The sequence below is a fragment of the Nocardioides marinquilinus genome, assembly GCF_039543705.1.
GTDB classification, from domain to species: Bacteria; Actinomycetota; Actinomycetes; order Propionibacteriales; family Nocardioidaceae; genus Nocardioides; species Nocardioides marinquilinus.
On record NZ_BAABKG010000001.1, the window covers coordinates 533,146 to 575,773 of the forward strand.

At 73.7% G+C, this 42,628-nt stretch carries 37 protein-coding genes; 23 read left to right on the top strand and 14 right to left on the bottom strand.

Annotation, left to right across the window (positions count from 1 at the left end; all coding sequences use genetic code 11):
• Positions 1–307: 307 nt before the first annotated feature.
• From ABEA04_RS02505 to ABEA04_RS02515, 3 genes are read left to right on the top strand one after another with little or no spacing between them, the layout of a single operon-like run.
• Complete coding sequence (locus ABEA04_RS02505; RefSeq protein ID WP_345454200.1) at positions 308–1,810, top strand: NAD-dependent succinate-semialdehyde dehydrogenase; 1,503 nt, start codon at positions 308–310, stop codon at positions 1,808–1,810.
• Positions 1,811–1,851: 41 nt separating this feature from the next.
• The gene (locus tag ABEA04_RS02510) at positions 1,852–2,844 is read left to right on the top strand and encodes a glycoside hydrolase family 25 domain-containing protein (RefSeq protein WP_345454202.1); all 993 of its coding nucleotides are present in this window, start codon (positions 1,852–1,854) and stop codon (positions 2,842–2,844) included.
• Between the two features lie 32 nt (positions 2,845–2,876).
• Complete coding sequence (locus ABEA04_RS02515; RefSeq protein WP_345454204.1) at positions 2,877–3,203, top strand: YkvA family protein; 327 nt, start codon at positions 2,877–2,879, stop codon at positions 3,201–3,203.
• On the opposite strand, the gene ABEA04_RS02520 is transcribed toward ABEA04_RS02515, so the two are convergent.
• The 5 genes from ABEA04_RS02520 to ABEA04_RS02540 all read right to left on the bottom strand — a co-directional run bounded on the left by ABEA04_RS02520 (position 3,200) and on the right by ABEA04_RS02540 (position 8,207).
• Positions 3,200–4,246 (bottom strand): response regulator transcription factor, encoded by a 1,047-nt coding sequence (locus tag ABEA04_RS02520; protein ID WP_345454206.1) that lies wholly within the window; start codon positions 4,244–4,246, stop codon positions 3,200–3,202. The genes ABEA04_RS02515 and ABEA04_RS02520 overlap by 4 nt on opposite strands.
• Positions 4,247–4,298: 52 nt before the next feature.
• A complete protein-coding gene (locus ABEA04_RS02525) occupies positions 4,299–4,889 on the bottom strand; it encodes a TIGR03086 family metal-binding protein (protein ID WP_345454208.1) in 591 nt (196 codons plus the stop codon).
• Positions 4,886–5,911 carry a sigma-70 family RNA polymerase sigma factor gene (locus ABEA04_RS02530; RefSeq protein WP_345454210.1) on the bottom strand — a complete coding sequence of 342 codons (1,026 nt, stop codon included), beginning with the start codon at positions 5,909–5,911 and terminating at the stop codon, positions 4,886–4,888. The genes ABEA04_RS02525 and ABEA04_RS02530 overlap by 4 nt, the downstream gene beginning before the upstream one ends.
• 134 nt (positions 5,912–6,045) lie before the next feature.
• Complete coding sequence (locus ABEA04_RS02535) at positions 6,046–7,602, bottom strand: glycerol-3-phosphate dehydrogenase/oxidase (protein ID WP_345454212.1); 1,557 nt, start codon at positions 7,600–7,602, stop codon at positions 6,046–6,048.
• Positions 7,599–8,207, bottom strand: a complete 609-nt coding sequence (locus ABEA04_RS02540; RefSeq protein WP_345454214.1) for a TetR/AcrR family transcriptional regulator — start codon at positions 8,205–8,207, stop codon at positions 7,599–7,601. The genes ABEA04_RS02535 and ABEA04_RS02540 overlap by 4 nt, the downstream gene beginning before the upstream one ends.
• A gap of 17 nt (positions 8,208–8,224) precedes the next feature.
• Here ABEA04_RS02540 and ABEA04_RS02545 point away from each other — a divergent pair, with 17 nt between their 5' ends.
• Positions 8,225–9,826: an FAD-binding oxidoreductase gene (locus ABEA04_RS02545; protein ID WP_345454216.1), complete on the top strand. Its 1,602-nt coding sequence runs from the start codon at positions 8,225–8,227 to the stop codon at positions 9,824–9,826.
• Between the two features lie 246 nt (positions 9,827–10,072).
• On the opposite strand, the gene ABEA04_RS02550 is transcribed toward ABEA04_RS02545, so the two are convergent.
• On the bottom strand, positions 10,073–10,717 hold the full coding sequence (locus ABEA04_RS02550) for a pirin family protein (RefSeq protein WP_345454218.1): 645 nt from the start codon (positions 10,715–10,717) through the stop codon (positions 10,073–10,075).
• Positions 10,718–10,801: 84 nt separating this feature from the next.
• On the opposite strand from ABEA04_RS02550, the gene ABEA04_RS02555 reads away from it, so the two are divergent.
• From ABEA04_RS02555 to ABEA04_RS02565, 3 genes are all read left to right on the top strand, one after another.
• On the top strand, positions 10,802–12,145 hold the full coding sequence (locus tag ABEA04_RS02555) for a GH1 family beta-glucosidase (protein WP_345454220.1): 1,344 nt from the start codon (positions 10,802–10,804) through the stop codon (positions 12,143–12,145).
• 75 nt (positions 12,146–12,220) lie between these two features.
• Entirely contained in the window at positions 12,221–13,306 is a 1,086-nt protein-coding gene (locus ABEA04_RS02560) for a sulfotransferase family protein (protein ID WP_345454222.1), read from the top strand.
• A gap of 10 nt (positions 13,307–13,316) precedes the next feature.
• On the top strand, positions 13,317–14,276 hold the full coding sequence (locus ABEA04_RS02565; protein WP_345454224.1) for a hypothetical protein: 960 nt from the start codon (positions 13,317–13,319) through the stop codon (positions 14,274–14,276).
• Here the strand turns inward: ABEA04_RS02565 and ABEA04_RS02570 are convergent.
• From ABEA04_RS02570 to ABEA04_RS02580, 3 genes are read right to left on the bottom strand one after another with little or no spacing between them, the layout of a single operon-like run.
• On the bottom strand, positions 14,261–14,848 hold the full coding sequence (locus tag ABEA04_RS02570; RefSeq protein ID WP_345454226.1) for a hypothetical protein: 588 nt from the start codon (positions 14,846–14,848) through the stop codon (positions 14,261–14,263). The genes ABEA04_RS02565 and ABEA04_RS02570 overlap by 16 nt on opposite strands.
• A gap of 28 nt (positions 14,849–14,876) precedes the next feature.
• The gene (locus ABEA04_RS02575; protein WP_345454228.1) at positions 14,877–16,025 is read right to left on the bottom strand and encodes an aminotransferase class I/II-fold pyridoxal phosphate-dependent enzyme; all 1,149 of its coding nucleotides are present in this window, start codon (positions 16,023–16,025) and stop codon (positions 14,877–14,879) included.
• On the bottom strand, positions 16,025–16,435 hold the full coding sequence (locus ABEA04_RS02580) for an HIT family protein (protein WP_345454230.1): 411 nt from the start codon (positions 16,433–16,435) through the stop codon (positions 16,025–16,027). Before ABEA04_RS02580 ends, ABEA04_RS02575 begins: the two co-directional genes overlap by 1 nt.
• 48 nt (positions 16,436–16,483) lie before the next feature.
• Here ABEA04_RS02580 and ABEA04_RS02585 point away from each other — a divergent pair, with 48 nt between their 5' ends.
• From ABEA04_RS02585 to ABEA04_RS02600, 4 genes are all read left to right on the top strand, one after another.
• A complete protein-coding gene (locus ABEA04_RS02585; protein WP_345454231.1) occupies positions 16,484–17,650 on the top strand; it encodes a CaiB/BaiF CoA transferase family protein in 1,167 nt (388 codons plus the stop codon).
• Positions 17,651–17,703: 53 nt separating this feature from the next.
• Entirely contained in the window at positions 17,704–19,158 is a 1,455-nt protein-coding gene (locus ABEA04_RS02590; protein ID WP_345454233.1) for a flavin-containing monooxygenase, read from the top strand.
• Positions 19,159–19,211: 53 nt separating this feature from the next.
• On the top strand, positions 19,212–19,394 hold the full coding sequence (locus ABEA04_RS02595) for a CsbD family protein (protein ID WP_345454235.1): 183 nt from the start codon (positions 19,212–19,214) through the stop codon (positions 19,392–19,394).
• A gap of 70 nt (positions 19,395–19,464) precedes the next feature.
• The gene (locus ABEA04_RS02600) at positions 19,465–20,157 is read left to right on the top strand and encodes a CPBP family intramembrane glutamic endopeptidase (protein WP_345454237.1); all 693 of its coding nucleotides are present in this window, start codon (positions 19,465–19,467) and stop codon (positions 20,155–20,157) included.
• Positions 20,158–20,352: 195 nt separating this feature from the next.
• Here the strand turns inward: ABEA04_RS02600 and ABEA04_RS02605 are convergent, their stop codons facing one another.
• Positions 20,353–21,252: an NAD(P)H-binding protein gene (locus tag ABEA04_RS02605; RefSeq protein ID WP_345454238.1), complete on the bottom strand. Its 900-nt coding sequence runs from the start codon at positions 21,250–21,252 to the stop codon at positions 20,353–20,355.
• A 205-nt stretch (positions 21,253–21,457) separates the two neighbouring features.
• On the opposite strand from ABEA04_RS02605, the gene ABEA04_RS02610 reads away from it, so the two are divergent.
• Positions 21,458–22,927: a DEAD/DEAH box helicase gene (locus tag ABEA04_RS02610; RefSeq protein ID WP_345455614.1), complete on the top strand. Its 1,470-nt coding sequence runs from the start codon at positions 21,458–21,460 to the stop codon at positions 22,925–22,927.
• On the opposite strand, the gene ABEA04_RS02615 is transcribed toward ABEA04_RS02610, so the two are convergent.
• The gene (locus ABEA04_RS02615) at positions 22,911–23,612 is read right to left on the bottom strand and encodes a MerR family transcriptional regulator (RefSeq protein ID WP_345454240.1); all 702 of its coding nucleotides are present in this window, start codon (positions 23,610–23,612) and stop codon (positions 22,911–22,913) included. The two genes, ABEA04_RS02610 and ABEA04_RS02615, sit on opposite strands and share 17 nt — an antisense overlap.
• Before the next feature lie 77 nt (positions 23,613–23,689).
• On the opposite strand from ABEA04_RS02615, the gene ABEA04_RS02620 reads away from it, so the two are divergent.
• Both ABEA04_RS02620 and ABEA04_RS02625 read left to right on the top strand, forming a co-directional pair.
• The gene (locus ABEA04_RS02620; RefSeq protein ID WP_345454242.1) at positions 23,690–24,901 is read left to right on the top strand and encodes an acetyl-CoA C-acetyltransferase; all 1,212 of its coding nucleotides are present in this window, start codon (positions 23,690–23,692) and stop codon (positions 24,899–24,901) included.
• Positions 24,902–25,055: 154 nt separating this feature from the next.
• Complete coding sequence (locus ABEA04_RS02625) at positions 25,056–27,239, top strand: 3-hydroxyacyl-CoA dehydrogenase NAD-binding domain-containing protein (RefSeq protein ID WP_345454244.1); 2,184 nt, start codon at positions 25,056–25,058, stop codon at positions 27,237–27,239.
• A 45-nt stretch (positions 27,240–27,284) separates the two neighbouring features.
• On the opposite strand, the gene ABEA04_RS02630 is transcribed toward ABEA04_RS02625, so the two are convergent.
• Both ABEA04_RS02630 and ABEA04_RS02635 read right to left on the bottom strand, forming a co-directional pair.
• Complete coding sequence (locus ABEA04_RS02630; protein WP_345454246.1) at positions 27,285–29,408, bottom strand: FHA domain-containing protein; 2,124 nt, start codon at positions 29,406–29,408, stop codon at positions 27,285–27,287.
• A gap of 280 nt (positions 29,409–29,688) precedes the next feature.
• Positions 29,689–31,035 (bottom strand): aminotransferase-like domain-containing protein, encoded by a 1,347-nt coding sequence (locus ABEA04_RS02635; protein WP_345454248.1) that lies wholly within the window; start codon positions 31,033–31,035, stop codon positions 29,689–29,691.
• Positions 31,036–31,183: 148 nt separating this feature from the next.
• Between ABEA04_RS02635 and ABEA04_RS02640 the strand changes: the two genes are divergently transcribed.
• The 9 genes from ABEA04_RS02640 to ABEA04_RS02680 all read left to right on the top strand — a co-directional run bounded on the left by ABEA04_RS02640 (position 31,184) and on the right by ABEA04_RS02680 (position 41,411).
• Entirely contained in the window at positions 31,184–32,032 is an 849-nt protein-coding gene (locus ABEA04_RS02640; RefSeq protein WP_345454250.1) for a nitrilase-related carbon-nitrogen hydrolase, read from the top strand.
• Between the two features lie 35 nt (positions 32,033–32,067).
• A complete protein-coding gene (hydA, locus tag ABEA04_RS02645; RefSeq protein ID WP_345454252.1) occupies positions 32,068–33,507 on the top strand; it encodes a dihydropyrimidinase in 1,440 nt (479 codons plus the stop codon).
• Between the two features lie 32 nt (positions 33,508–33,539).
• Positions 33,540–34,556, top strand: a complete 1,017-nt coding sequence (locus tag ABEA04_RS02650; RefSeq protein WP_345454254.1) for a TIGR03842 family LLM class F420-dependent oxidoreductase — start codon at positions 33,540–33,542, stop codon at positions 34,554–34,556.
• A gap of 16 nt (positions 34,557–34,572) precedes the next feature.
• The gene (locus ABEA04_RS02655) at positions 34,573–35,454 is read left to right on the top strand and encodes an ABC transporter permease (RefSeq protein ID WP_345454256.1); all 882 of its coding nucleotides are present in this window, start codon (positions 34,573–34,575) and stop codon (positions 35,452–35,454) included.
• Positions 35,451–36,386, top strand: coding sequence for an ABC transporter ATP-binding protein (locus ABEA04_RS02660; protein WP_345454258.1), 936 nt, complete (start codon positions 35,451–35,453; stop codon positions 36,384–36,386). Before ABEA04_RS02655 ends, ABEA04_RS02660 begins: the two co-directional genes overlap by 4 nt.
• Positions 36,383–37,198 (top strand): ABC transporter permease, encoded by an 816-nt coding sequence (locus ABEA04_RS02665; protein ID WP_345454260.1) that lies wholly within the window; start codon positions 36,383–36,385, stop codon positions 37,196–37,198. Before ABEA04_RS02660 ends, ABEA04_RS02665 begins: the two co-directional genes overlap by 4 nt.
• 58 nt (positions 37,199–37,256) lie before the next feature.
• Positions 37,257–38,414 (top strand): ABC transporter substrate-binding protein, encoded by a 1,158-nt coding sequence (locus ABEA04_RS02670; protein WP_345454262.1) that lies wholly within the window; start codon positions 37,257–37,259, stop codon positions 38,412–38,414.
• Positions 38,415–38,544: 130 nt separating this feature from the next.
• Positions 38,545–39,879: an aspartate aminotransferase family protein gene (locus ABEA04_RS02675; RefSeq protein ID WP_345454264.1), complete on the top strand. Its 1,335-nt coding sequence runs from the start codon at positions 38,545–38,547 to the stop codon at positions 39,877–39,879.
• Positions 39,876–41,411, top strand: coding sequence for a CoA-acylating methylmalonate-semialdehyde dehydrogenase (locus tag ABEA04_RS02680; RefSeq protein ID WP_345454266.1), 1,536 nt, complete (start codon positions 39,876–39,878; stop codon positions 41,409–41,411). Before ABEA04_RS02675 ends, ABEA04_RS02680 begins: the two co-directional genes overlap by 4 nt.
• Positions 41,412–41,450: 39 nt before the next feature.
• Here ABEA04_RS02680 and ABEA04_RS02685 read toward each other — a convergent pair whose 3' ends face one another.
• Complete coding sequence (locus ABEA04_RS02685; protein WP_345454268.1) at positions 41,451–42,461, bottom strand: hypothetical protein; 1,011 nt, start codon at positions 42,459–42,461, stop codon at positions 41,451–41,453.
• Between the last annotated feature and the right edge of the window lie 167 nt (positions 42,462–42,628).

The following is a 42,628-nucleotide window of genomic DNA, read 5'->3' on the forward strand; positions in this document are numbered from 1 at the left end:
CGCGTTCGTGTGGGAGGGCCGGTGGTTTCGACGACGCTCGTTCCTCGCTGCTCAACCACCGGAGACCCCCGGGGGTCGAGCAGGCCGAGCGAGGCGGGCGCCAGGTGCCCCGGCGACACGCTCGCGCCATCACAACAGCGAACCGCCCCGCCGCATGGGGTCGGCGAGGCGGTTCTAGTCGTCTTCTTGGTGCTCCCTCCGAAGGACGACTGTGTCCGACTTTACGCCGGGGCCAGAACGATGTCTCGGCGGGCTGTGCAAAACTTCCCGCCCCGCGCGGTGCGGGCTGCGTGGTTGGCTTGGCCGCATGACCGACCAGACCGACCAGATCGACCAGGACGTCGACCGTCTCGCCCCGCTCGCCGACCTGTTGCCGCCTGTGGGTCACAGCCTGTTCGTGGCGGGGGAGTGGCGCGAGGCCGACGACGGGCGGCGGCTCGCCGTCCACGACCCGGCCGACGGGTCGAGGCTGACCGAGGTCGCCGACGCCACTCCGGGCGAGGCGGTGGAGGCGCTCGACGCCGCGGTCGCGGTGCAGCGGGAGTGGGCGGCCACGCCGCCGCGCGAGCGGGCCGAGATCCTGCGGCGCACGTTCGAGGCGGTCACCGCCCGTGCCGACGACCTGGCGCTGCTGATGAGCCTCGAGATGGGCAAGCCGCTCGCCGAGGCGAAGGGCGAGGTCACCTACGGCGCGGAGTTCCTGCGGTGGTTCAGCGAGGAGGCCGTGCGCATCGACGGGCGCTGGCTGCGCAACCCCGCCGGCCCGGGCCGGCTGCTGACCATCCGCAAGCCGGTGGGCCCCTGCCTGTTCGTCACGCCGTGGAACTTCCCGCTCGCGATGGGCACCCGCAAGATCGCGCCGGCGGTGGCCGCGGGCTGCACGATGGTGGTCAAGCCGGCCGCGCAGACGCCGCTGACGATGCTGGCGCTGGCGCGGATCGTCACCGACGCCGGGCTGCCCGCCGGCGTCCTCAACGTGGTCACCACCAGCGACGACGCCGGCCTGAGCCAGGCGCTGCAGGACGACGACCGCCTGCGCAAGGTGAGCTTCACCGGCTCCACGCGGGCCGGGCGGATCCTGGTGCGACAGTCGGCCGAGCGGCTGCAGCGGGTCAGCATGGAGCTCGGCGGCAACGCCCCGTTCCTGGTCTTCGACGACGCCGACCTCGACGCCGCGGTCGACGGCGCGATGCTGGCCAAGATGCGCAACATGGGCGAGGCCTGCACGGCCGCCAACCGGTTCCTGGTGCACGCCGACGTCGCCGACGACTTCGCCTCGCGGCTCGCCGAGCGCATGGGGGCGCTCACCGTCGGCCGCGGCCAGGACGACGGCGTCGACGTCGGCCCGCTCATCGACGAGAAGGCCCGCGAGTCGGTCGACCAGTTGGTCACCGACGCCGTCCAGGGCGGCGCGCGGGTGCTGGTGGGCGGGTCGGCGCCGTCCGGGCCCGGTTGGTTCTACGAGCCGACGGTGCTGGTCGACGTCCCCACCGACGCCGAGATCACCGTGCAGGAGGTCTTCGGGCCGGTCGCGCCGATCAGCACCTTCACCACCGAGGAGGAGGCCGTCGCGGCGGCCAACGACACCGAGTACGGCCTGGCCTCCTACGTCTACACGCGCGACCTCGCCCGCACGATCCGGCTGGCCGAGTCGCTCGAGTTCGGCATGGTCGGGGTCAACACCGGCCTGGTCTCGAACCCGGCGGCGCCGTTCGGTGGCGTCAAGGCCAGCGGGTTCGGCCGCGAGGGAGGCTTCGAGGGCATCGAGGAGTACCTCGAGACCACCTACGTCTCGCTGCCGGGCGACTGATCGCGGCCCCGTCGCCACCGGCGGCGTGTCACCCTGACGTCATGCGGAGGGCGGCCTGGGTCGGCGCAGCGCTGCTGCTCGCCCTGACCACGGCCTGCGGGCTCGCGCCCGAGGCCGCCCCGGACGACGCCGCCGCCACCTCCGAGGCGAGCGCGCCCGCCCCGCCGTCCACCGGCGAGCGCCAGCGCCAGGACGACGGCCCGATCGAGGTGCCCGAGCCCACCGCCGCGCCGAGCAGCACGCCGTCCCAGCCGGTGGTGCCGACGCGCGACCCGCTGGCCGACCTCGTCGAGGACATCGAGATCGCCGACGAGCCGGTGCTCGGTGCCGACGTCAGCTGGCCGCAGTGCGAGCCCGGCCTGGGCATCCCGCAGAAGCGGTCGCACGGCGGGCCGATGCCGGTGCCCGAGGCGGAGTACGTGGTCGTCGGCCTGACCAACGGCCCCGGGTTCTACCCGAACCCGTGCCTGGCCGACCAGGTCGAGTGGGTGCGCAGCCGCGGCCTGATGATCGGCGCCTACGCGGTGGCGAGCTACCCCGAGCAGCGCTTCGTCGACGAGCTCGGCGCCGACGGGCCCTACGACGGCTCCACCGAGCTCGGCGCGCTCGCCAACACCGGCTACCAGCAGGCGCTGTACAACGTCGGCCTGATGAAGGACGCCGGCCTGCTCACGCCGCTGGTGTGGATCGACGTCGAGCCGGTGCCCGACTTCGAGTGGAGCGCCGACCGTGAGGCCAACGCCTCCGTCGTCGCCGGCGTGGCGCGCGGCTACCAGGACGCCGGCTACGCCATCGGCGTCTACTCCACGCCCTACCTGTGGGAGGGCGTGGTCGGCGACTTCAGCCTCGGCGTCCCGGAGTGGCGCGCGGCCGGCCAGACCTCGCGCGAGGAGGCCCTCGGCCGATGCGGCGAGGACTGGGTGATCCAGGGCGGCGCCGCCGTGATGGGCCAGTGGGTGCAGGACGCCCGCGACATGAACGTCACCTGCCCCGGCATCGCCACCGACCTCTCGGCCTGGTTCCACCGCTACTGACACCCCTTCGACGCCCGGGCACACTGGACGGCGTGGACCTGACCGACCTGCTCGTCGCCGTGCTGGTCGTCGTCGGCGTGCTCGTGGCGATCGGGATCGCGGTGATCGCGTTCGTGATGTACCGCTACCGCATCCCGCCGCGCGGGCTGGTGGCGATGGTGGGCGCGCTGGTCTACCTGGCCAGCCCCATCGACGTCCTGCCCGAGGTGGTGCTGGGACCGTTGGGGCTGGTCGACGACGCCGGCGTGATCACCCTGGTCGCGGTGTGGGTCTACAAGCTGGCCGGCGCGCGGCGTCGGCTGCAGGGCTCCGGCATCCAGGGACGCCGTCCGCCCCGGACGCCGTCCGACCGCGTCTAGACCGACTCGTCGCGCGGCGGCGCGAGCAGGGTCGGGTCGGCCGCCTGCATCCGGGCGACCTCCGCGACGAGGCCGGTGCGCGAGCCGAGACCGAACTTGCGGTAGATCTTCGACAGGTGGCCCTCGACGGCCTTGACCGAGATCTCGAGCCGCTCGGCCACCTCGCGGTTGCTCATCCCCTGCACCACGAGCGCGGTGACGCGACGCTCGCCGGGGGTCAGCACGGCGAGCGTCTCGGCGCGACGGCGCGGCGCCTCGCCGAGCAGCCCGAGCAGCCGGACGACGCGCGCCAGCAGCGGGCGCAGGCTCTCGTGCGCCGCGTAGGCCTCGGCCTCGCGCAGCAGGGCGACCGCCTCGGTCCGGTGGTCGGTGATGAGCAGCAGGCCGGCGAGGTCGGTGACGACCTGGGCGCGCAGCCGGTCGGCCAGGCCGGCCCCGAGCAGCGAGAGCGCCTCGCGCAGCCGCTGCTCCTGCAGGCCGTCGGACTCCGTGATGGCCCGCAGCCGCAGCGCGAGCGCGATCTGGTCGGGCGCGCCGCGGCGCATGGCGACGTCCAGCTGCTCGCGGGCGAGGTCGGCGGCCTCGCTGCCGAGGCCGAGCCGCAGCGCGGAGAGGGCCGAGCCGCAGCGCCACGGCAGCTCGAGGTCGTCGCCGACCATCGAGCCGACCCGGGTGTAGAGCTGGCGGGCGCGCTCGTCGTCGCCGTGGGCGGCGGTCAGCTCGGCACGGGCCCACAGCCCGTGGGCGGTGCCGCGGCCGGGACCGGCCATGGCGGCCAGCACGGTGCCACCGGCGCGGGCCCGGGCGAGCTCGCCCTGCGCGAGGTGACACTCGACCACGAGGGCCACCACGCCCTCGTCGATCGCGGGGTCGCCGCAGCCGCCGGCGGCGCGCATCGTCTCGGCCAGCGCGAGGGCGTCGCGCACCCGGCCGCGCCGCAGCCGGGAGCGGGCGTCGCGCAGGTCGCCGACCGGGTCGCCGACCGGGTCGCCGGCCGCGGTCGGCGCAGCGGCGACCGGTGCGAAGAGCGGGACGACGGGCACGGGGGCAAGGGTAGGAACCCCGGGCCCCGGCGTCCGCGGAACGAGCAATCGTTTACGAAGCGAGCCGTCGCGCCCACACCGGCGAGCGGCCCGCGAAGGCGAGCAGGCGGGTCGCGGGGTCGGCGCCGGGCGGTGCGGGGAGGGCGCCCGCGAAGCGCTCGGCGCGGTCGTCGTCGACGACCAGCGCGTGCGCGAGCGGCAGCAGCCCGGTGGCGAGGCCCGCGGGGATCGGCGTCGCGCGGCCGGTCGCCTGCGCGACGTCCCAGCCGTGCAGCGTGATCTCCAGCGCCGCCGCCGACGCCACCACGGCCGTCGGCACCGGCACCTCGTCGACGTGGACGACGTCCGGCAGGTCGGACGACGTCCACGCGCCGAGCAGGGCGCACGCCTTGGTCTGCAGCGCGCCGAGCCGCACCGGCAGGGACGGCGCGTGGTCGGGCCCGGCGGGGGCGACGGCGCCGCCCGCGCCCTCGGTGAAGGCGTCGAGGGCGTCGTCCATGTGCGCGAGCAGGCGGTCGAGGTCCCAGCCCGCGCACGGCGTCGGCCGGCCGAGCAGGCCCGGGGTCACGCCGTGCAGCGCGCCCCGGGTGTAGGCCAGCGCCCGCTCGACCAGCTCGACCGCCCCGTCGGGCGGCGCGCTCATGCCGTGGCGACCGGTGCGGGGTCGGTGCCCGGGACGTAGTCGGCGGGCAGCCGCGCGGGCAGGCCGAACGCCGCGAAGTGGTGCTCGCCGAAGAACGCCGTCACGTGGGTCACCTGCTCGCCCTCGAGCGCCAGCACCTGCAGGTGAAAGGGCTCGAAGTGCCCGGCCGGGGTGCGCATGTAGAGCGCGAAGGCGGGCTGGCCGTTCGCCACGATCGGCAGCATCGGCATGTCGTGGACGCCGCCCGGGCACTTGGTGCCGATGAGCTCGCCGATGTTGGTGGCGCCGCGGTACCAGTTGGTGAAGGGCGGCATGTCCCAGGTGGCGTCGGCCTTGAGCAGCCCGACGATGGTGTCGATGTCCTTGGCCCAGAACGCCTCGAGGTAGCGGTCGAGCAGGCCGCGCTGGGCGTCGGTGAGGTCCTCGACGACGGTGTCCTCGGTCAGCGCCCGCTCGCTCATCTGCGCGTGGGCCCGCTGCAGCGCGGAGTTCACCGCGGCGACGGTCGTCTCGAGCGCCTCGGCGGTCTCGGCGGCGCTCCACCGCAGCACGTCGCGCAGGATCAGCACCGCCCGCTGGCGGGCCGGCAGGTGCTGCAGCGCGGCGACGAAGGCCAGCCGGAGCGTGTCGCGCTCGGCGACCACCACCGCGGCGTCCGGCACCGGCTCGAGCCAGGCGATCTCGTGGTTCTCCTCGAGCGCGTCACCCGCCATCTGGTCGGCGGTGCCGAGCCCGGCGGGCAGCGGCCGCCGCGGCTTGCCCTCGAGGTTGGTCAGGCACACGTTGGTGGCGATGCGGTAGAGCCACGTGCGCACCGAGCTGCGGCCCTGGAAACCGGCGCTGGCCTTCCACGCCCGCAGGAAGGTCTCCTGCACGAGGTCCTCCGCCTCGTGCACCGAGCCGCTCATCCGGTAGCAGTGCGCGAGCAGCTCGCGCTGGTAGCGGCTGGTCAGACCGTCGAAGTCGTCGAGCTCGGTGGTCTGCGTCTCGGTCATCGTCTCGCTCCCGGAGGTCGTCGTCATGCCCTGCTCCCGCCCTGGTCGTCAGTCTGCCGGGAGTAGTGACCGCGGTCGACCGCCTGACTCATCGCTCCCGAGCGGTAGTCCCTGACGAAAGTCAAGGATTTCGGCCGCTGGACCGTGATCTACGTCAGGGACTATCCGGTCCGGGCGCCCGCGACGAGGGCGAGGGCGCGCTCGGCGGCGGGGACGACGGCGGCGCGGTCGGGGGCGAGCAGACCGACGCGGGTGCGGCGGTCGAGCAGGTCGTCGACGTCGTGGGCGCCCTCGTGGACGACGCCGAAGACCAGCTCGGCGAGGGTGGTCGGCACGCCGTCGGCCACGGGGGCGAGCAGCTCGTCGTCGCCGAGCCCGGTCGCCTCGCGGGCCGCGTCGAGCACCAGCGCGGCCTCGGTCCCGTAGCGGCGGACCAGCCGCGGCGACGGCGCGGACGCCGCCAGCGCGGCCAGCTCGGCCCGCGGCGCCGCCCCGAGCAGCGGCAGACCGCGCGTGGTGCACGGGCCGGCGTCGAGGCGGGCGACCTCGACGGCCCGGTCGACGGCGTCCTGCGCCATGCGGCGGTAGGTGGTGAGCTTGCCGCCCACGACGGTCACGAGCCCGTCGCGGCCGGTGAGCACGGCGTGGCGGCGCGAGAGGTCGGCGGTGGCGCCCGACCCGTCGCCGGCGTCGAGCAGCGGCCGCAGGCCGGCGTACGCCCCGGCGACGTCCGCGCGACCGAGCGGCCGGGCGAAGGCGGTGCCGAGCACGCCCAGCAGGTAGCCGACCTCGTCCTCGGACGGCGTCGGCACGTCGGGCACCGGACCGTCGACGGGCACGTCGGTGAGCGCCACGTAGAGGGTGCCGTCGGGCTGGGGCAGCACCATCACGAACCGGCTGGTCTCGCCCGGCACGGGCACGAAGACCGCGGTCGTGACGTCGGGCAGGGTGCTGGCGCGCAGCACGAGGTGGCTGCCGCGGCTCGGTCGCAGCCGGACGCCGTCGTCGAGGGTGCCGGCCCACACGCCCGTCGCGTTGACCACGGCCCGCGCGGTGACCTCGAGCTCGCCGCCTCCCGCCCCACGCTCGTCGCGCAGCCGCACGCCGGTGCCGGACGCCGCCAGCACCCGCGCCCGGGTGCGCAGGTGGGCGCCGTGGTCGACCGCGGTGCGGGCGATCGTGGTGACCAGGCGGGCGTCGTCCTCGAGCTGCCCGTCCCACGACAGCCAACCGCCGCGCAGGCCGTCGGTGCGCAGCCCCGGCACCAGGCTCAGCACCTCGGTGGTGCCGAGGTGGCGGGGGCGGGGGAGGGTCTCGCGCGTGGTGCGCGCCCCGCGGCGCAGCAGGTCGCCGGCGGCCAGCCCGGCCCGCATCTTGAGGTGGTAGGCGGCGTCGGTGCTCGCGGTGAACGGCACCACGTAGGGCATCGGGCGCACCAGGTGGGGGGCGGTGACCTCCATCAGCACGCCGCGCTCGACGGCGCTCTCGTGCGCCACGCCGACCTGGCCGTGCGCGAGGTAGCGCAGCCCGCCGTGCACCAGCTTCGAGGACCAGCGCGAGGTGCCGAAGGCGAGGTCGTGGGCGTCGACGGCGAGCACCGTGAGGCCGCGCGTGACGGCGTCGAGGGCCACGCCGGCGCCGGTGACGCCCAGCCCGACGACCACGAGGTCGACCTCGGACGGCGTCCCGGCCAGCCCGGCGTGCAGCGAGCCGGTCACGGCCGCAGCGCCCGGGTCAGCAGGGTCGTCAGCTCGGCGTCGACCTCGGCCTCGGTGACCTCGTCGTCGACCATCGTGTGCGCCGAGAGCACGAACCCGTGGACGGCGAGCAGCAGCCCGCGCGCGAGGGCCACCGGGTTGCCGGCGCGCACCGCGCCCTCGGCCTGGCCGGCGGCCACGGCCGCGGTGACGAGGTCGAGCACGTGGTCCTGAGAGCGGCCGCGGCGGGCCAGCAGGTAGGGCAGCAGCAGCTCGGGGTCGACCTCGACGATGCGCACGAACAGCTCGTTGGCCCGCAGGGTCGCGACCGTGCCGGTGATGGTGGCGACGAGGTGCTCGACGGTGCGCCCGGGCTCGTCGGGCGCACCGTGCTCGGCGTGGCCCGCGGCGGCGGCGTCGACGACGCCCTCCCACTCGCGGGTCATCAGGTCGCCGAGCAGCGTCGGCATGTCGGCCCAGGTGCGGTAGATCGTCATTCGCGAGACCCCGGCGCGGCGGGCGACCTCGGTGAGAGTCGTGCGGCGCCAGCCGACGTCGAGGATGCAGGCGCGGGCGGCGTCGAGGTAGGCGTCGCGCGGCTCGGGGATGTGACGAAGTGACGTCATGTGTCACAGTGTAACGCGTGAGCGAGACGCCGTCGCAGGTCCAGCCCGAGATGCACCCGACCCGCTGGGGCGACCCCGGCCGGGCCACGCCGCTGCCCGACGCGGCCGCGCAGCTGGTCGAGCTGGCCTTCGGCCCGGCCGCGCCGCGGCCCACGCTCGACGGGGCGCCGCTGCCGCCGTCCGGACTCGGGTCGGAGGCGCTCGACGCCCTCCGGTCGGTGCTGGGTGACGACGCCGTGCTCGTCGGCGACGACGTCCGCCGGCTGCGCACCCGCGGCAAGTCGACCCCCGACCTGCTGCGCGCCCGCGCCGGCGACCTCGCCGACGCGCCGGACGCCGTCGTCCGCCCGGCCGACCACGACGCGGTGGCGGCGGTGCTCTCGTGGGCCGTCGAGCACCACGTGGGCGTCGTCCCGTTCGGCGGCGGGACGTCGGTCACCGGCGGCCTGGCCGCGCGGCGCGACGGCTTCGCCGGCCTGGTCTCGCTCGACCTCGGCGCCATGCGGCGGCTGCTCGCGGTCGACCCCGTCTCGATGACGGCCACGCTCGAGCCGGGGCTGCGCGGCCCCGAGGTCGAGGCGCTGCTGGCCGCGCACGGACTCACGCTCGGGCACTACCCGCAGTCGTTCGAGCACGCCTCGATCGGAGGCTTCGCGGCCACCCGCTCGAGCGGCCAGAGCAGCGCCGGCTACGGCCGCTTCGACGCGATGGTGGTCGCGCTGCGGGTCGCCACGCCGCGTGGCGAGTGGCGGCTGGGCCGGGCGCCCGCCAGCGCCGCCGGGCCCGACCTGCGCCAGCTGGTGCTCGGCTCGGAGGGCGCGTTCGGCGTCGTCACCGAGGTCACCGTGCGGGTGCGGCCGCGGCCGGCGGCGGCCCGCTACGAGGGCTGGCGGTGGCCGTCGTTCACGGCCGGCGCCGACGCCATGCGCCGGCTCGCGCAGTCGGGCGTGCTGCCGACGGTGCTGCGGCTGTCCGACGAGAGCGAGACCGCGCTCAACCTCGCCCGCCCCGACGCGATCGGCTCGGGCGGCTCGGTCGGCTCGGGCGGCTGCCTGATGATCACCGGGTTCGAGGGGGACGACGCCGCCGTGGTCGCCCGCCGCGACGCGGTGGCCGACGTCCTCGCCGGCCTCGGCGGCGAGCCGCTCGGCGAGGAGCCGGGGCAGTCGTGGCGCGCCGGGCGGTTCGACGCGCCCTACCTGCGCGACTCGATGCTCGACGCCGGCGTGCTGGTCGAGACGCTCGAGACCGCCGCCTTCTGGTCGGGTCGCGAGCGGCTGTACGACACCGTCCGCACGGCCCTGACCGACGCGCTCGGCGAGGGCGCGCTGGTGCTCTGCCACGTCTCGCACGTCTACGAGACCGGCTGCTCGCTCTACTTCACCGTCGCCGCCCCGGCCGGGGACGACGCCCTCGAGCGCTGGCAGGTCGCGAAGGCCGCTGCCACCGACGCGATGGTCGCCGCCGGCGGCACCATCACCCACCACCACGCCGTCGGCACCGACCACCGGCCGTGGCTGGCCGACGAGATCGGCGACCTCGGCGTCTCGGTGCTGCGGGCGGTGAAGGCCGACCTCGACCCCACCGGCGTGCTCAACCCGGGCGTGCTCGTCCCCTGACCCGCTCCGCCCCGTGATCGGTGCCGGGTCTCGACGACGACCACCGCTGGTCGAGCGGCGAGCCCCCGGCGAGCGTCGTCGAGACCGCGGCCGACCCGCTCACGGCGCCGATCTCGCCCAGCAGCGACCTCGCCCAGTGGCGATCTCGTCCAGCAGCGATCTCGTCCAGCGGAGATCCGCTACGCGGGGAGATGTCTGACCGAGGTCAGGCAATCGCCGGTGGCCGGGATCCCCGCCAGCACCCGCTCAGGCGAACGACCAGAGCAGCAGCGTCGACGGCACGGCGGCGGTCACCTCGTGCGCCGGCTCGTCGACGAACCGGAACGCGTCGCCCTCGGCGAGCGGCTCGGCCAGCGAGAAGCGCAGCAGCGCGCCCCGGGCGACGTAGCCGTGCACCCGTGGTGCGGCGGGGAGCGTCGTCGTCTCGTGGTCGCCGAGCCGGCGCACCTCCAGCCGCATCCCGGTGAGCGGCTCGACCGAGACCGTGCCGGGGTCGAGCACCTCGTAGGACGGCGTCACGTCGTCGGCGTCGTCGTCGGTCAGCCACGCCTGCACGAACCGGGTCTGGGCGACGGCGGCCACCTCGGCGTGCTCGACGCCGGGCCCGGTGCGCAGCACCGCGAGCGAGCCGGCCGGCACGGTGACCCGACCGGTGGGGCCGTCGTGGTCGAGCGCGCCCGAGACGACGTAGGTGACGATGACGAGCCCCGAGTGCCGGTGCGTCTCGAAGCCCCGGCCCCGGGCGAGCAGGTGGTCGTCGTGGCACACCAGCGGCCCGAGACGCAGGTTCTCGGGGTCGTAGTGGGGCCCGAAGGAGAAGCCGTGGCGCGACAGGCGACCCGGCTCCCGTTCGACGAAGGCCGACGTTCCCCGGCGGATCTCCACGGTCACAGGCATCATTGTCGCGTGCCGCCACCCGAGACCGGCGGACGCTCAGTCGCGCCCGGGGCTGAACCCGTCCCCGAGCCCGTCCCCATGTTCCCGCCGGGATTCGTGCTCGGCACCGTCACCTCCGCCTACCCGGTCGAGGGTGCCGTCGACGAGGACGGCCGCGGCGCCAGCATCTGGGACGTCTTCGCCCGCGAGCCCGGGCGCGTCGTCGACGGCAGCACCGGCGCGGTCGCCGCCGACCACTACCACCGCGTTGACGAGGACCTCGACCTGCTCCGGGGCCTCGGGGCCCGCGGCTACCGGTTCTCGATCAGCTGGCCGCGCGTCATCCCGGGCGGCAGGGGCGGCCGGGGCGGACAGGGCGGCGTCAACCAGGCCGGTCTCGACTTCTACGACCGCGTCGTCGACCGGCTGTGCGAGGCCGGCATCGCGCCGATGGCCACGCTCTACCACAACGACCTGCCCCAGGCGCTCCAGGACGACGGCGGCTGGCTCAACCCGGCCACGGTCGACGCCTTCGCCGACTACGCCACGGTCGTGGGGGAGCGGCTGAGCGACCGGGTGGCGCAGTGGGTGCCGATCAACGAGCCCAACGCGGCGATGATGCTCGGCTACGGGCTGGGCACCCAGGCGCCCGGCTACGAGCTCTACTTCGACGCCCTGCACGCCTGCCACCACGCCCTGCTCGGCCACGGTCGCGCCGCCGCGGCCCTGCGCGCGACCGGCGCGAAGGAGATCGGCTGCGCCAACAACCACGCCCCCATGTGGCCGGCGAGCGACGACCCGGCCGACGTCGGCGCGAGCAAGCTCTTCGACGCCCTGTGGAACGGCATGTGGCTCGAGCCGATGCTGCTCGGCCGCTACCCGGCCGACCTGCAGCCGCTCGTCGAGGAGATCGTGCAGCCCGGCGACCTGGCCGACATCCGCGCGCCGCTCGACTTCTACGGCGTCAACTACTACAGCCCGATGCGGGTGCAGGCCGCGCCCGAGGGATCGCCCGCGCCGTTCGAGGTGCTCGACCTGCTCGGCTACCCCCGCACCGACCGCGGCTGGACGATCGTGCCCGACGCCCTGCGCGAGTGGCTGATCACCTTCCGCGCCCGGTTCCGCGCCGCGCTGCCGCCCATCGTGATCACCGAGTCGGGCGCCTCCTACCGCGCCGAGCCCGGGCCCGACGGCGTCGTCGACGACCCCGAGCGCATCGCCTACCTGCAGGCGCACCTGCGGGCGGTGGCGACCGCCATCCAGCGCGGTGTCGACGTCCGCGGCTACTACGTGTGGTCGCTGCTCGACGCCTTCGAGTGGACCGAGGGGCTCACGCAGCGCTACGGCCTCGTGCACGTCGACTTCGAGACCCTCGAGCGCACGCCGAAGCGCTCCTACGAGTGGTACCGCTCGGTCATCGCCGCCCAGCCGCCGCACGCCTGAGCGGGCCCCCATGACCGAGCCCACGACCGGCCCACCGCTGAGGCCACCGCACGGTGATGCCCTAGCGTGAGCGCCGTGAGCGAGCAGCCGGTGGTGCAGCCGGCCGGTCCGGGATCGCCCCTCGAGCCCGTCCGGCGGCGCGTGGTCTTCGTCGTCGGTGCCGGACGCAGCGGCACCAGCACGATGTCGGGGGCGCTGCGGGCGCTGGGCATGCACGTGCCCCAGCCCGAGGTCGACGCCGACGAGTCGAACCCGAAGGGGTTCGGCGAGCCGCAGTGGGTCGTCGACTTCCACGACGAGCTGCTGCAGCGCTGCAACGTGCACGTCTCCGACGGCCGCCCCTCGGCCTGGTACGAGTGCGGCAAGCTCGCCGCCTTCGAGCCGCTGCGCGGGCGCCTGCACACCTGGCTCGAGCAGCAGTTCGTGGACGGCGGCCCCGAGCTGGTCATCAAGGACCCGCGGCTCGCGTGGTTCGTCGGCCTGTGGCGCTCGGCCGCCCTGCGCTGCGACGCCACCCCCGCCTACGTCACCCTGCTGCGCCCGCCCGCCGAGGTCGTCGGCAGCCGCCAGCGCACCTACGACGCGAAGGTCGGGGAGGTGCAGCGCACCGCCGCCTGGATCAACATGATGCTGCACACCGAGCGGGCCACCCGCGGCTCCGCGCGCCGGTTCGTGCGCTACGACGACATGCTGGCCGACTGGACGGTGCCGGTCTTCGGCCTCGGGCAGGCCTTCGACCTCGCCGCGGTGCTCACCGCGCAGGCCAACGACATCCGCGCCGTCCACGCCTTCATCGACCCGGGCCTGCGCCACCGCTCGCCGTCGTGGGACGAGCTCGAGGTGCCGCCAGGGCTGCGCGACCTCGCCCAGGCCACGTGGGAGTCGCTCGACCGGCTCGCCGAGCCCGACGGCGACGTCCCCGCCGTCCACGACCGGCTCGACGAGCTGCGCACCGCCTACTCGGTGCTCTACACCGAGGCCGAGGCCATCTCGACCTCCACCGCCCTCGCCGCGCACCGCGACGGTCTCGCGCAGCTGCCGGGGCCGGTCAACGCCGTGGTGCGGCGCAACGCCGACCGCATCCCGCACACGGTGCGGGCCGCCGTCCCGCCGCGGCTGCGGCGCGGGCTGCGCAGGCTCGCCGGCCGCCGGCGCGGCTGAGGACGCCGCGATGCCGACCCGTGGTGCCGACATCCCCTGCGCGGAGCGCGACCCCGCCTACGACGTCCGCTGGCCGTGGAACCACCCCGACGAGCTGGGTGCGCTGCGCGCCGGCCTGACCTGCGTGTTCCGGGTGAAGAACGAGGCCCGCAACCTGCCGTGGGTACTGCCGCCGATGTTCGAGGCGGTCGAGCACGTGGTGCTGGTCGACAACCAGTCCGACGACGGCACCGCCGAGGTCGCCGCCCGGGTGGCCGCCGAGGTCGGCGCGAGCGAGCGCTACACCGGCACCGCCTACCCGTTCCGGGTCAGCCGCGCCGGCGCCGAGCACCTGGCGACGCGGCCCGACTCGGTGCACTCGCTCACGCACTTCTACAACTGGTCGTTCTCGCACGTGCGCACCCGCTACTCCATGAAGTGGGACGGCGACATGGTGCTGACCCCCGAGGGCGTCGGCGTGCTGCGCGACCTGGCCTGGCAGCTCGACCACTCCGGCGCCGTCGTGGCCGTCCCGCGGCACCCGCTGTCGATCGAGAGCGAGTCGGTGGCCTGGCTCGACCTCGGCTTCCGCTTCCTCGAGCCGTGGATCTACCCGATGGGCGCCGACTTCACCTTCGTCAAGGCCTTCGAGTGGGAGGTGCGCGAGTTCCCGGCCACCTCCGAGCGCATCGTGGCGCCCGAGGGGCTGTGCGTCGAGCTGAAGTGGCTCGACGCCGACGAGTTCGCCCACTGGAGCTCGACCGAGGACTTCGCCAACTCCCGCGTGCCGCGCAAGCGCCGCGAGTGGGAGGTCAACCGGGCGCTGCTCGAGGGCCGCGGCGACGACGTCCCGGGCCTGCACCGCATCGAGGCGCCCCCGGGCGTGCACGTGGTCGACCACGTCGTGCGCACCTGGCTGCCGCAGGCCCCGCGACCGCTCGTGCGGCGCCGCCCGGCCCGCCCGGCCACGGCGGCTCAGCCGCCGGGCTGACCCCCGACGAGCCGCTCGACCGCACCCGGGGACGCCGCCCCGCCGGCGAGCGCCGCGGCCTCCTCGCGCACGGCGGCGTCGAGCCCGTCGCGGTCGAGCCCGTCGCGGTGGAGCGTCGTGCCGTCGGGGTCGCGGTCGAGGGCGGCGTACCAGCGCTCGGCGAGCGCGAACGGCGCCAGCCGCGGGTCGTCGGCGGTGCCCCAGCGGTGCTGCCACAGGGTGAGGAACTCCGCGGTGTGGACGCCGGTCACCACGCTGCACGCCAGCAGCCGCAGCGCGTGGTCGAACGGCGACTCCCCGGCCCGGGCCGGCGACCCCGTCTCGACCAGGACGTCGTCGATCGTGCCGTCGAGGTCGGCCACGTCGGCGTCGTGCGGCGCGGCGGCGAGGTCGAGGACGCCGGCGTCGACGCTGCCGTCGACGACGAGGTCGCACGCCGCGGCGACGGCGTGCTCGCCCGAGCCGCCCTCGACCCGCCACAGCGCGACCAGCACGGCGAGCCTCGCGCCGCCGCCGCCGCCGCCGCCGCCGACGTCGTGCGGGTCGGTGGGCTCGAGGGGGTGGCCGGCCATCACGCCGGATTCAACCAGGTCGGGTCGATCAGGTCAGGGCGCTCGCGAGCCGTCGCACGATCTCGGTGAGCCGGTCGGGCGAGGTGGCGATGTTGAGGCGCACGTGGCCGGTCAGCCCGGGCTGGTAGTCGTGGCCCGCGGCCACCTGCACGCGGCTGCGCTCCAGCGCCACCGCGGCCGGGTCGTCGTGGCCGTAGGCACGCAGGTCGAGCCAGGCCAGGTAGGTCGCCTCGAGCGGGCGCGTGCGCGCCTCGGGCAGGTGCTCGGCCAGCAGCGAGCCCAGCAGGGTGCGCTGCTCGGCCAGCCGCACCCGCAGCGCCGCGAGCCAGGCGTCGCCGTGCACGTACGCCGCCTCCGACGCCGCCACGCCGAGCACCGACCACGACTCGTTGCGGGCCAGCGGCACCGAGACCAGCCGCTCGTGCAGCGCCGGCGACGTGGTCACCAGCTGGGCGCACTTGAGGCCGGCGATGTTGAAGGCCTTCGACGCCGCCACCACCGCCACCGCGTGGTCGGCGGTGCCCTCGACCGCCAGGTAGGGCACGTGCTCGGCGCCCTCGAGCACCAGCGGCGCGTGGATCTCGTCGGAGACCACAAGCGCGCCGTGCCGCAGGACGACGTCGCGCACGCCCTCCAGCTCGGCGCGGGTGAAGGCGCGGCCCCAGGGGTTGTGCGGCTGGGTGAGCAGCAGCGCCCGGGCGCCGCGCGCGAGGTGGTGGTCGAGCAGGTCGAGGTCGAGCTCGGCGCGCTCGGCGTCCGGGTCGACGACGAGGTCGAGCCGCTCGCGGCCGGTGACCTCGGCCATGGCCAGCTGCGGCGCGTAGCCCGGCACCGGGAAGACCAGCGGCCCCGGCGGCACGAGCGCGTCGAGCGCGAGCCGCACGCCGGCGGTGACGTCGACCGTCGGGACGACGCGCTCGGGGTCGACGTCGTGGCCGAACTGCCGCCGCGCGAACCCGGCGTACGCCTCGCCGAGCGGGCCGCCGGCCCCGACGCGCGGGTAGCCGAGCATGCCCGCGGCCACGGCGTCCTGGACGGCGGCGACCACCGGCTCGGCGACCGCGTAGTCCATCTCGGCCACCCAGGCCGGCAGCACGTCGTCCGGCACCTCGCCCCACTTGCACACCAGCGCCCGGCGCGCCTCGGCGTCGGTGAGGTCGCGGATCACCCCGGCCATCAGCGCAGCCGCTCGGCCGTCGCGGCGATGACGGCGGCGTCACCCGGCGTCGGCACCCACGGCAGCGTCAGGTCGTCGCGCGCCGGGTCACCGGCGTAGCGCGGCACCACGTGCAGGTGCAGGTGGAAGACCGTCTGCCACGCCACCTCGCCGCAGCAGCTCAGCAGGTTGACGCCGTCGGCGCCGAGCCGCTCGACCACCCGGGCGGCCAGCCGCTGCGCCGTGCGGGCGCACGCGGCGAGGTCGTCGGGCTCGGCGTCGAGCAGGTCGCGCGCGTGCGCCCGCGGGACGACGAGCAGGTGTCCCTCGGTGGCGGGGTTGATGTCCATGAAGCTCACCGTGCGCTCGTCCTCGTCGACGCGCTGCGACGGCACGGTCCCGGCCACGATCCCGCAGAACAGACAGTCCACGGGACGAGCCTAGGGAAGCGTCGATCGGCGCTTCCCTACGCTCGCGCCATGAGCACTGGCGAGGCGATCGAGCTCGGCACCGGCACCGGCCCGCTGCGTGGGGTGCGGGTCGTCGAGATCGCGGGCATCGGCCCCGGCCCGCACGCCTGCATGACGCTGGCCGACCTCGGCGCCGACGTCATCCGCATCGAGCGGCCGGGCGGGCAGCTGCTGGCCGGCGGGCCGACGATGACGCTCAACCGCGGGCGCCCGAGCGTGGCGCTCGACCTCAAGCACCCCGAGGCCGCGCGCGTCGTCCTCGACCTGGTCGCCGACGCCGACGTGCTCGTCGAGGGCATGCGGCCGGGCGTGATGGAGCGGCTCGGGCTGGGGCCCGACGACTGCGCCGCGGTCAACCCGCGCCTGGTCTACGGCCGGATGACGGGCTGGGGCCAGACCGGCCCGCTCGCCACCGCCGCCGGCCACGACCTCGGCTACATCGCCATCACCGGCGCCCTGTTCGGGCTCGGTCAGGACGCCGCCCGGCCCCACTTCCCGACCAACCTGCTCGGCGACTTCGGCGGCGGGTCGACCTACCTGGTCATCGGGGTGCTGGCCGCGCTGCTCGAGGCGCGCGTCTCGGGGCACGGGCAGGTGGTCGACGCCGCGATCGTCGACGGCACCGCCCACCTCAACGCCATGACCGCCGCCTTCGCCGCGGGCGGCGGCTACCGCGAGGAGCGGGCCGCCAACCTGCTCGACGGCGGCGTCCCGTTCTACGACCTCTACGAGACCAGCGACGGGCGCCATATGGCCGTCGGCGCCCTCGAGCCGCAGTTCTTCGACACGCTCGTGACGCTGCTCGGGGTGAGGGAGACCTGCCCCGGCCAGGCCGAGGTCGAGCGCTACGACGAGATGCGGCGCGTGCTCACCGAGACCTTCCTCGCGCGCACCCAGGCCGAGTGGGTCGAGGTGTTCGAGGGCACCGACGCGTGCGTGGCCGGCGTCCTCCCGCTGAGCGAGGCGGCCGAGCACCCGCACCTCGTGGCGCGCGGCACCTACGTGCACGACCACGGCTCGCCGCAGCCCGCGCCCGCGCCGCGGTTCTCGCGCACGCAGCCGAGCCTCGGGACGCCGCCGCCGAGCACCGGCCAGCACACCCGGGCCGCGCTGGAGGCCTGGGGCGTCGCGGACGTCGACGGCCTGCTCGAGCGGGGGGTCGCCGTCCAGGCGTGAGGTCGGTCACGACCTTGTTGAACGAGTGTCAATAAGGCGTCTATCGTAGGGGCATGGCCGCGCCCGAGCAGACCCCCGAGCACCTCGACGTCATCGTGATCGGTGCCGGCCTGTCCGGCATCGGCGCCGCCTGCCAGCTCGGCGAGGCCCACCCCGACCGCTCGGTCGCGATCCTCGAGGCGCGCGAGGCGAGCGGCGGCACGTGGGACCTGTTCCGCTACCCGGGCGTGCGCTCGGACTCCGACATGTTCACCTTCGGCTACAGGTGGCGCCCGTGGCCGAGCGACACCGCGCTGGCCGACGGCGAGCTGATCCTCGACTACCTGCGCACCGTGGCCGAGGAGCGCGGCGTCGACAAGCTCATCCGCTACCGCTACCGCGTCACGGGCGCCGCGTGGGACTCCGCCGCCGCCCGGTGGACGGTCACCGCCGACCACGACGGCGCCGAGATCACCCGCACCTGCGACCTGCTGTGGGGCTGCACCGGCTACTACGACTACGACCAGGGGCACCGCCCGGACTTCCCCGGCGAGGAGTCGTTCGAGGGCGAGATCGTGCACCCGCAGCACTGGCCCCACGACCTCGACCACGCCGGCAAGCGCGTCGTCGTCATCGGCTCCGGCGCCACCGCGGTCACCCTCGTGCCGTCGATGGCGCAGACCGCCGAGCACGTCACGATGCTGCAGCGGACGCCGACCTACATCGTCCCGCAGCCCGCCCGCGACCCGCTCGCCGTCGCCCTGCGCCGGCTGCCCGAGGCGGTGCGCTACCCCGCCGTCCGCTGGGCCAACGTGCTCAAGCTCATCGGCAACTACCAGCTCGCGCAGCGGTTCCCGGGGGCGGCCAAGTCGCTCATCCGGCGCTTCACCGAGCGGCAGCTGCCCGAGGGCGTGGCCTACGACGAGCACTTCCAGCCGCCCTACGACCCGTGGGACCAGCGGCTGTGCGTCGTCCCGAACGGCGACCTGTTCAAGGCGCTGCGCTCGGGCCGTGCGTCGGTGGTCACCGACACGATCGAGAGTTTCACCCCCACCGGCGTCCGCACCGGTTCGGGCGAGGAGCTCGAGGCCGACATCATCGTCACCGCCACCGGGCTGAGGCTGAAGCTGTTCGGCGGCATCGCGGTCACCGTCGACGGCGTGCCGCTCGACCCGCCCGCGACCATGACCTACCGCGGGTTGATGGTCAGCGGCGTGCCGAACTTCGTCTTCACCATCGGCTACACCAACGCGTCGTGGACGCTGAAGTCCGACCTGGTCGGCGACTACGTCGTCCGGCTGCTGCGCCACATGGACCGCCACGGCCACCGCACCGTCGTCGCCGAGCGCGACCCCGAGGTGGGGGAGCGGCCCTTCATGGACCTCGCGTCGGGCTACATCCTGCGCGCGCTCGACGACCTGCCCAAGCAGGGCGACCGGGCGCCGTGGCGGCTCAAGCAGAACTACCTGGTCGACCAGGTCGACATCCGGCGCGCGACGCTGGACGACGGCGTCCTCGCCTTCTCCTGATTCGACCTGTCGGGGTGATGGGATCCCGGGGCCGCCTGGGGTCACATGGAGCCATGAGCACTGATGACAAGGCAGAGCACAAGGGCCAGGAGATGCGCGGCAAGGTCAAGGAGGGCGCCGGCAAGCTCACGGGCGACGACAAGCTCGAGCAGCAGGGCAAGAACGACCAGGCCGAGTCCAAGCTGAAGCAGGGCGTCGACAAGGTCAAGGACGCCGTCAAGGACGTCACCAAGTAGCGAGGGCACCCTCCCCCGAACGGGTCCACCCCTCGCCACTACCGTGAAGTGCGAGGGGTGAGCTGTTCTCGTGGTCAGGAACTTCATCGATCGGTCGCTGCGCGAGGTGGTCCCGCGCGACCACCGTCAGACGACGGACGCGCTGCGACGACGCCAGTGGGTGACGGTCGCCTTCACGCTGCTCGGCGCGGTCGTGCTCGGCGTGCTGCTGCGCCTGGAGGAGGGCAGTTGGCAGTTCGTGGCGATGTCGCTGGTGCTCGCCGCCGTCTGGACCGTCGGGGCGTTCGCCTCCGGCCCGATCCACCTCGGCCGCATCGCCCGCGGTGACATCGAGGCGCGGCCGATCATCCAGCCGTTCGTGCTCGGTGCGGCGCTCGTCGGCCTGTTCGTCGCCGGCGCGCTGGTCGTGCGCGAGATCCCCTGGCTGGCCGACCAGGTGCGCGGCGTCCTCGGCTTCGCCACCGAGGGCACGCTGTGGATGCTCGTGGTCGTCACGGCCGTCAACGGCATCGCGGAGGAGCTCTTCTTCCGCGGCGCGGCCTACGCCGCCATCACCCGCCACCCGGTCGCGTGGACGACGGTGCTCTACACGATCGCCACCGCCGCCACCGGCAACATCATGCTCAGCTTCGCGGCCGTGCTGCTCGGCTTCATCGTCGGCCTGCAGCGGCGCGCGTCGGGCGGCATCCTCGCCCCGATCATCACCCACTGCACGTGGTCGCTCTCGATGCTCTTCCTGCTCCCCGCCATCTTCGGCGTCTGACCCTGCCGGTGGTCGAGCAGCGAGGCACCGGCCCTCCGATGCCAGGGCTCGCACACGGACCCTGAGCTCGTCGAAGGGGCCCTCCGCGGGAACGGCCGTGAGGTCAGCCCCGACGATGGTCGAGGTGCGAGGAGCCCTGGCGACGAGCCTCGAGACCACCCGACCCGCCCGGCGACTCCGCGTGGGTGGGTCCGACTACGAGGCGACGGCCTCGGCGTCGCGAAGCGCCTTGCGCACCGACTCGCGGTAGGTCATCGGCTGGTGGGGGACGACGGCGCGGACGGCGTCACCGTCGGTGACCACGACCTCGGTCGACATCGAGTCGATGAGGTTCTTGGCGGTGGTGGTGTCGACGTCGGTGACGAAGGCGATCCAGTGCGAGGACAGCGACGGCGTCAGCACCGGCACCGTGAGGATGGGCGGGACGCGCCGTCCCATCTCCGCGGCGGCCTGCCGCATCATGTCGAGGTAGGTGAGCACGTCGGGCCCGCCGATGTCGAAGACCCGGTCCTTGGCCTCGTCGTTGCCGATGACGCCGGCGAGGTAGACCACGACGTCGTCGAGGGCGATGGGCTGGGTGCGGGTGGCGACCCACTTCGGCACCACCATCGCGGGCAGGTTCTTGACCAGCTGCCGGGTGATCTCCCACGAGATGCCGCCGGCGCCGACCACGATGGCGGCGCGCAGCACGGTCACCGGCACGCCCGCCTCGCCGAGGCACTCCTCGACCTCGCGGCGCGAGCGCAGGTGCGGCGAGAGCTGGTCGTCGTCGGCTCCGAGCCCGCCGAGGTAGACGATCTGCTGCACCCCGCAGCCGGCGGCGGCGCGACCGAACGCGCGGGCCGCCTCGGCGTCCTTGCGCTCGAAGTCGTCGTCGCCGAGCGAGTGCACGAGGTAGACCGCCACCGTGACGCCGTGCAGCGCCTCGGACAGCGAGTCGGGGTCGTCGACGTCGCCGTAGACCGGGTCGCCGGGGCCCTCGTAGTCGGCCGGACGACGGGTCATCGCGCGGACGGTGTCGCCGCGCTCGGCCAGGGTCGTGACGAGCCGCCGGCCGACGAAGCCGGTGGCGCCGGTGACGAGGACAGTGACCACCACCTCACTGTAGGCAGCCGTGGCGATGCCCAGGTTCACCCTGTCAGCCCCTACAGTTGAGTCATCAGCCCGGCCGGTCTTGCCCCGGGCGTCCTCGAATCTCGAGGGTCTCCAGCCGCTCCGGCTGTGATCGCCCGCCGTGCGCGGGTCCTACTTCGGCGAGACACCCGATCCGAAGCGAAGTCCCATGACCTCCGTGTCCACCATGTCCTCCTTCTCCGACCTCCGCGTGCCCGCCGACCTCGTCGAGGTCCTGGCCGCCCGCGGCATCACCACCCCCACGCCCATCCAGGCCGCGACGCTGCCCGACTCCCTGGCCGGCCGTGACGTGCTCGGCCGGGGCCGTACCGGCTCCGGCAAGACCTACGCCTTCCTGCTGCCGCTGGTGGCCCGCCTCTCCGCGAGCGGACGCCGTCCGGCCCCGACCCGGCCGCGCGCCCTGATCCTCGCCCCGACCCGCGAGCTGGTCGGCCAGATCAACGAGGCGCTGCGCCCGCTCGCCACCGCCGCCGGCCTGACGTCCCTCACCGTCTTCGGCGGCGTGGGCCAGAACCCGCAGGTCAACGGCCTGCGCCGCGGCGTCGACGTGCTCGTCGCCTGCCCGGGCCGGCTCGAGGACCTCATCGGCCAGGGCCACTGCTCGCTGGCCGACATCGAGGTCACCGTGCTCGACGAGGCCGACCACATGGCCGACCTCGGCTTCCTGCCCGGCGTGCGCCGCCTGCTCGAGCGCACCCCGCGCGACGGCCAGCGACTGCTGTTCTCGGCCACTCTCGACAACGCGATCGACGTGCTGGTCAAGCGGTTCCTGTCCAAGCCCGTCGTGCACGAGGCCGACTCGGTGCAGGCGCCGGTGAGCCTGATGGACCACCACGTGCTGCACCTGGCCCGCGAGCACCGCGTCGCCGTCGTCGCCGACCTAGCCTCCGCGCCCGGCCGCACCGTCGTCTTCACCCGCACCAAGCACGGTGCGAAGGCGTTGACCCGTCAGCTGAACAAGATGGGCGTGCCGTCGGTCGACCTGCACGGCAACCTCAGCCAGAACGCCCGCACGCGCAACCTCGAGGCGTTCCAGAGCGGCAAGGCCACGGCCCTGGTCGCCACCGACATCGCCGCCCGCGGCATCCACGTGGACGACGTCGCGCTCGTCGTCCACGCCGACCCGCCCACCGAGCACAAGGCCTACCTGCACCGCTCGGGCCGCACGGCCCGGGCCGGCAACGCCGGCACCGTCGTCACGCTGATGACCGACGACCAGGCGCGCGACGTGCGCTCGATGACGCGGGCCGCCGGCATCAAGCCGACGCTCACCCGCCTCTCCGGCGCCACCCACCCGGTGCTGGCCGAGCTCGCCCCCGGCGAGCGCGTGCACGTGCCGGGCGGCCTCGTCGTCGAGGGCCCGGCCGAGCCGACCCGCGGCGGCGGTCGCTCGCGTCCCCGTCGCTCCGGCGGCGGCAAGTCCGGCGGCCAGTCCGGCCAGTCAGGCCAGTCCGGCCAGGCCCGCCAGGGCGGCGGACGGTCCCGTCAGGGCGGTCAGGCCCAGGGCCAGGGCGGGCAGTCGAGCCGCCCGGCCGGCGCCGGGTCGTCGCGTCGTCGCGGCGGTCGCGGTCGTGGTGCCGGCGCCCCGTCGGCGTCCGGCTCGCACAGCGCCGCGACGTTCAGCTCCGGTCGCTGACCGCCCGGGCCGCCCGGTTGATGGCGGCCTCGTAGGCGGTGACCAGACCGCCGACCGAGAGGGGCTTGAGCCGCTCCATCACCTCGCCGAACCGCTCGGACTCGTCGGGTCCGTAGCGGGGGGCGAGCCGGTCGGTGATCAGCTCGCGCAGCTCGTCGGCCATCTGCCGGCCGTGCTCGAGGTAGACCGCGCGGGCCGCCTCGGCGACCTCGCGCGGGAAGCCCAGGTCGAGCAGCCGCACCCCCAGCCCGAGCTGCGTGCGCGCCACCAGGAACCGCGCCCCCCGCCGGCGGACGACGCCCAGCGCGACCAGCGTGGCGACGTCCTCCTCCGAGAGCGAGCGGCCCGCGCGCTGCTCGAGCTCGGCGCGGCTGGTGTCGACCGGTAGGTCGGACTGCCACGGCGCGAGCATGGTGCGCGCGAGCGCGACGTCCTCGGGCTCGGCGTCGTCGGGCAGCGCGCCGACGTAGCGCTCGATGGCGGCGAGGGTGAAGCCGTGCTCCTGCAGCTCCTGCACGAGCTCGAAGCGGGCGACGTGGGTGCGGGTGTAGTAGCCCGAGCGGCCGCGCCGCAGCGGCGGCGGCACCAGGTTGCGCGCGGTGTAGAAGCGCACCGTGCGCACCGACAGGCCGGTGCGGGCGCACAGCTGCTCGAGGTCGAGCAGGTCGTCACTGTCGTCGGGCACGTCACACCTCCTTGACCATCGTGACACCATCGGTGTCACAATCCCACACGATCCTGATGGCACTCCGAAGGACGGTCATGGCAGAAGCGTTCATCTACGACCACCTCCGCACCCCGCGCGGCCGCGGCAAGGCCACCGGCTCCCTGCACGAGGTGAAGCCGGTCGACCTGGTGGTCGGGCTGCTCGACGAGGTGCGCAAGCGCAACCCCGGCCTCGACCCCGGCCGGGTCGACGACGTCGTCCTCGGCGTGGTGACCCCGGTCGGCGAGCAGGGCGGCGACATCGCCAAGACCGCCGCGCTCGCCGCGGGCTACCCCGAGACCGTCGCGGGCGTGCAGCTCAACCGCTTCTGCGCCTCGGGCCTCGAGGCGGTCAACCAGGCGGCCGGGCGCGTGCGCGGCGGCATGGAGGACCTCATCCTCGCCGGCGGCGTCGAGTCGATGAGCAACGTGCCGATGGGCTCCGACGGCGGCGCCTGGGCGCAGGACCCCCGCACCGCCCTCACCACCGGCTTCGTCCCGCAGGGCATCGGCGCCGACCTCATCGCCACGCTCGAGGGCTACCAGCGCGCGGACGTCGACGCCTACGCCGCCGAGTCGCACCACCGGGCCGCGAAGGCGTGGGCCAACGGCTACTTCGCCGACTCCGTCGTCCCGGTCGTCGACCTCAACGGCCTCGTCGTGCTCGACCACGACGAGACGATCCGCCCCGACACCAGCCCCGAGGGCTTGGCCGGCCTGAAGCCGAGCTTCGCCCAGATCGGCGCCGACGCCGGGTTCGACGACGTCGCGCTCGAGAAGTACCACTGGGTCGAGCGCATCGACCACGTGCACCACGCCGGCAACTCCTCCGGCATCGTCGACGGCGCCGCGCTCACCCTGATCGGCAACGAGCAGGTCGGCAGCGACCTCGGCCTGACGCCGAAGGCGCGCATCGTCTCGATGGCCGTCAGCGGCGCCGACCCGACGATCATGCTCACCGGCCCCGCGCCGGCCGCCCGCAAGGCGCTGGCCAAGGCCGGCCTCGAGGTCGGCGACATCGACCTGTTCGAGATCAACGAGGCCTTCGCGGCCGTGGCGATGCGGTTCATGAAGGACCTCGACATCAGCCACGAGATCACCAACGTCAACGGCGGCGCCATCGCCATGGGCCACCCGCTGGGCGCCACCGGCGCGATGATCCTCGGCACGCTCGTCGACGAGCTCGCCCGCCGCGACCTCCGCCGCGGCCTCGCCACGCTCTGCGTCGGTGGCGGCATGGGCATCGCGACGGTGGTGGAGCTGGTCTGAGGCGAGGAACGAGCCTCCTACCAGCTCACCCACCGTCATTGGTGGTCGAGCAGCGCGCGCGGCTGAGCTTGCGAAGCCGCGACCGCGCGTGTCGAGCCCTCGCAACGACCACGCGAACGCACCGCCGACGTAGGCACACAGAACGGAACCCCGCATGACCGAGACCCAGACCGCCGTCCGCTACGAGAGGGACGCCGACGGCGTCGTCGTCCTGACGCTCGACGACCCGACGCAGTCGGCGAACACCATGAACCGGCTCTACATCGAGTCGATGGAGGCCGCCGTCGACCGCCTCGAGAACGAGGTCGACGACGTCACCGGCGTGGTGGTCGCCAGCGCCAAGAAGACCTTCTTCGCCGGCGGCGACCTGCGCGACATGACCCAGGCCGGCCCCGACGACGCCGCCGACGTCTTCGCCCTCGCCGAGCGCGTCAAGGCCTCGCTGCGACGCCTTGAGCGGCTGCCGAGGCCGGTGGTCGCGGCCATCAACGGCGCCGCGCTCGGCGGCGGCTACGAGATCGCGCTGGTCGCCAACCACCGCATCGTCGTCGACGACCCCAAGGCCGTCGTCGGCCTGCCCGAGGTGAGCCTCGGCCTGCTGCCCGGCGGCGGCGGCGTGACCCGCGTCGTCCGCAAGTTCGGCCTGCAGGACGGCCTGATGAGCGTGCTGCTCGAGGGCAAGCAGTTCAAGCCCGCGCAGGCGCTGAAGCAGGGGCTGGTCGACGAGGTCGTCGCCACCCGCGACGAGCTGCTGCCGGCCGCGAGGGCCTGGCTCGCGGCCAACCCCGACGCCCACCAGAACCCGTGGGACGCGCCCGGCTACAAGATGCCCGGCGGCTCGCCGAAGTCGCCGGCGCTGGCGCAGTTCCTGCCCGCGTTCCCGGCACTGCTGCGCAAGCAGACCAAGGGCGCGGTCTACCCGGCCGCGCGCGCCATCCTCTCGGCCGCCGTCGAGGGCGCGAGCCGCGACTTCGACACCGCCAGCCGCATCGAGAGCCGCTACCTGACCAACCTCGTGGTCAACCAGGGCTCGAAGAACATGATCCAGGCGTTCTTCTTCGACCTGCAGGCCATCAACTCCGGCAAGCTGCGCCCGCAGGGCGTCGAGCCGTGGAAGGCGACCAAGGTCGGCGTCCTCGGCGCCGGGATGATGGGCGCCGGCATCGCCTACGTGTGCGCCCGCGCCGGCATGGACGTCGTCCTGAAGGACGTCGAGCAGGCCAGCGCCGAGCGCGGCAAGGGCTACAGCGAGAAGCTGCTCGACAAGGCGATCTCGCGGGGCCGCTCCACCGAGGAGCAGAAGGCCGAGCTGCTGGGCCGCATCACGGCCACCGCCGACTACGCCGACCTCGCCGGCTGCGACCTGGTCATCGAGGCCGTCTTCGAGGACCCCGCGCTGAAGCACCGGGTCTTCGCCGAGGCGGCCCAGCACGTGGACGCCGACGCGCTGCTGTGCTCCAACACGAGCACCCTGCCGATCACCGAGCTCGCCGCGGGCGTCGACCGCCCCGCCGACTTCATCGGCCTGCACTTCTTCAGCCCCGTCGACAAGATGCCGCTGGTCGAGATCATCAAGGGCGAGCAGACCTCCGACGTCGCGCTGGCCAAGGCCTACGACGTCGTCCAGCAGATCAGGAAGACGCCGATCGTGGTCAACGACAGCCGCGGCTTCTACACCTCGCGCGTCATCGGCTTCATGGTCAACGAGGGCATGGCGATGCTCGCCGAGGGCGTGCACCCCTACTCGATCGAGCGCGCCACCAGCCAGGCCGGCTACCCGGCCCCGGTGCTGCAGCTCAGCGACGAGCTCAACCTCGAGCTCATGGCCAAGATCGCCGAGGCCACCCGGGACGCCGCCGGGTCCGGCTACGTCGAGCACCCCGGCTCGGCCGTGGTCGACCGGATGCTCGAGGCCGGCCGCGCCGGGCGGCTGCGCGGCGCCGGCTTCTACGACTACGACGAGTCGGGCAAGCGCGGCTCGATCTGGTCGGGCCTCACCGAGCTGTTCCCGCCCGCCGAGGAGCAGATCCCGCTGGCTGACATCAAGGATCGGATGCTGTTCGCCGAGGCCCTCGAGACCGCCAAGTGCTTCGAGGAGGGCGTGATCACCTCGGCCGCCGCGGCCAACATCGGCTCGGTCATGGGCATCGGCTTCCCGCCGATGACCGGCGGCGCGGCCCAGTTCATGACCGGCTACGAGCACCCCGTCACCGGCGAGATCGGCCTGCAGGCCTTCTGCCTGCGCGCCGACGAGCTCGCCAAGCTGTACGGCGACCGCTTCGCCCCCACCCCGCGCCTGCGCGAGATGGCCGAGAACGGCGAGTCGTTCCCCGCCTGAGCGATCCCGCACGCTGACCCGTCAGACATGTCTGACGGGTCAGCGTCACTGGAACTGCAACGGGTTCTGGACGACGTCCTGGTCGCCGACGCGGAAGACGGCGTTGACGCCCATGACGTTCTCGGGGGCGAGGAAGGCGAAGAAGAGGCAGGCGCCGTCGTCCTCGGCGGTGAGCGTGTAGGGCAACGAGTCGACCAGCTCGGGATCGGCCGCTGGGTCGGGCGTGGCCACGTAGAAGTCGATCGCGACGGGCGTGCCCTCGGCCAGGCCGTTGGCCACGAACTGGGCGTTGATCACCTCGCCCGGGGCCACGCTGAGGATCTGCGGCTGGTCGGCCGTCGAGGTGCTCGTGCACTGGCCGGCGTCGGCGCCGTCGAGCGCCCAGCCGTGCGCCTCGACGGTGGCGGCCGCCATCTGCTCGGCCGGGTCGGGGGCGGCCTCGAGGTAGGGCGAGACGTAGTCGCGGTCGCCGCCCTGCTCGGCGATCTCGAGGACGGCGTCGGCCAGGTTGACCGGCACGATGCGGCCCGAGCCGGAGGTGAAGATGCCGCCCATCGGGTCGCCCTGGTCCTGGGCGTCCTTCTCGATGTTCTCGGTATAGACGCGGGTGTTGAGCCCGATGATCTCGCCGGCGTCGTTGATCGAGGGGCCACCGGAGTTGCCCGAGCCGATGCGGATGTCGGCGTCGATCTCGGCGCGGTCGGAGCCGATGACCTCGCTGGAGTTGAAGGCCGAGACGGTGCCCGCGGTGACGGTCAGCTTGGGCAGGTCGGTCGCGCTGTCGGTGTTGGCCCGGCTGAGGTCGGGGTAGCCGAACGCGGTGATGGGGTCGAGGGTGCGCAGGGCGTCGCTGTCGCCCAGGGGCAGCGGCTCGGGCAGGTCGGGGATGGCGCCGTCCTCGAAGGCGTTGCCCTCGGCGTCGCCGGTGATCTGGGCGACGGTGATGTCGAGGTAGCCGTCGCTGACCAGCGGCTCGGCGATGTAGCTCAGCACGACCTTGGCGTCGTCGTCGTCGGGCGTGGTGGTGTAGATCTGCAGCGAGTCGGTGTCGGCGGGGCCGTCCATGCCCGGGACGCCGGGGTCGGCGACGTGGGCGTTGGTGAGGATCTTGCCGTCCTCGCTGATGATGCTGCCGGAGCCGGCCGAGATGACCTGGCCCTCGGCGTCGAAGGTGGCGATGAAGACCGTGGCGGCCTTGGCGCGGTCGAGCGACTCCTGGCTCAGCCCGGCCGAGGCGCCCTCACCGGACGCCGCGGGCGTGTCGCCCGACGCGCGCTCGGAGTCGTCGCCGTCGTCGCCGCCGAGCACGACCGCGGCCGTGACGCCGCCGCCCACGAGCACCAGGACGGCGGCCGCTGCGCCCACGATCGCCAGCGTCCGCTTGCGCTTGCGCCGGGCGATGCCGGCCGTGGCGACGCCCGCCTCGACCACCGGCACCAGCTCGAGCTCGTAGCCCGCGGTGGGGTGGCCGAGCAGCACGGTGACGGGCTCGGTGAGCCGCAGCGTCGAGACCCGCTCGCCGTCGACGAACGTGCCGGCGGTCGAGCGGTCGACGAGCCACCAGCCGTCGGGCCGCGGCTCGACGACCGCGTGCAGGCGTGAGGCGGCCGGGTTGTCGGTGTGCACCTCCAGGCTGGGGTCTCGGCCGATGCGCACCGCCTGCCCGACCTCGAAGTGCCGGTCGCCCGACCGCAGCCGCACCAGCAGGCCGGGACCGGTCGGGGCGCCGTAGCCGCCCGGGCCGGGGCCCGCGGCGTGCGGCACGCGGGTGACGTCGAGGCCCGGCGGGGGCAGCAGCGGGCCGCCGGGACCGGCGGGCGCGGCCGGCCGGTCGACCACAGCGGTGTGCGCGGCGGACGGCGCGGCGCCGGTCACGGTGACCGTCAGCTCGAGGCCCGACCCGTCCTGGCCGAACCGCACGGTGGTGGTGCCGGTGAGCGGCGCGCGGTCGACGCGCCGGCCGTCGACCCAGGTTCCCTGGCTGCTGCCGAGGTCGACGACCTCCCACTGCTCGCCGGTCGGGTCGGTGGGGCGGATCTCGGCGTGACGACGGGAGACGGTCTGGTCGTCGGCGACGATGTCGCACGACGGCTCGCGGCCGACGACGAAGGCGCGCGGCGTCTCGGCACTCCACGTGCCGGTGGCCGACCGGATGGTGATGCTGCTCATGCGGGTCTCCGGAGAAGTTCGATCAGGGCCCCGAGAACGACGAACGGGAGAGTAGGCCCCCGCCGGGGCCGTGCGCGGGCGATTTCGCCGAACGTCACGTCGCGGTAAGAGGTGCGGGGTCGGTCACGGGGTCTCGAGGCTCGGCCGTGGCCGGCCTCGCACCTCGACCACCGTCGGGCCGCCTCGCACCTCGACCACCGCCGGGCCCGTGGACGATGGTCGAGGTGCGAGGAGCCCTGGCGACGAGCCTCGAGACCACGGGCCCCGACGCCCGGGTCGCTCAGTCGACGAGGGCCGCGCGGGCCAGGTCGGCGGCCACCGCGGCGGCCTCGGCGACGGGCACGAGCCCGGCGGTGACCCGCACGTGGTCGCCGGCGGGGGCCGCGGGTGCGGCGTCGTCGGCCGTCACGAACGCCGAGCCGGTGGCGACGCGGATGCCGGCGGCGGCCAGGTGCAGGACGGCGGCCCGCTCGTCGCGCACCGGCAGCCACAGGTTGATGCCGTCGGGCGTGGGCAGGCCGAGGTGCCCGGCCAGCGCCTGCTGCCGGGCGGCGTAGGCGTCGCGGGCGCCGTCGACGTCGGCGACCGACTCGGGCGTGGTGAGCAGGTCGAGCAGGATCGACTGCAGCATCCGCGAGCTCCACGCCGGGCCGAGCATGCGGCGCGCGACGATGCGGTCGAGCAGGCCGGACGGCCCGCCGAGCGCGGCCAGCCGCAGGTCGGGCCCGTGCGACTTCGAGTACGACCGCACCTGCACCACCCGGGCCGGGAGCCACGGCGCGAGCGAGACCTCGGGCGCGGTGCAGATGGCGCCGGAGTGGTCGTCCTCGACGACCCACGGGACGTCGTCCCGCCGCCGGCCGAGCACCCGCGCGAGCGCCTCGGCCCGCTCGGCGCTCAGCGAGACCCCCGCCGGGTTGTGCGCCCGCGGCTGCAGGACGACGGCCACCGGCCGCGCCTCGAGCGCGCGGCGCAGCGCGTCGGGCCGCACGCCCTCGCCGTCGAGCCCGACCGGCACGACCTCGGCGCCGAGGGCCTCCACGAGGTCGAACAGCGGCGGGAACCCGGGGCTCTCGAGCACCACGCGGTCGCCGTAGGAGACCACCTGCTCGAGCACCCGGGCGATGCCGTCGGTGGCGCCGTCGACCACCGTCACGGCGTCGACGGGGTGCCGCCAGCCGTCGGCCAGCACGTCGCGCAGCCCCGGCAGCACCGGCTCGTCGTGGTAGGCCAGCGTGCCGGCGCGCGCCGAGACCCGCCCCAGCGCCGGGCCGAGGTCGGGCAGCAGGTCGGGGTCGGGCATGCCCCGCGACAGGTCGAGCCGGACGTCGTCGGCCACCGTCGCGTCGTCGCCGACCAGCCGCTGCACCCGCGGGCTGAGCCACGGCGTCGGGGCCGCGCGCACGAAGGTGCCGGCCCGGCCGCGGGCGTCGACGAGCCCGGTGCGCCGCAGCGCCTGCCACGCCGCGCTGACCGTCGCCGGCGAGACGCCGAGCCCGGCGGCGACGTCCCGCACGGTGGGCAGCCGCTCGCCCGGGGCGAGCTCGCCGAGGCGGATGGCGCGGCTCACCGCACCGGCGATGCCGCGCGGCGTCCGGTCGCTCAGGCGGGTCAGGTCGACCGTCACGGAACGATTCTCATGCGACTCCCGCCGACTGCGGCCATGATGGGCCCTCGCCCCGCCGACGACGTCGACGTCCTTGACACGACCGTCATCCGGGCGAAATGTTCAGCCCGGAAGATAACAGAACGCACCACCGCCGCCGGAGGACGAAGTGACGATCGTGAAGGCCGCCATCAGCCAGACCACCTGGACCGGCGACAAGGAGTCGATGCTCGACAAGCACGAGCAGTTCTCGCGTGACGCGGCCGCCCAGGGCGCCCAGGTGATCTGCTACCAGGAGCTGTTCTACGGCCCCTACTTCGGCATCACCCAGGACCAGAAGTACTACCGCTTCGCCGAGCCGGCCGACGGCCCGATCGTGCAGCGCTTCGCCGCCCTCGCCAAAGAGCTCGGCATGGTGCACGTGCTGCCGATCTACGAGGAGGAGCAGACCGGCGTCTACTACAACACCGCCGTGGTGGTCGACGCCGACGGCACCGTGCTCGGCAGCTACCGCAAGCACCACCTGCCGCACCTGGAGAAGTTCTGGGAGAAGTTCTACTTCCGCCCCGGCAACCTCGGCTACCCGGTCTTCGACACCGCGGTCGGCAAGGTCGGCACCTACATCTGCTACGACCGACACTTCCCCGAGGGCTGGCGCGAGCTGGGCCTGAACGGCGCCCACATCGTCTTCAACCCCAACGCCACCAAGCCGGGCCTGTCGAACCGCCTGTGGGAGGTCGAGGGCCCGTGCGCCGCGGTGGCCAACGGCTACTTCGTGCTGCAGCCCAACCGCGTCGGCCGCGAGGACAACGAGTACGGCGACGAGGCGGTCGACTTCTACGGCACCAGCCAGGTCATCGACCCGCGCGGCAACTTCGTCGGCGAGCGCGGCAGCAGCGAGAGCGAAGAGCTGCTGGTGCGCGACCTCGACCTCGACATGGTGCAGCAGATGCGCGACGACTGGCAGTTCTACCGCGACCGCCGGCCCGACTCCTACACGCGCATCGCCCAGGCCTGACCCCTTCGACAGGCTCAGGAACCGAGAGGAAACAGATGAGCACCCTGCTGGTCACCGGCGGCACCGTCGTCAGCAGCACCGGCCGCACCGAGGCCGACGTGCTGGTCGACGGCGAGCGCATCGTCGCCGTCCTCGCCCCGAGCTCGAACCTGCTCGGCACCGACCTCGCGAGCAGCGTCGACCGGGTGGTCGACGCGAGCGGCAAGTACGTCATCCCGGGTGGCATCGACGCCCACACCCACATGCAGCTGCCCTTCGGCGGCACCGAGGCGATCGACACCTTCGAGACCGGCACGATCGCCGCGGCGTGGGGCGGGACGACGTCGATCATCGACTTCGCCGTGCAGACCCAGGGCACCCGCGTCGAGGAGGGGCTGGCGGCCTGGCACGAGAAGGCCCGCGGCAACTGCGCGGTCGACTACGGCTTCCACCAGATCGTCGGCGGCGTCGACGAGCACTCGCTCAAGGCGATGGAGACGCTCGTCGACGAGGGCATCACCTCGTACAAGATGTTCATGGCCTACCCCGGGGTCTTCTACGCCACCGACGACCAGATCCTGCGGGCCATGCAGAAGGCCCGCGAGCTGGGGCTGCTGACGATGATGCACGCCGAGAACGGCCCGGCCATCGACGTCCTCGCCGAGCAGCTCTACAACCAGGGCAAGACGACCCCCTACTTCCACGGCATCGCCCGCGCCTGGCAGATGGAGGAGGAGGCCACGCACCGCGCGATCATGCTGGCCGACCTCACCGGGGCGCCGCTGTACGTCGTCCACGTGAGCGCGAAGCAGGCCGTCGAGCAGCTGGCCGCCGCGCGCAACCGCGGCCAGAACGTCTTCGGCGAGACCTGCCCGCAGTACCTCTACCTCTCCCTCGAGGAGCAGCTCGGCGCCACCGGCGACCCGACGTGGGGCGACTTCGAGGGCGCCAAGTGGGTGTGCTCGACGCCGCTGCGCTCGCGCGAGGAGGGCCACCAGGACGCCATGTGGCAGGGCCTGCGCACCAACGACCTGCAGATGGTGAGCACCGACCACTGCCCCTTCTGCATGAAGGACCAGAAGGAGCTCGGCCGCGGCGACTTCCGCGCCATCCCCAACGGCATCGGCTCGATCGAGCACCGCATGGACCTGCTCTACCAGGGCGTGGTGACCGGCCAGATCAGCCTCGAGCGCTGGGTCGAGATCACCTCGACGACGCCGGCGCGGATGTTCGGCCTGCACGGCCGCAAGGGCGTCATCGCGCCCGGGGCCGACGCCGACCTCGTCGTCTACGACCCGAACGGGCACACCTCCATCGGCTACGAGAAGACCCACCACTCGGCCATGGACCACTCGGCGTGGGAGGGCTTCGAGATCGACGGCCACGTCGACGTCGTCGTCAGCCGCGGCAGCGTGCTCGTCGACGACGACGGCTTCCACGGTCGGGCCGGCCACGGCCAGTACCTCAAGCGCGGCCTGACCCAGTACCTCACCTGACCCTCATCTCGGCGACCTGAACGGAGCAACGGATGGACTTCGGCGTCGTCCTGCAGACGAACCCGCCTGCGTGGCGCACGGTGGGCCTGGCCAAGCTGGCCGAGGAGCACGGCTTCGACTACGTGTGGACCTTCGACTCGCACCTGCTGTGGCAGGAGCCCTACGTCATCTACTCGGCGATCCTGGCCGCGACCAAGCGGGTCACCGTGGGTCCGATGGTGACCAACCCGGCCACCCGTGACTGGACCGTCACGGCGTCGGTCTACGCCACGCTCAACGAGATGTTCGGCAACCGCACCGTGTGCGGCATCGGCCGCGGCGACTCCGCCGTCCGGGTGCTGAACGGCCGGCCGAGCACGCTCAAGGAGGTGCGCGAGGCCACGCACGTCATCCGCGAGCTGGCCAGCTGCCGCCCGGTCGAGCACAACGGCGCCACCCTGCAGTTCCCCTGGGCGCGGACGTCGTCCCTCGAGGTGTGGGTGGCCGCCTACGGTCCGCTGGCGCTCAAGACCGCCGGCGAGGTCGGCGACGGCTTCATCCTGCAGCTGGCCGACGTCGACGTCGCCCGCTGGATGATCGAGCGGGTGCGCGAGGCGGCGTCGGACGCGGGCCGCGACCCCGACGCGCTCACCTTCTGCGTGGCCGCCCCCGCCTACGTCGGCTCGGACATGGAGCACATGCGCAGCCAGTGCCGCTGGTTCGGCGGCATGGTCGGCAACCACATCGCCGACATCGTCGGCAAGTACGGCAAGGACGCTGACTTCCCGCAGGTGCTCGTCGACTACATCGAGGGCCGCACCGGCTACGACTACAACACCCACGGCAAGGCCGACAACGACCACGTCGACTTCGTGCCCGACGAGATCGTCGACCGGTTCTGCCTGCTCGGCACCCCCGACGACCACGTCGCCAAGCTCGAGCAGCTGCGCGAGATCGGCGTCGACCAGTTCGCCGTCTACCTCCAGCACGACAACAAGGAGGAGACGCTGCGCCAGTACGGCGAGAGCATCATCCCCCGCCTGCAAGAGCACGTGACGGCGAAGGCCTGACGCGGGTGGGTCGAGCATGATGGCCGCGCTCGGGCGCCTGCGAGCCGTCGTCGTCGGGCTGCTCGGCGTCGCGCTCGCGCTGGTGGTCTGGGACCTCTACAAGGCCTTCGGGCCCGAGGACGGGTGGAAGCTCGGCGAGCGGACGCTCGTGCTGCCGCGCGCGAGCGACCTCGCGATGCCGCACACCTGGGAGGTCTACCAGCGCTTCGGCGAGCCGTCGTCCCCCGTGCCCGACGCGCCCTCGACCGCCCGCGCGGTCTTCGACGCCAGCGTCTTCACCCTCGAGATCGCCACGCGCGGCTGGGTGATCGGCGTCGTGGTCGGGCTGCTGCTGGCGCTGCTGATGAGCCGGTTCCGGCTGGCCGAGTCGGCGCTGCTGCCGTGGGTGGTGCTCAGCCAGACGGTGCCGCTGATCGCCATCGCGCCGCTGGTCAAGCGGTGGGGCAACGGCATCGACCTCGGCTTCACCTGGACCGACGAGCACTCCGTGGCCGTCATCGCCGCCTACCTCGCCTTCTTCCCGGTCGCGGTCGGGGCGCTGCGCGGCCTCAAGTCGCCGCAGCGCACCCACCTCGACCTGATGCACACCTACGGCGTCGGCTGGTGGCGCACGCTGCTGACCCTGCGGCTGCCCGCGAGCGTGCCGTTCCTGCTGCCCGCCCTGCGGCTCGGGGCCGCGGCCGCCGTCATCGGCACCGTGGTCGCCGAGGTCTCGATCGGCCTGCGCGGCGGCCTCGGACGCATGATCGTCGAGTACGCCCAGACCGCCAGCTCAGACCCCGCCAAGCCCTGGGCACCCATCGTCGGCGCCGTGGCCGTCGGCTTCGTGGCCGCCGGTGTCGTCGCCCTGCTCGGCCTGCTGCTGCGCCCCTACCGAACCGCGGAGACCGCCCGATGACCGACCTCGCCAAGACCGGCGACCAGCCCGACCGCCCCGCGGACGCTGACCGCACCCGGCGCACCGACCGTGCCGAGGAGCCCGCGCGCGGCGGCGACGAGCCGTTCGGCACCCCCGCGGCCATCGAGGCGCGCGGCGTCGAACGGCGCTTCGGCCGTGGCCGCAGGCAGGTGCACGCGCTCTCGGACGTCGACCTCACCGTGGCCGCCGGCGAGTTCGTCTCGCTCATCGGCCCCAGCGGCTGCGGCAAGAGCACGCTGCTGCGCCTGGTCGCCGACCTCGACACGGTCAGCGAGGGCACCATCACCGTCTTCGGCAAGCCCGCCCGCCAGGCGCGGCTCGACCAGGACTACGGCATCGCCTTCCAGCAGGCCGGTCTGCTGCCCTGGCGCACCGTCGCCGCGAACGTCGAGCTGCCGCTGAGGCTGCACGGGGCGAGCGGGTCGGAGCGCAAGGCGCGCGTCGCCGAGCTGCTCGAGCTCGTCGGCCTCGGCGACTTCGCCAAGAGCCGCCCCGACCAGCTCTCCGGCGGCATGCAGCAGCGCGTCGCGATCGCCCGCGCGCTCGCCGAGCGACCCCGCCTGCTGCTGATGGACGAGCCGTTCGGCGCCCTCGACGAGATCACCCGCGAGCGCATGCAGACCGAGCTCGTGCGCATCTGCCGCGAGACCTCGGCCGCTGTGCTCTTCGTGACCCACTCGATCCCCGAGGCCGTCTTCCTCTCCGACCGCGTCGTGGTGATGTCACCCCGGCCCGGCCGCATCGTCGACGTCGTCGAGGTGCCGGGCTCGGTGCGCGAGCGCACGGACGACGTGCGCGACCAGCCCGACTTCCTGCACTCCGTCCACCGGGTGCGCACGGCGCTGCACGGCCGCGACGACGACGCCACCGCCGTCCGCGCCGGTGGGGCCGAGGAGGGCGGCCGGTCGTGAGCGCCGTCGCCGAGAGCACCGCTCGCGACACCCGGGCGCGGTTGCCGATCCGCGAGCTGCGCGTCGGCACCGTCGTCGCGCCGATCGTCTTCGGCGTCGTGGTCATCGGCCTGTGGCAGCTGCTCGTCGACCAGCTCGACATCGAGCCCTTCGTCATCCCGGCCCCCAGCGTCATCTGGGAGCAGGTGACGACCAACCAGGAGTTCATCGTCGAGGGTGCGAAGGCCACCGGCCGCAACGCCCTCCTCGGGCTGGTCGGGGGCGCCGTCGTCGGCATTCTCGGAGCGCTGCTCTCGCACGCGATCAGGCTGCTCGACCAGATGGCGGTGCCGCTGGTGGCGGCCGCCTCGGTGGTGCCGATCGTGGCGCTCGCCCCGGTGCTCTACTCGATGTTCGGCGCGGCGGTCGAGACCGCCCGGATCATCGTGGCCGGGCTCGCGGTGAGCGTGCCGGTCTACCTCAACACGTTGCGCGGCCTGCGCCAGGTGCCGGCCGTGCAGCGCGACCTGATGACCGCCTACGCCGCCAAGCCGAGCCAGGTGGCGCGCACGGTCACGCTGCCCACCGCGGTGCCCTACCTGTTCACCGGCCTGCGCATCGCCTCGTCGCTGGCGGTCATCTCGGCGCTGATCGCGGAGTACTTCGGCGGCCCGCGCGGCGGGCTGGGCAAGTCGATCACCACCGCCGCCTCGAGCAGCAACTACCCCCTGGCGTGGGCCTACGTCTTCGGCGCGATCGTGCTCGGCCTCGTCTTCTACGTGGTCACGCTGCTCGTCGAGCTGTGGTTCTCGCGCCACCACCCCACCCCCTAGAGCTCCCCGCACCACCCGCACCATCACGCATCACTGACGCACCACCCGAGGAGACACCATGAGAGCAACGACCAGAGTGGTCGCCGTCGCGGCCTCCCTCGTGCTCGCGCTGGCCGGCTGCGGCGGCGGGGACGACGGCGACGACGACAGCGGCAGCAGCGGCGGCGGGGGCGACGCGGCCTCCGGCGACCTGACGCCCGTCACGCTGCAGCTGCAGTGGGTGGCCCAGGGCCAGTTCGCGGGCTACTACGCCGCGCTCGACCAGGGCTACTACGAGGACGAGGGGCTCGACGTCGAGATCCTCGAGGCCGGACCCGACATCGTCCCCCAGGACGTGCTGACCGCCGGCGACGCCGACTACGCGATCGCCTGGGTGCCGAAGGTGCTCGGCTCGATCGAGCAGGGCGCCGCGATCACCGACGTCGCGCAGATCTTCGAGCGCTCGGCCACCACCCAGATCTCGTTCAAGGACGCCGGCATCACCGGCCCGGCCGACCTCGCCGACAAGAACGTCGGCAGCTGGGGCTTCGGCAACGAGTGGGAGCTGTTCGCCGGCATGCAGCAGAACGGCGTCGGCGTCGACGACATCAACCTGGTGCAGCAGGCCTTCGACATGAACGCCTTCCTGGCCGGCGACATCGACGCGGCGCAGGCGATGACCTACAACGAGTACGCGCAGGTGCTCGAGACGGTCAACCCCGACACCGGTGAGCTCTACTCGCCCGACGACCTGAACGTCATCGACTGGAACGACGTCGGCACCGCGATGCTGCAGGACGCCATCTGGGCCAGCACCGACCGGCTCGAGGACCAGGAGTACGCCGACCAGACGGTCGCGTTCATCAAGGCCTCGATCAAGGGCTGGGTCTACGCCCGCGACAACCCGGAGGAGGCCGCCTCGATCGTCACCGCGGCCGGCTCGACCCTCGGTCAGAGCCACCAGCTGTGGATGACCAACGAGGTCAACAAGCTGATCTGGCCCTCCACCAACGGCATCGGCGTCATCGACGACGGGGCCTGGGCGCAGACGGTCGAGATCGCGAAGAGCACCCAGAACGAGACCGGCGCGACCATCATCACCGACGACCCGCCCGAGACCGCCTACTCCAACGAGTACGTCGAGCAGGCGCTCGACGAGCTGCGCGACGAGGGGGTCGACGTCGACGGCGCCGACTACGAGCCCGTCGAGGTCACCCTCAACGAGGGCGGCAACTGAGCGTCCGCACCGGAGGTTTCGAGGCTCAGGCCTAGCGGCCTTCGCACCTCAACCACCGTCATGTGACGGTGGTTGCGGTGCGAGCCTCGAAACCACCACCCCCAGCCCGACACGACCAGGAGCACCGACGATGACCACGGACACCGACGTCCACACCGATCTCGACCAGCACGCCAAGCAGCTCGACAAGGCCCACGTCTTCCACTCGTGGTCGGCGCAGAAGGCCTTCGACCCGCTCGTCATCGCCGGGGGGCTCGGCACCAAGGTCTGGGACCACGCCGGCAACGAGTACCTCGACTTCTCCTGCCAGCTGGTCAACGTCAACATCGGCCACCAGCACCCCAAGGTGGTGGCCGCCATCCAGGAGCAGGCCGCCACGCTGGCCACCATCGGCCCGGCCACGGGCAGCCTCGTGCGCGCCCAGGCCGCGCAGCGCATCACCGCCAAGGCGCCCGCCGGCCTCGACAAGGTCTTCTTCACCAACGGCGGCGCCGACGCCATCGAGAACGCCGTGCGCATGGCGCGGCTGCACACCGGACGCCGCAAGGTGCTCTCGACCTACCGCAGCTACCACGGCAACACCGGCGCGGCGATCAACGCCACCGGCGACTGGCGGCGGCTGCCCAACGAGTACGCCACGGGCCACGTGCACTTCTTCGGCCCGTTCCTCTACCGCAGCGAGTTCTGGGCCACGACCCCCGAGGAGGAGTGCGAGCGCGCGCTGCACCACCTGCGCCGCGTCGTCGAGTCCGAGGGCGCCGCCACCGTCGCCGCCATCCTGCTCGAGACGATCCCCGGCACCGCCGGGATCATGGTGCCGCCGCCGGGCTACCTCGCCGGCGTCCGCGCGCTGGCCGACGAGCACGGCATCGTGCTCATCCTCGACGAGGTGATGGCCGGCTTCGGCCGCGCCGGCGAGTGGTTCGCGCTCGACGCCCACGACGTCGTCCCCGACCTCATCACCTTCGCCAAGGGCGTGAACTCCGGCTACGTGCCGGTGGGCGGCGTCGTCATCAACGAGGCCATCGCGGCCGACTTCGACGAGACCGTCTTCCCCGGCGGCCTCACCTACTCCGGGCACCCGCTGGCCGCGGCGTCCATCGTGGGCTCGATCGACGCGATGGAGAGCGAGGGCATCGTCGAGAACGCGCGACGCATCGGCGCCGACGTCCTCGCCCCGGCGCTCGCCGACCTCGCGGCGCGCCACCCGGTCGTCGGCGAGGTGCGCGGCACCGGCGTCTTCTGGGCGCTCGAGCTCGTCGCCGACCCCGCCACCCGGGCGCCGCTGCCGCCGCCGTTGGTCGCCAAGGCCAAGGGCGAGTGCGTCAGGCGGGGCCTGATCCCGTTCACCGTCGACAACCGCATCCACGTCGTGCCGCCCTGCGTGGTCACCGACGACGAGGTGGCCCAGGCGCTGCCGATCTACGACGAGGTGCTCACCATGCTGGACAAGGAGATCGCATGACCGCCGACACCCGCCCCGACGACCGCACCGACCTGCCGGTGCTCGACCACTGGATCGCCGGCGCCGCCGCGTCGGGCGACTCCGAGCGCACCGGCCCGGTCTACGACCCGGCGCTGGGCGAGGTCACCAAGCACGTGCGCTACGCGGGCAAGGGTGACGTCGACGCCGCGGTGGCGGCCGCCAAGGACGCCTTCGGCGGTCCGACGGGCTGGCGCAACGCCTCGATCGCCAAGCGGCAGACGGTGATGTTCGCCTTCCGCGAGCAGCTGCACTCGCGCCGCGACGAGCTGGCCGCCATCCTCACCTCCGAGCACGGCAAGGTGCTCGGCGACGCCGCCGGCGAGGTGGCGCGCGGCCTCGAGGTCGTCGAGTTCGCCTGCGCCATGCCGCACCTGACCAAGGGCAGCCACAGCCTCAACGTCTCGACCGACGTCGACGTCTACTCGGTCAAGGAGCCGCTGGGCGTCGTCGGCATCATCAGCCCGTTCAACTTCCCGGCCATGGTGCCGCTGTGGTTCTTCCCGCTGGCCATCGCCGCCGGCAACTGCGTCGTGCTCAAGCCGTCGGAGAAGGACCCCTCGGTGGCCAACTGGATGGCCGAGGTGCTCACCGAGTGCGGGCTGCCGCCGGGCGTCTTCAACGTCGTCCACGGTGACAAGGAGGCCGTCGACGCGCTGCTCGTGCACCCCGACGTCGCCTCGATCAGCTTCGTCGGCTCGACCCCGATCGCGCAGTACGTCTACGAGACCGCCACCGCGCACGGCAAGCGGGTGCAGGCCCTCGGCGGCGCCAAGAACCACATGCTGGTGCTGCCGGACGCCGACCTCGACCTCGCCGCCGACGCCGCGGTCAACGCCGGGTTCGGCTCGGCCGGCGAGCGCTGCATGGCCATCTCGGTGGTGCTCGCCGTCGACCCCGTCGGCGACGAGCTGGTCGAGAAGGTGCGCGACCGCATGGGCAAGCTGGTCACCGGCGACGGCCGCGGGGCGGCCGACATGGGGCCGCTGATCACCCGCGAGCACCGCGACAAGGTGGCCGGCTACCTCGACGTGGCGAACGACGACGGCGCGGCCGTGGTGGTCGACGGGCGCGGTGTCGAGCCCGACGGCGCGGCCGACGGCTTCTGGCTCGGCCCGTCGCTGGTTGACAAGGTGCCCACGAGCTCGACGGTCTACCGCGACGAGATCTTCGGGCCGGTGCTCTCGGTGGTGCGCGTGGCGACCTACGAGGAGGGCCTCGAGCTGATCAACGGCAGCCCGTGGGGCAACGGCACCGCGATCTTCACCAACGACGGCGGCGCCGCCCGGCGCTTCCAGCGCGAGGTTGAGGTCGGCATGGTCGGCATCAACGTGCCGATCCCGGTGCCGGTGGCCTACCACTCCTTCGGCGGCTGGAAGGCCTCGCTGTTCGGCGACGCCAAGGCCTACGGCCCCTCCGGCATCGACTTCTTCACGCGCGAGAAGGCCGTGACGGCGCGGTGGCTCGACCCGAGCCACGGCGGGCTCAACCTGGGGTTCCCGCAGAACCAGTGACCTCGGACTGAGATAGACGACGAGGCCCGGCCGGCGGGCTCAGCCCGTCGGCCGCGCCGCGTCGACGCAGTCCTGCTGAGCCCGGGCGAGCGCGGCGGCCTCGGCGCTGCCCGAGCCCTGCGTGAGCCGCTGCACGAGTGCGGCCCGCACCTGGTCGGCGTCCAGGGTGGTCGAGAGGCACTGGCGCAGCGCGGTGCGGGCGGGCCGGTCGCCCGGCTCGGCGTCGGCGCGCAGCTCGCGGGTGAGCGCGTCGAGCGGAGCGACGCAGGCGGTCTCGGCGTCGACCCAGGCGCGGGCGGTCTCGAGGTCGAGCCGCGGCAGGTCGGGGACGACGCGGCCGGTCTCGTCGATGACCTCCGCGAGCACCAGCTGCGGCACCGAGCGGCGCTGGAGGAAGGCGTCGACGAAGCACTCGCCCTCGGTGACGCGCTGCAACGAGCGCGTGTCGTTCAGGTAGAGGTCGACGAGCCCGGCGCGCACCTGCGCCGAGGCCTCGTCGGTGGGCTCGACGGCGGGGTCGGCGCTCGCCCCGCCCGCCTCCTGGGCGCAGGCGGCCTGCGCGGCGGTCAGCTCGGCGACGATCGGGGTGTCGACGCCACCGCTGAGCGTGGTGACCAGGGCGGTGCGCTGGTCGTCGGCGCTGACCGCCTCGTCGAGGCAGCGGGCGTAGACGTCGGGGTCGACGTCGGGGTCGAGCTCGGCGGCGGCGCGGCCGGCGACCTGGGCGTACTCGGCGCAGCCGGCCTGCACGTCGACCCACACCGCGGCCGTGTCGCGGTCGAGCATCGGCACCGCCGCGGCGGGGTCGCCGTCGTCAGTGAGCACGCCGGCGACCACGAGGTCCTCCGGGGTCAGGCGGTCGAGCAGCGCGTCCGCGAAGCACTCGCCCTCGGCGAGCTCGGCGGGCGTCGGGTCGAGGCCGGCGTACAGCGCCGCCACCCCCGGCCGCACCGTCTCGGCGTCGGGCACCACGTCGTCCTGCTCGTAGTCGGTGTTGCACCCCGCGAGCACGACGAGCCCACCGACGAGCAGGAGGGAGAGCGCGCGCACGGCGCGAGTCTGTCATCCGGCCGTCGGGTGGCACGAACCGAGCGATCGCACGGTTCAGGCGCCCGATCCGGCCGTCGGGTGGCACGAAGCGAGCGATCGCACGGTTCAGGCGCCCGATCCGGCCGTCGGGTGGCACGAAGCGAGCGATCGCACGGTTCAGGCGCCTG

Coding starts and splice junctions, on each gene's coding strand:
- ABEA04_RS02670 (WP_345454262.1), top strand. CDS start 37,257: ATGAGAGCAACGACCAGAGTGGTCGCCGTCGCGGCCTCCCTCGTGCTC.
- ABEA04_RS02510 (WP_345454202.1), top strand. CDS start 1,852: ATGCGGAGGGCGGCCTGGGTCGGCGCAGCGCTGCTGCTCGCCCTGACC.
- ABEA04_RS02650 (WP_345454254.1), top strand. CDS start 33,540: ATGGACTTCGGCGTCGTCCTGCAGACGAACCCGCCTGCGTGGCGCACG.
- ABEA04_RS02655 (WP_345454256.1), top strand. CDS start 34,573: ATGATGGCCGCGCTCGGGCGCCTGCGAGCCGTCGTCGTCGGGCTGCTC.
- ABEA04_RS02620 (WP_345454242.1), top strand. CDS start 23,690: ATGGCAGAAGCGTTCATCTACGACCACCTCCGCACCCCGCGCGGCCGC.
- ABEA04_RS02585 (WP_345454231.1), top strand. CDS start 16,484: ATGAGCACTGGCGAGGCGATCGAGCTCGGCACCGGCACCGGCCCGCTG.
- ABEA04_RS02590 (WP_345454233.1), top strand. CDS start 17,704: ATGGCCGCGCCCGAGCAGACCCCCGAGCACCTCGACGTCATCGTGATC.
- ABEA04_RS02595 (WP_345454235.1), top strand. CDS start 19,212: ATGAGCACTGATGACAAGGCAGAGCACAAGGGCCAGGAGATGCGCGGC.
- ABEA04_RS02555 (WP_345454220.1), top strand. CDS start 10,802: ATGTTCCCGCCGGGATTCGTGCTCGGCACCGTCACCTCCGCCTACCCG.
- ABEA04_RS02680 (WP_345454266.1), top strand. CDS start 39,876: ATGACCGCCGACACCCGCCCCGACGACCGCACCGACCTGCCGGTGCTC.
- ABEA04_RS02570 (WP_345454226.1), bottom strand. CDS start 14,848: ATGGCCGGCCACCCCCTCGAGCCCACCGACCCGCACGACGTCGGCGGC.
- ABEA04_RS02610 (WP_345455614.1), top strand. CDS start 21,458: ATGTCCTCCTTCTCCGACCTCCGCGTGCCCGCCGACCTCGTCGAGGTC.
- ABEA04_RS02530 (WP_345454210.1), bottom strand. CDS start 5,911: ATGACGACGACCTCCGGGAGCGAGACGATGACCGAGACGCAGACCACC.
- ABEA04_RS02625 (WP_345454244.1), top strand. CDS start 25,056: ATGACCGAGACCCAGACCGCCGTCCGCTACGAGAGGGACGCCGACGGC.
- ABEA04_RS02565 (WP_345454224.1), top strand. CDS start 13,317: ATGCCGACCCGTGGTGCCGACATCCCCTGCGCGGAGCGCGACCCCGCC.
- ABEA04_RS02540 (WP_345454214.1), bottom strand. CDS start 8,207: ATGACGTCACTTCGTCACATCCCCGAGCCGCGCGACGCCTACCTCGAC.
- ABEA04_RS02660 (WP_345454258.1), top strand. CDS start 35,451: ATGACCGACCTCGCCAAGACCGGCGACCAGCCCGACCGCCCCGCGGAC.
- ABEA04_RS02505 (WP_345454200.1), top strand. CDS start 308: ATGACCGACCAGACCGACCAGATCGACCAGGACGTCGACCGTCTCGCC.
- hydA (WP_345454252.1), top strand. CDS start 32,068: ATGAGCACCCTGCTGGTCACCGGCGGCACCGTCGTCAGCAGCACCGGC.
- ABEA04_RS02525 (WP_345454208.1), bottom strand. CDS start 4,889: ATGAGCGCGCCGCCCGACGGGGCGGTCGAGCTGGTCGAGCGGGCGCTG.
- ABEA04_RS02675 (WP_345454264.1), top strand. CDS start 38,545: ATGACCACGGACACCGACGTCCACACCGATCTCGACCAGCACGCCAAG.
- ABEA04_RS02575 (WP_345454228.1), bottom strand. CDS start 16,025: ATGGCCGGGGTGATCCGCGACCTCACCGACGCCGAGGCGCGCCGGGCG.
- ABEA04_RS02630 (WP_345454246.1), bottom strand. CDS start 29,408: ATGAGCAGCATCACCATCCGGTCGGCCACCGGCACGTGGAGTGCCGAG.